Consider the following 46,857-nt stretch of genomic DNA (forward strand, 5'->3'; position numbering starts at 1 on the left):
GCGCGCAAAACACCCGAATCATGCACACAAAAAAACAGCCGTCGCTTTGACGGCTGTTTTGCATTCGACATTCGAAAGACTGCAGTTCACTGCGCAGTTTTGGCCTTCTGCGTTGCTGCAAGCGCATCGGGCGTCGAAATTGCAGCGGCATCTGCGAGTTGTTCCTGCGTAAGCTCTTCGAGCAACGCCATATCGCGAGCAATCACCTGCGGGAGATGCGCGCGCAAAAACTCCACCCAGGTTTTCGTTTTCGCATCGACGAATTTGCGCGACGGATACAGCGCATACACGTGGTTCTTCTGCAGGATGTGCTGGGGCAGCACGCGCACGAGCGTGCCGTTGCGCAGACCTTCTATTGCCGCATACACCGGCAGCATGCCAATGCCCATTCCTTCACGAATCGCTACCGCCAGCGACTCCGCAATGTTCACCTGAACCGGACCGTCCACGTGCATCTCGACGCTTCCATCGGGCCCTTCGAGCACCCACTCATGCGCGGGCGCTGTCGGCGTCTTGAGGATCAGGCAGTCGTGGTGCGTGAGGTCTGCTGGCGTGCGCGGCGCACCGTGCGTATGCACATACGCCGGTGATGCGCACAGGATGCTGCACGACGAACCCAACTGGTGCGAAACGAGATCGGAGTTCGGCAGCGAAGCCGCAGTGACCACCGACACATCGCTGCTCCCCTCGAACAGATCGGGCATGCGTTGCGAGAGCGTAAGCTCGACCGTCACTTCGGGGTGCAAAGCACGATAGCGCGAAATCGCGGGCAGCACGTACTGTTGCCCGATGCTCGCGAAGCTGTGCATACGCAACGCACCCGCGGGACGCTCGTGGGCGCAACTGGCTTCTTCTTCGGCGTTGTCGACGTCCGCGAGAATTTGCGAGCAGCGTTTCAGATAACGTTCGCCGGCGGGCGTGAGCGCGAGCCGGCGCGTCGAACGGTTCAGGAGGCGCGTACGCAGATGCGCTTCCAGTTCCGAGACCGCGCGCGACATCGCGCCCGTGGTCGAATCGAGCGACTGGGCCGCGGCGGTGAAACTGCCGGCTTCGACAACGCGGACAAACACCCGCATATTTTGTAGCGTATCCATCAGACCTTCTTTAAGAACTTCTTGTTCGGCACGAAAACCGTATTGTCAGCCTTGCGGGCTCCGCCATTGTTGAGCGATCTGGAACGGACGTTCCCCGCCCGTCCCGTTAATTCACTCAACTGACGCTCCTACAATCGGCGCTGGTCGACCCAGGTTGGCGCTTTGACGCTCGCCTGGTCCCATGCAACTTCGTTGCTCAGCCACTGCGCCTGCAGCGGCTTTCTTCGTAACAATCCGAGCGTAGTGCGTTTTAAATGAACCGCCAGCCAGCGATACATCGAGCGATCGACCCGCGTCGTCGTGCCGAAGTCATATGGCGAGCCGCGCGGCGCGGCCTGCGAGACTGGCAGGGCAGCAGTGGCGCGATCTGGCTGCATCTGCTGAAAACAGTGGCTGCGGGATTGCTCGCGATGGGTATTTCGATGTTGCTCGATCTGCCTCAGCCGCGCATTGCGATGACGACCGTGTTCGTGCTGATGCAGCCGCTCTCCGGCATGGTGTTCGCGAAGAGCGTCTATCGCATCGTAGGCACCGCGGTGGGCATGGTCGCGGCGGTGGTGTTGGGGGCCGTGTTCATCCAGCAGCCCGAACTCTACATACTCGGGATGACGGGATGGGTGGCCGCCTGTACCGCGGCCGCCATGCGCAATCGCCATTTTCGTTGGTACGCTTTCGTGCTGGCAGGCTATACCGCTGCGCTGATCGGCATTCCGCTCGTGATGCAGCCCAACGGACTCTTTCTCGCCGCGCTTGGGCGCGGGGCCGAAGTGGCCGTGGGGATTCTTTGCTCGGGGGTGGTCAGCGCCGTCATCGTGCCCCGGCAGTCGGGCTCGGTGCTCGAACGCACCTTGCGTACCCGATATCTCGATTTTACTGCGTTCGCGGCGCTCGTGTTGTCCGGCGGCCTCGAAAGAGGCGCATTTGAAGGGCGATTCGCGAAACTCGTCGATGAGATCGTCGGCTTCGAGGCCACGCGCGCGTTCTCAATTTTCGAAGATCCGATCATGCGCTCACGCAGCCAGCTGCTTGCGCGCCTGAACGGCGAATTCATGGACGTATGCGCGCGCTTGCATGCACTACGTCAGTTGAAGAAGCGCTTGCGCTGGACTGACGATGCCATCGCGCCGCTTGCGCCGTATTTCAGCGAGCTCGCGACGCTGCTCGCACAACGTGCGCGCCAGGGCGAGGCCGATCGCGCGTATGCACTGCGGATCGCACAAGACCTGGATGCGTTCAAGCGCACACTGCCGCGCCACGTGCGCGAGACGCGCCGGCCACTCGAGGCGGCAGCGCCCGACGCGCTGCAGGACTTCGATACGTCTGCCGAGCTGATCTACCGCTTCACGACCGAGATAGCCCGCTACAGCAGCACATGGGCGTCGCTCACCCAGGCCGGTCTGCCGCCCGAGCCGCGCATGACGCGCTATGTGCCGCGCACGAGCTGGTATGTCGTGGCGTTCACGTTCCTGCGCACAGCCGTGGTGGTGGCCGCGCTCGGCTGGTTCTGGGTGGAGACCGACTGGCCGAGCGGCGGCCTCGCATTGATTGCCGCCGCGCTGACCTGCGCGCTGACCTCGTCGGCGCCACGCGCCACGCGCATGGCTTTTCAGATGGCCGCGGGTGCGGGCTGCGCGGCCGTCGTCGGCTATCTGCTCACCTGCTACGTGTATCCAGACATCGATGGTTTTCCGCTGCTCTGTGCCGCGCTCGCACCGGTGCTCGCGCTCGGTGCGTTCTTCGCGACGCGGCCACGCATCGCCGGTTTCGGGGTCGGATTCTCGGTGTTTTTCTGCCTGCTTGCGGGCCCCGACAACGTGATCGCCTACACCCCTGATCTACTGATCAACAATGGCATCGCGGTAGTCGCGGCGATGGTCGTGGCCGCGCTCGCGTTTGCGGTGGTTTTCCCACCGCACATGAACTGGCTTGTCGAGCGCATGCGCGTGGCGCTGCGCGCTCAGGTCGAACTCGCCTGCCGTGGCGAGTTGCAAGGCCTCGGCCAGCAGTTCCAGTCTGGCACGCACGACCTGATGCACCAGTTGCGGCTGCTGCTCAACGGCCGCAAGCAGGCCCATCGGCGTGCGCTGCGCTGGATGCTGATCACGCTCGAAGTGGGGCATGCCGTGATCGACTTGCGTCACGAAGCCCAGGCGGCCACGTGGCTCGGAACGGCAGGGCACAGATGGTCCACGAGTCTCGATCAGGTGCTGGACGATATCGCGCGCCTTTTCGAGAACCCGGATGCGGCGCAACTGGAGCGCGCCCTGTCGTCGGTGCGTTCGGCCACCTGGATCGCACAGGAAGCGCTTCCCCGCGTTCACCACGACCGGGAGCGCAGGCACGACGTGCAGCGGCTTCTGAGCCATTTGCACTTCATCCGCAGCGCGCTCATCGACCGCGATGCGCCGCTCGGCGCGCTTGCGCGTCAGGCGCGCCGCCGCCATCCGTTGCGTCCGGGAACACCTTGAAATAGCGACGTTACGGCAGGGCGCATGCGCGATCTTGCCGCAGTCTGGAAATATGCCTTCCACCCCGCCTTCTTAATCATTCCTGGCCTCGGTCATATAGTGACATCACTGCTTCGCAGTACCCGTTAGCACTGGAGAGTAAAATGAAGTCCCTGAAGATCGCTGTTGTTGCCTGTTCGCTGTTTGCCGCCGCCGCTGCTTATGCACAGAACGAAGCACCGGCAGCGAGCGTCCCTCAGCAGGTCGCGCAAAACGCAGCCCAGCCGGCTGTGCAGGCGCCCGCCAATCAGATCGCAAAGCCGGCGAAGAAAGACGAATGCGTCGGTCCGGTCAGCTTCTGCAACCTTTATTTCGGTAGCTGAGATCGAGTGACCGCCCGCCAACCATGAGCGAGGCGCAAGCTTGAGTTCCATGCCGCGGCGCCTTCGTAAGAGGCCTCGCGGCTTTGCGCATTGTGGCTGCAAAACTGTATTGCACATGCCGTAATGCAAGGCCGCCGAAGCGAGACCTGAAAAGGGCACTTGGCGATCAGTGTGTTTGTGGAGACTTTGATGTACGAAGACCGTATTCGTTGTTCCGCATTGCGCGGGAAAATCACTTCGGCTGCCGAGGCCGCGAAACTCGTGCGCAACGGCATGCGTGTCGGCGCGAGCGGCTTCACGCGCGCGGGCGACACGAAGGCCGTGCCGCTCGAACTGGCGCGCCGTGCGCGCGAAGAAAAGGAGCCGCTGCGCATCACGCTGATGACGGGCGCCTCGCTCGGCCACGACGTGGACCGCATGCTGACCGAAGCCGGCGTGCTCGAGCGCCGCTTGCCGTTCCAGGTCGATACCACGTTGCGCAAGGCCATCAATCGCGGCGAAGTCATGTTCGTCGATCAGCACCTCTCCGAGACCGTCGAGATGCTGCGCGCGAATCTGCTCGGCAAGCTCGACCTCGCGATCATCGAGGCCGCCGCGATCACCGAGACGGGCGGCATCGTCCCCACGACCTCGGTCGGCAATTCGGCGAGCTTCGCGATCCTCGCGGAGAAGGTGATCGTCGAGCTCAACCTCGCGCAGCCGCTCGCGCTCGAAGGCCTGCACGACGTGTGGATTCCGGGCCGCCGCCCGCATCGTGATCCGCTGCCCATTGTGAGCCCGCAAGACCGCGTGGGCACGAGCGTCATCGACATTCCGGCCGAGAAGATCGCCGCCATCGTCATCACCAACGAGCACGATAGCCCCTCGACCGTGCTGCCCGCCGACGAAGAGACCGCGCGCATCGCGGGCCACCTCATCGAGTTCCTGCAGCACGAAGTGAAGCATGGACGCATGAGCGCGCAACTGCCCCCGCTGCAGGCCGGCATTGGCACGATCGCGAATGCGGTGCTCTCGGGCTTCGTGAACTCGCCGTTCGAAGCGCTTACGATGTACTCCGAAGTACTTCAGGATTCCACCTTCGACCTGATCGATGCGGGCAAGATGGTGTTCGCCTCGGGCGCCTCCATGACGCTCTCCGCGCCGCGTCAGGCGCAGGTGCTCGCCGAGCTCGACCGCTATCGCGACAAGCTCGTGCTGCGCCCGCAGGAAGTGAGCAACCATCCGGAAGTGATTCGCCGCCTCGGCCTCATCGCGCTGAACACGGCGCTCGAATGCGACATCTACGGCAACGTGAATTCCACGCATGTGGGCGGCACGCACATGATGAACGGCATTGGCGGCTCGGGCGATTTCGCGCGCAATGCCTCGTGCGCGATCTTCGCGACCAAGGCCATCGCGAAGGACGGCCGCATTTCCAGCATCGTGCCGATGGTGCCGCACGTCGATCACAACGAGCATGACGTGGATGTGATCGTCACCGAGCAAGGTCTTGCCGACCTGCGCGGCCTCGCGCCGCGCGAGCGCGCCACGCTGATCATCGAGCGCTGCGCGCATCCGCTCTATCGCGACCTGCTGCGCGACTACTATCGCGACGCGCTGAAGATCGGCGGCCAGACGCCGCACAATCTTGCCAAGGCGTACGAAATGCATCTGCGCTTCAATGAGACCGGCTCGATGCGGCCGGTTGAGGCAGAGGTGGAAGCGGGCGAACTCGTCGTGAACGGCTGATCGACGAGACACGCGAGCGGTGAAAGCAACTAGAGCGACGCAAGCCGCAAGCCGATAAAAAAGCGGGAGCACCGGTAACGCTGCTCCCGCTTTTCATTTGACGGCCTTGAATCGCTACGCTCTTCGGAACAGCCTGATGATGAAGAGCAGGATGACCGCACCGACGATCGCAGTGATGATCGAGCTGATCATGCCGCTACCGATGTGGATCCCGAGCAGGCCCGCGAGCCAGCCGCCAATGAAGGCACCGACAATCCCGACGATGATATCGACGATCAATCCGAAGCCGCCACCCTTGACGAGCACTCCGGCGAGCCAACCCGCGATTGCGCCGACGACCAGCCATCCGAAGAAGTTGTGGTGCATATAGCAGCCCCCCTTTGTTGATGTGAACAATTCAAGCTGAACTGGAGCTTAGTCCAAGGGCGGGATCGAGTCCATGAAACGCGGCCAGAATTGACAGTTCTTGTAGTCTGCCGCGCAGCATTGCAAAAATTGCAACAGCAATGAAATGAACTCGTAAGGAATGCGTGCCGATTAGGGCCGTCGCCCGCTCATTCGGGCGCAACCTCGGTTTCCGCGGCGGTCCAGCTCACGCTCGAGACACCTTTTTCCATGCTCAGGCGGCTCGCCATCAGTTCGAGCTTGGCCTGGTATTTCGGATGCAGGCGCAGGGTTGCCGTGACGCGCAGGCGCTGCGGGTCGCCGGGAACGTCTTCGCTCGTCAGGCTCTGAAAAGAAAGCGGCGTGGAATACATCGAGTTCGAGAGCACGGTGCGAATGTGGATCTCGTCTTCTTCACGGCACACCACTGTGAGCACGTAGAGGCTCACGAGGTCGGCGTTGGAGACCGGCGCCTGATTGATGATGCGGCTCACCTCGCGCAGCAAGGTGTTGGTGAGCAGCACGACGCCCGTGCCCGCGAACGCCGGCAGGAAATGGCCCGAGCCGCACAGCACGCCTACGGCGGCCGAGCACCAGAGCGTCGCCGCCGTGTTGATGCCCTGGATGGAGCCCTTGTCGCGCATGATCACGCCGCCGCCCAGAAAGCCCACGCCCGAGACCACATAGGCCGCGATCTGCGTGACGCCCGCGACGCCGTTGCCCGTGAGCACGCCAAGCGTGACGAACAGGCACGCGCCGCTGGCGACGAGCGTGATGGTGCGCAGGCCAGCGGTGCGCTGGCGCATCTGGCGTTCCACTCCGATGGCGACGCCGCAGGCGAACGCCGCGAGAAGGCGCAGGGCGAAATCGTAAGTCATCGTTCTGTCATGAAGGCGGCACGCGGGATGCCTCACGTCGCTCGCGATGCGATCTGCAATGCAACGGGGCGCCGTGGATCATACGCGGGACAAGGCGGCTCGCCAAGCTGGCGCGGCTGCCATGTACGGGTCAGCATGAGGCCACGGCCTGTAAGCGAGACTGCTACCACTTGATGATGGGGTGGGTCAGCGAATGTACAGGAGCTGTTGATGGATACGCTGCGAAACATGCGGATCTTCGTGAGGGTGGTGGAATCGGGCAGCTTCACGCGCGCCGCCGCGAGCGAGACGATGACCACGGCGCAAGTTTCGCGCGCCGTCACCGATCTGGAGTCGCGCCTGCGGGCGCGGCTTTTGAACCGGACCACGCGGCGCATGTCGCTGACCGAGGCCGGCGAGCGCTATCTGCAAAGCTGCAGGCGCATTCTCGCCGATATCGAGCAGGCGGAGGCCGAAGCGGCCGCCGCGCAGGCGAACCCGGCGGGCAGGTTGCGTGTCTATGGCGGCACGAGCTTCGGCCAGCACTATGTAATGCCGCTGATCGCACGCTACCAGCAGCATCTGCCCGATGTGGCCGTCGACCTGACCATCGCGCAAGAGATGCCCGATATCATCGAGGAAGGCTTCGACGTGGCCGTCGTGGTGGCCGCCGAGCTCGAGGATTCCGCGCTGATCTCCCAGCAACTGGGCAGCACCGCCGCCATTCTGTGCGCGTCGCCGTCCTATTTGCGCTTGCGCGGCGAGCCGCGCTCGTTCGACGACCTCGAGATGCACACCTGCCTGCACCTCACCGATGCAAGCCTGCCCGCAGGCCAGTGGGTCTCGGAAGGGCCGTACGGCGAAACGTTTCGCCATACGGCCGTGACGCCGTTCCAGGTGAACAATCCCGAGGCGCTCGCGCTTGCCATCCGCGAGGGCATGGGCATCGGCCCGCTGCCGGTGCCGGTGGCGCTGCCGGGACTCGCCGACGGCTCGCTCGTGCGCGTGCTGCCAACGCATCGCCTGCAAAAGCTCAACATCTACGCCCTCTATGCCTCGCGCCGCTATCTGGACGCGAAGATCCGCACCTTCGTGGAATTCCTGCGCGACAAGGTCCCGGCCGTGCTGGCCGAGCAAGAAACCGCGCTCGCGGCCTGCGCTGCGCCGCCACGCCAGCGCGCGGCGGCACGCGCGCGCCTGCACGAAGCGCGCCAGTCTCACGAGGTGCATGAAGTCGAGCGGCTGCGGCTCGTGAACTGAGCCGCAGCGTCTTGTTCGGTGGCTTGCACGACGCACAGCGCCCACGAGCGCGGTGCCACGCATGAAGCCAGCACGAACCGAAATGCGCGTGCCTGACAATTTCGCCATTTTCGTGCCAGTGCGCGGCCACCTCGATTGCCTATGATGCGAGACCTTCCGAGCGATGCGTCTCGCGTATTTACCCCTCGCCTGAATTGTCCGAAACCGCCTCATGTGGATCGTCAACCTTGCGCTGAAGCGGCCCTATACGTTTATCGTGATGGCCATCCTGATCGTGCTGGCCACGCCGTTCGTGCTCATGTCGATGGCCACCGACGTGCTGCCGAACATCAACATCCCCGTCATCAGCATCATCTGGTCGTACACGGGCTTCTCGGCGCAGGACATGGCCGAGCGCATCACCTCGGTCAATGAGCGCGGCCTGACCACCACCGTCAGCAACATCGAGCACATCGAATCGCAGTCGCTGCCGGGTATCGCCGTCATCAAGCTGTTCCTGCAGCCGGGCGCGAATCAGCAGTCGGCCATTGCGCAGGCAGTCGCGTTCGAGCAGGCAACGCTCAAGCAGATGCCGCCGGGCGCCACGCCGCCGCTCGTGATCAGCTATTCGGCCTCGAGCATCCCGGTGATCCAGTTGGGGCTCTCCAGCAAGTCGATGAGCGAGCAGGCGCTCGCCGACATTGCCATGAACTTCCTGCGTCCGCAGCTCATTACGATTCCGGGCGCTCAGGTGCCGTATCCGTACGGCGGCAAGACGCGCGTTATCTCCGTCGATATCGACACGCACTCGCTCATTTCGAAGGGCCTCACGCCCTCCGATATCGTCAACGCGGTCAACGCGCAGAACCTCATCCTGCCGACCGGCACGGCCAAGCTCGGCCAGACCGAATATCGCGTGGACACCAACGCGTCGCCCGACACGCTCGCGGGCCTGAACCGCATTCCGGTCCAGACCGTCAACGGCGCGACCACCTATCTCGGCGACGTCGCGCACGTGCGCGACGGCTTCACGCCGCAGACCAATGTGGTGCGCCAGGACGGCCAGCGCGGCGTGCTCATGTCGGTCCTCAAGAGCGGCGATGCGTCCACGCTGCAAGTGGTGGGTGCCCTGAAAGACCTGCTGCCGAAAGTGCGCGACACACTGCCCGCGGACCTCGTCATCAAGCCGCTTTTCGATCAGTCGATCTTCGTTTCGGCGGCGGTGCAGGGCGTGGTGCGCGAAGCGCTGATTGCCGCCGCGCTCACGGCCGCGATGATCCTGCTGTTCCTCGGCAACTGGCGCAGCACGGTCATCATTGCCGTCTCGATTCCGCTGTCGATTCTCGCCTCGATCATTGCGCTCTATGCACTCGGCGAAACGATCAACATCATGACGCTCGGCGGCCTCGCACTCGCGGTGGGCATTCTCGTGGATGACGCCACCGTGACCATCGAGAACATCGAGCGCCATCTGCATCTGGGCGCGGGCCTGCACGAAGGCATACTGGAAGGCGCGGGCGAGATCGCGGTGCCGGCGCTCGTCTCCACACTGTGCATATGCATCGTGTTCGTGCCGATGTTCTTCCTCACGGGCGTGGCGCGCTTTCTGTTCGTGCCGCTCGCCGAGGCCGTGGTGTTCGCGATGATCGCCTCGTACATCCTCTCGCGCACGCTCGTGCCCACGCTCGCGATGCTGCTCTTCGCGGGCCACGACCCGGGCGCTCACGCGCAGCAAGGCGCACGCCTCTCGGGGTTCGCCCGCGTGCATTGGCGCTTCAACCACGCGTTCGAGCGCGTGCGTGCGAATTACATCGCGCTGCTGAGCGTCCTGCTCGCGCGGCGCCGTTTCTTCGGCAGCACGTTCCTGGCGTTCTGCCTGCTCTCGCTCGGGCTCGTGTTCTTCCTGGGCCGTGACTTCTTCCCCTCGGTCGATGCGGGCAACATCCGCTTGCATATGCGCGCACCCACGGGCTACCGCATCGAGGAGACGGCGCGCCTCGCCGACGAAGTCGAGCAGACGATCCGCTCGGCCGTGCCGCCCGACCAGCTGGCCACCATCGTGGACAATCTCGGCCTGCCGTATAGCGGCATCAATCTCTCGTACAGCAATTCGGGCACGATGGGCACGCTCGACGGCGAAATACAGATCGCGCTCAAGGACGGGCATGCACCGTCACACGTCTACATCGACAAGCTGCGCACGCTGCTGCCGCAGCGCTTTCCGGGCGTGGAGTTCTTCTTCCAGCCCGCCGACATCATCACGCAGATCCTCAACTTCGGGCAGCCCGCGGCCATCGACGTGCAGGTGGTGGGCGCGAACCTCGGCCAGAACATGGCGCTCGCCAGCACGCTGCTCAAAGAGGTGCGGCAGTTGCCGGGCGCCGTCGACGCGCACATCGAGCAGCGCGACAACGAGCCCGCGCTGATGCTCGCCATGGACCGCTCGCGCATGCAGCAGCTGAACCTGAGCCCGCAGAACGTTGCACAGGACGTGCTGGTCGCGCTCTCGGGCAGCTCGCAGACCGCGCCCGCCTTCTGGGTGAGCCCGCAGACCGGCGTGGAGTATCCGCTCACCGTGCAGACGCCGCAGTACCGCGAGGCGTCGCTCAACGAGGTGATGGAGACGCCCGTGTCCGCGCACGCAGCGACGGCGGGCGCGGCGGCGCCGCTGCAGCTCGTGAGCAACCTCGTGCAGCTCAAGCCGCACGACGGGCCGGCCATCGTCACGCACTACAATATCCGTCCGGTGATCGACCTGCTCGTGAGCGTGGAGGGCACCGATCTCGGCTCGGTGGGCGCGCATATCGACGCGTTGATCAAGAGCGCGCAGGCGCACGCGCCGCGCGGCACTACCATCACGATGCGCGGGCAGATCGGCACCATGCGCAGCTCGTTCGTGGGGCTGGGCGTGGGGATTGCGATGGCGATCGTGCTCGTCTATTTGCTGATCGTCGTGAACTTCCAGTCGTGGGCCGATCCGCTCATCATCGTGAGCGCCTTGCCGGCGGCGCTCGCGGGCATCGCGTGGATGCTGTTCATCACCGGCACGCATCTGAGCGTGCCCGCGCTCACGGGGGCGATCATGACCGTGGGCGTGGCGACCGCCAACAGTATTCTCGTGGTGGCGTTCGCGCGCCAGCGCCTGGCCGCCGGCGCGACGCCGCTCGCGGCCGCGCTGGAGGCGGGGGCGACGCGTATCCGCCCGGTGCTGATGACCGCATTCGCGATGATGATCGGCATGGTGCCGATGGCGCTCGGTCTCGGCGAAGGCGCGGAGCAGAACGCGCCGCTCGGGCGTGCGGTGATCGGCGGCCTGATGTTCGCGACCGTCTCCACGCTTTTGTTCGTACCGCTGATGTTTGCGACGGTCCATTCGCGGCTCGCGCGTCGCGCGCAAGCCAGACACGAACGCGAGGCGCAACGCCGCCGATCGCCCCGTCAATGAGCGCGTACGACGCTAACCGGATACGCTATTCCTGGTCGAAGACATGAACGAACCCCAGCACCACTCATCCCTCGACATCGCCGTGGGCGGCGAGCAAGGCATGGATTTGCCCGGGCGTGCGCAGGCAGGCAAACGCGCGCGCGTCGCGGTGATCATCGTCGCGCTGCTGCTTGCAGCCGGCGCGGCACGCACGATCGTCTCGAACGTGATGAACGCGCACCATCTGGCCGACGTCACGAAGCAGAACGCGAAGCAGTACGTGAGCGTCGTGCAGCCCGTCGCGGCCGGCGCGGACGGGCGCATCGCGCTGCCGGGCACGCTGCGCGGCTACGTGGAGGCGCCGATCTATTCGCGCGCGAACGGCTATGTGCTCAAGTGGTATGCCGATATTGGCGCGCACGTCCAGCAAGGTCAGCTGCTCGCGGAAATCGATACACCCGAGATCGACCAGGAGCTCGCGCAGGCACAGGCGCAGCGCGACCAGTCCGCCTCGACGCTCGCGCTCGCGAAGACCTCGTTCGACCGCGCGCAGCAGTTGCGCCAGCGCGATGCGGTTTCGCAGCAGGAGCTCGACGACCGCCAAGGCGCGTACAACCAGGACGTCGCGAATCTCGCGGCGGCGGACGCCAACGTGCGCCGCCTGCAGCAGATGAAGTCGTTCCAGCGCATCGTCGCGCCCATCACGGGTGTGATCACGCAGCGCAATGTCGATATCGGCGACCTCGTGAATGCGGGCAACGGCGGCGCGGGGAGAGCGCTCTTTGCGATCGCGCAGTCCGATCCGCTGCGCCTCTATCTCGACGTGCCGCAGACCTACGCCCAGCAAGTGGCCGTGGGCCAGCACGTGAGCGTGACCGAGCAGGAGCTGCCCGGCGTGACGTTCGACGGCACCGTCACGCGCACCTCGCAGGCCATCGACGTGGCCACGCGTACGCTGCAGGTCGAGATCACGCTGCCCAATCACGATGGCAGGTTGTTGCCCGGTGCCTATGTGCAGGCGGCGTTGCAGACCGATTCGAAGGGAGTCCTGACGGTTCCGGGCAACACGCTGCTGTTCCGCGCGGAGGGGCCGCGCCTCGCGGTCGTGGACGCGCAAGGCAAGGTCAAGCTCAAGCCCGTTGAGATCGCCCAGGATCTCGGGCAGACGCTCGCCATCAGCCGCGGGCTCGATCCAGGCGACCGCGTCGTGCTTAACCCGAGCGATTCGATCGCCGATGGCGATAGCGTGGTGGTGGTCGCGCCAGGCAAGGGCGGCGCCGCGGCTGCGGGCCATGCCGCCGCGCGAGGCGCGACGTGAGCGCCGCAAGACTCATCAAGCGCCGCATGCTGCAACGCGTGCGTCCGACGGCCACGGCGCTCGCGGTGCTAGGCGTGGCGGGACTGACGGCCTGCACGGTCGGCCCGGACTATCGCGCGCCGCAGACGGCGAGTCCCGCCGCCTGGCGCGTCGATCCTGCCGACGCGTACTGGCACGCGGCGCAGCCTTCGCACGCGCCGCTCGATCCGCAGTGGTGGAAGGTGTTCGGCAATGCGGAGCTCGACGGCCTCGAAACGCAAGCGCTCGCGGAGAACCAGACGCTGCGCATCGCGGTCGCGCACTACGAGCAGGCGCGCGCGACGCTGGCTTCGGTGTCGTCGCAACAGGCGCCGCAGGTTTCGCTGGACGCCAACCTTGCGCGCGCACGCGTCTCCGCGAATCGTCCGCAACTGAGCTATACGACGCCGAACATGTCGACCGTGCAGAGCGATATCGGCGTTGGGGCGACCATCAGCTACGAGCTCGACCTGTTCGGGCGCATCCGGCGCATGGTGGAGTCGGCGCAGGCGTCGGCGCAGCAGGCCGGCGACGATCTCGCCAATGCGCGCCTCGTGCTCACGGCGGAACTGGCGACCGATTACTTCGCGCTGCGCGAGCTCGACGACGAAATCGACGTGGTGCACCGCTCCGTGGCGCTGCAGCAAAAGGCGCTCGATTTCGTGAACGCGCAACACGACCTGGGCGCGGTCTCGGGCCTCGAGCTGCTGCAGCAGAAGGCGCAGCTCGACGCCACACAGACCCAGCTCCAGTTGCTCGAAAACCAGCGCCAGCAAGACGAGCACGCGATCGCCGTGTTGATCGGCAAGCCCGCGCCCGAGTTCGCGCTCGCGCCGCAGGTCGTGGCGCTGCCCGTGCCCGCACTGCCCACGGGCCTGCCGAGCGAGCTGCTGCAGCGGCGGCCCGACGTGGCCTCGGCGGAACGCGCCATGGCCGCGGCCAACGCGCAAATCGGCGTGGCGCGCTCGGCCTACTTCCCGGACATCACGCTCTCGCCCACGCTGGGCTGGGAGTCCACGCGCTTTGGCAATCTCTTCACGGCGCCGAGCCTGATGTGGTCGCTCGGCGCGGCGGCGGGCGAGGTGCTGTTCGACGGCGGCAAGCGCGCGGCGGGCGTGGACTATGCGCAGGCCGGCTACGAGTCGGCGCAGGCGTCGTATCGGCAGACGGTGCTCACCGCCTTCCAGGAGGTGCAAAATGCGGTGACGGGGCTTTCGGTGCTCGATCTCGCGGCGGCGAACGGCCAGGCCGCCGTGGACGACGCTCGCAAGTCCTTCGATCTCGCGAACGATCGCTACCAGGGCGGGCTCGTGGCGTTCATCGACGTGCTCAATGCCGAGCAGCAACTGCTTGCCAGCGAGCGCCAGGAGGTGCAGATTCACGGACAGCAGGCGGCCACGGTGGTCTATCTGGCGAAGGCGCTGGGCGGCGGCTGGAGCGCGGACGAACGCGCGCTCGCCTGCAGCGCGGGCACCTGCCGCGAGGTGCCGGGACCGCAGGCGAGCGCCGCGCCAGCAGGAGGATGATAATGAAAGTATTGGTGATCGAAGACGAGCGCAAGGTGGTGGATTACCTGCGCAGCGGGTTGAGCGAACAGGGCTGGGTGGTCGACGTCGCGATGGACGGCGAAGAGGGCGCCTGGATGGCCACCGAGTACGATTTCGACGTGATCGTGCTCGACGTGATGCTGCCCAAGCTCGACGGCTTCGGTGTGCTGCGCGCGGTGCGCGCGAAGAAGGAAACGCCGGTCATCATGCTGACCGCGCGCGACCGCGTGGACGACCGCGTGCATGGCCTGCGCGACGGCGCCGACGACTATCTGACCAAGCCGTTCTCGTTCCTCGAACTGGTCGAGCGTCTGCGCGCGCTCACGCGCCGCGCGCGCGCCCAGGAGTCCACGCTCATCTCAGTGGGCGATCTGCAGGTCGACCTCATCAGCCGCCGCGCGACGCGCGACGGCGTGCGGCTCGATCTCACGGCCAAGGAGTTTCAGCTGCTTTCGGTGCTCGCGCGGCGGCGCGGCGAGATCCTCTCGAAGACGCTCATTACCGAACTCGTGTGGGACGTGAACTTCGAGAGCAACGCCAATGTGGTGGAGACGGCCATCAAGCGGTTGCGCGCGAAGCTCGACGGCCCGCACGCGGCCAAGCTGCTGCATACGATACGCGGCATGGGCTACGTGCTGGAAGTGCGCGAGGACGGAGGCCAGCCATCATGAAGCGCTCGATCTCGCTGCGGCTTTCGGCGATGTTCGCAGCGGTGTCGCTGGTCGTGTTCACGCTCACCGGCGCGGGGCTCTTTCTGCTGATGCAGCATCAGCTCTTCAACGAGCTGCGTGAGACACTCGACACGCGCGCGCGCATCGCGGGCCTGATCGTCGCGCATGCGCCCGACGTGAAGAAGTGGGCGTTCGTGCAAGAGAAGCTGCGCGATCTCTCGCCCTCGGACAGCCGCACGCATTACTACGTGGAAGGCCCGGACCCGCGCTTTCGCTTCGGCGCGCCCATCGTGGGCAAGATTACCGGCGACGTGGGCCCCAATCATCAGCTCGTGCGGCCGTCGGGCTGCGACTACGACATGATCGTCACGAGCATGATGGTGCCCGCCAGCGGTGACCGGCCCGAGGTGAAGCTCGTGGTGGCGAGCGACTGCATACGCACGGAAAGCATGCTGCGGCACTTCGGCATTGCGCTGGGCGTGCTGATCGCGCTCTCGACCATCGCGGTGGCGCTCCTGAGCCGCGCGGTCACGCGCTTCGGTCTCGCCCCGCTCACACGGCTCTCGCGCGAGGCGGCGCAGCTGAGCCCCTCGAACCGCCGCCAGCGCCTGTGCGACGGCGAGCTGCCCGAAGAGCTGCACGAACTCGCCACCTCGTTCAACGGCGCGCTCGGGCGGCTCGACACGGCCTACGAGCGCCTCGAATCGTTCAATGCCGACGTCGCGCACGAGTTGCGCACGCCCGTGAGCATCCTGATCGGCCAGACCCAGGTGGCGCTCACGCGCGATCGATCGGTCGCGCAGTTGCAGCAGACGCTGCAATCGAATCTTGAGGAATTCGAACGATTGCGCGTGATCGTCAACGACATGCTGTTCCTCTCGCGCAGCGACCGTGGCGAGCGCGCGACCGAGCTCACGGAGGTCTCGCTGCGAGGCGAAGTCGAGCGCATGCTGGAGTTTCTGGAGATGCCGCTCGAAGAGGCGCAACTGGGCGTGCAGGTGCACGGCGATGCGCGCGCGTGGGTGAACACCTCGCTGATCGGCCGCGCGGTGAGCAATCTGTTCGTGAACGCGATCCAGCATTCGCCGCCCGCAACCGTGCTGCAGGCGACCATCGCGCCGCAGAACGGCTATGTCGAGATTGCCGTGTCGAATCCCGGCGAGCCGCTCGATCCTGTGGTGCGCGAGCACATTTTCGACCGCTTCTACCGCATCCAGGAAGCGCGTTCGAACAGTCACGAGAACCACGGCCTCGGGCTGTCGATCGTCAAGGCGGTGGCGGAGATGCATGGCGGCACGGTATTCGTGCGCAGTGCGAATGGTGTCAATACGTTCGGCTTTTCGGTAGCCGTGCGGGGCGGCGACACGGCGGGCAGGGCGCCGGTGACGCCCGACGTCACGCGTCAGGGCCGCGCGGGGCTGCCGCTGCATGTCTCGTCCTGAGGCCGCGCCGCCTGCGCGCCGCTTGCGCGCTAGACGAGGTCGTCGTCCGTTTGCTGGCTCGCGTCTTCTTCGTTCTGGTGGTGCTGGTCGCGGCGCAGCAGATCCCAGCAGCTGATGAAGAGCGCCGCAATCAGCGGCCCGATCACGAAGCCGTTGATGCCCATCAGCGAGATGCCGCCTAGCGTCGAAATCAGTACGACCCAGTCGGGCAGGCGTGTGTCCTTGCCCACCAGCACGGGGCGCAGCACGTTGTCCACCGTGCCGATCACGAGCGTGCCGAACAGCGCGAGGCCGATGCCCTTGGCGAGCGCACCCGTCGAAATGAAATAGATGGCGATGGGCACCCACACGAGCGCCGCGCCCACCGCGGGCAGCAGCGAGAGCAGCATCATCACGAAGCCCCATAGCAGCGCGCCCTGAATCCCCAGCACCCAGAGGGCAATGCCGCCCAGCGCGCCCTGCACGAACGCCACCGCCACGTTGCCCTTCACAGTCGCGCGGATCACGGTCGTGAACTTGCGGATCAGATGTTGCTTGTGCGATTCGTCGAGCGGGATCGCATCGCGTATGAGCCGGGAAATTTCGCGGCCGTCGCGAACGAGAAAGAAGAACATGTAGAGCATCACGCAGAAGCTCACCATGACCTGCACCGTGATCTGCCCGACGCTCAGCGCACGCGTGGCGACGAACTGGCTGATTTGCGCGGCGCCCGCGGAAAGGCGCTGCTGGAGGCCCGGCAGATCCATCAGGTCGTAGCGTGCGAGCAAGTTTTGCAGCGACTGCGGCAGGGCATGCACGATCTGGCTGAAGTAGGCCCCGAAGTCGAGACTGCCCGCGCGCACCTGCGAGTATGCGTAGCCCACCTGCTGGATCAGCGTGCCCGCCACGAGCGTGAGCGGGAAGATCACGATGACGAGACAGATCGTGAGCGTGATGAACGCGGCGAGCGTGCGCCGCCGCCCGAGGTGCGCGACGATGCGGCGCTGCACGGGCTGGAAGATCAGCGCGAGTATCGCGCCCCATAGCACGGTGCTGAAGAACGGCGCGAGCACGAAGCACAGCGCGATGGAGACGACGAAGAGCAGCAGATAGAACGCGGTCTGGTGGAGTTGCTTGTTGCCGTCCATGAGCGGTGGATTCCTGTGGGGTGCGGACAAGCGCAAACCCGGGCGAGCGGGTGGCGTTGTCGAGCATGATACGGCCTCGCGCGGGGCGCTGGCGGCAGCCTGCGCGCCTTGGGCGGCGCGCTGCTGTGGGCGACCTTGCGGGGTCTCGGACGAAGCTCGCGGCAGCGGCGTTCGGGTGCGCACCCATTACATATTGGATGCGCACGCAACGGTCTATGGAAATGGACTCAACGGGCGCCGACGAGCCGTACCCGCGTGATTTCCGAAGGCGCGCCGAGTCGTTTCGGTGGCCCCCAGTAGCCCGTGCCTCGGCTCGTGTAGACCCACAGGCTGCCGAGTTTTTCGAGGCCCGCCGTGAACGGCTGCTGCAGCCGCACGAGGAAATTCCACGGGAAGATCTGGCCACCGTGCGTGTGGCCCGATAGCTGCAGTGTGTAGCCTGCGTCGGCGGCCGCATGCGCAGTGCGCGGCTGATGGGCGAGCAGGACGCGCGTGTTCACGTCGGCGGGTGCGCCGCGCAGGGCGCCCTGCGGATCGCTGCGATGCGCGGGATCGAAGTGGCCGCCGGTGTAGTCGGTCACGCCCGCGAGCACGAGCCGCGCGCCGCCGTGCTCGATCACCACGTGCTGGTTCATCAGCACGGTGAGGCCGATGCGCCGGAACTCGGCGACCCACGCGTCGGCGCCCGAGTAGTACTCGTGATTGCCGGTGACGAGGTAGACGCCGTGATGCGACGCGAGCCTTCCGAGCGGCGCCGTGTGATTCGACAGGTGCTGCACGCTGCCGTCCACGACGTCGCCCGTGATCGCCACCACGTCGGCGTCGAGCTGGTTCACGGCGCGCACGATCGCATCCACGTAGTCGTGCTTGATGGTGGGGCCGACGTGAATGTCGCTCAACTGAACAATCGTGAAGCCGTCGAGCGCGGCGGGCAGCCCGCGGATCGGCACGTCGACGCTGCGCACGCGCGCGCGCCGCCGTGCGTTGAAAAAGCCGAAGGCGCTCGAGCAGAAGGCGAGCAAGGCGACGGCAGCGGCGCTGCCCGTGCGCCAGTTCGCGAGATCGACGTAGCCCGGCCAGATCGCGGCGACGGTCATGAGCGAGGCGAGCACGAGATCGCGCACGATCGTCAGCATGAGCAGCGACGAGAAAAACCCCATCGCGAGCATGCCGGTCCATGCGAGACGGTCGCCGAGCGGCTGGCGCTTGAAGCGGCGCGAGAGCATGCCGGGCGGAATCACCAGCACGGAAAACACGAGCCACAGCGCGGCGAGCCACTTGCCCGCTGCGGGCACCGGCAGGTCGGGAATCAGCCGGAAGCCGACATAGATGTGCAATAGCACACCAATCGAAATGAAGCGGAGCAGAAACGAGAGTCGGGGCATGTCGGGCCGATTGGTAACTCAGTTAGCTCAGGCAACTGAAGCAACGGGGTGGAAGGCGCAGGCACGTACATTGGGTGGACCGCAACGCGCGGCGGATTGCGCGAGGCCGGCGGCGCGCGTTGCATGGCGCACGACGCGATGCGGGCCGATGCATGGCTCACGCATCCGAGGCATTTTACCGGCAGCGCAGCGTTCGTGCCGGAGCGGGGCGGGTGCGACTTCGGCGCACTGCAGCACCGCATGCAAGGGCTCGGTGGAGGCGCCACTCGCAGCTTGCAGCGGGCTTGCGGCGGCCGTGCCGGAACCATGGGCGCACCGGCGCATGGCAGCACGACGGAGCGAGTGCGGCACTGCGGCATAACCCTGGATTGCCAACCTCGGGCCGCCGTCGCACTATTTTCTTGCGGGCCCATGTACGCTATTAAACGTTCATTGAATCGGCCTGGCCGATGGACTATGCTCGAATCGAGGCCCGTGCGGTTTCGGGCGCTCTGGGGGGAGACGGGTCATGAAAATTACCAAGCCGGATGTGCAAGGGCTTCATGGTCGTCATGTGGGTCATGAGGGTAGTCACGTCATGCTGCCGATGGTCGTGCTGTCGATCATGGCCGTGGTGCTGTATTTCTCGGTCAGGCACGTCGACATTCTCGAAATCGGCCGCAGCGCGCTATTTGACGTCGTGATGGTGTTTGTCGCGCTCGGCATAGCGGGATTCTTTGGCGTAGTGGGGGCATGGCTGCGCTCGCGCACGACCGACGAACCACCCGAAGGCTTCTGCTTCGTGGGCGCGCTCATTGGCGCGGTCGTGTTCTATATCGCGCTGCTGACCTGAGGCGGCGCCTTTTCCGGTCCGATGTTCGATCTCTTCGACGATACCCCGCAACCCGACATCGACTGGCATCCCGCGTGGCTTGCGCCTGCGGCGGCCGCCGCTTGGCTCGCGCGCATCGTCGCCGAAACCGACTGGCGGCAGGAGCGCATCCGCACGCCCGGCGGCTGGGTCGACCAGCCGCGCCTCACCGCGTGGCAGGGCGACCCCGGTGCCGTCTACATCTATTCGGGAATCCGCAACGTGCCGCAGCCGTGGACGCCGGCCGTGGCCGAGCTGCGCGACGCCATTGCCGCGCTCTGCGGCGTGCGCTTCAACAGCGTGCTGCTCAACCGCTACCGCAGCGGGACGGACAGCATGGGCTGGCACGCCGACCACGAGCCCGAGCTCGGCCCAGAGCCCGTGATCGCCTCGCTGAGCCTTGGCGCGACGCGGCGCTTCGACTTGCGCCACAACGCGACCGGCGTGACGCGCTCATTCCCGCTATCGAGCGGCAGCCTGCTCGTGATGCGCGGCAAGACCCAGGCGCAGTGGCGCCACCGGGTGCCGAAGGAGCCCGCGGTGAGCGGCGAGCGGGTGAATCTCACGTTTCGCGTGGTGATGCCTGAATTGCGCAAGAAGTAGGGGAGTTGGCGGATTTTGTCTGATGATTTGGCGAAATTCCGCCTGGGTTATGTGCCGCCGGGCGAAATCGCGCTAAAAATCCAATTCGACTTTATGCGCATAAATATTTAATTCGCGGATTCACATCGACCGCAGGTGTCGCGTCAGTCGACGCCCAGACGCCGCCGCACGGTGGCCGCGAGCCGGTCGAGCGGCAACGTGGCAGCACTCAATGCCGCGACTTCGGGGTAATGCCCGCGCGTGATGTCGGTGAGCACCTGGCCGGGTGGCGCCTCAACCAGCACCGTCGCGCCCGACTCGATCATGACCGTGAGCGCGTCGAACCAGCGCACGGTGTAGCGCATGTTGGTGGCAAGGTCGGCGCGGATTGCATCGGCGTCATGGAGCGGACGTCCGCCGCGATTGTCGACGTACACCCCTTCAGGCGAGCGAAACGGAATGTCGAGCGACCACGCCACGAGCTGTTCCGTTGCGTCGGCCAATAATTCGCAATGCGAAGGAACGGAAACTGCGAGACGCTGCGCTTTGCGCGCCCCCGCCGCGAGCGCGCGCGCAGCGAAGGCTTCGAGCGCCGCGTCGGCGCCCGCCACGACGATCTGGCGCGGCGCGTTGACGTTGGCTACATACACGCGCTCGCTGCTGTCGTGCGCATTCGCGAGCATCTCGACCTGAGTCTCGCTGAGTCCCGAGACCGCCGTAAGGCCGTAGCCCGACGGCCACGCGGACTCCATCAGCTCGGCGCGCTTTTTCACCATGCGCAGAGCGTCGGAGAAATCGAGCGCTCCGCAGCACACGGCGGCTGGATACGCGCCCACGGAAAGGCCGGCGCCGAATTGCGGCGTCAGCCCTGCGTGGGCGAGCGCGCGTGCGTGCGCCACGCCGGCTACCACGAGGCCGATCTGCACCGCGACGGTCGATTGCAGCGCCTCTGCGCTATCGAGCGCAAGCACGTCGATGCCCAGCGTTGCCGAGGCTTCGTCGAGCGTTTTGCGCACGATCTCGTGTTCGGGCAGCCGGTGCAGGAAGCCGGGGCTTTGCGCACCCTGGCCGGGAAACAGACAGGCGAGGCTCATGACGGTTGCCACGGATCGGCAACGAGGTGCGCGCCGTCACTCGCGCGTGCGAGCACCCGCGACTTCTTGCCTGGCGCGAGCTGCGCGAGTTCGGCAAGCGCAACGCCGCCCGCAGGCGTTTCCACCTGTGCGTCCACGCGTGTGCCGGCGCGCTGCGCGGCGTGCGCGAGTGCGGCGGCAAGCGCGTGGATCGTGGCCGCGTCGCTGCGGTGGGGCATGCGGATCAGCACGTCGAGATCGCTGGATTCGGTGAGCGTGGGCGCCTGTGTGGCCAGCTCGAAGCCCGCGCTGCCCGTTGGCCCCCAGACGAAGTCGTGCAGGGGGCTTGGAGTCTCGCGCAGTGCCGCGAGGGCCACGAATGCCGCGAATGCGGCGCGAGCGGGTGAGGGCGCTGCCGCGAGCAGCGCTTCGGGCGATACAGACGATTCGATATCCTCAATATCGATCCATGTGCCGAATCGCTCGGCACGCGTGGCGCCGCGTACACCCGCCGCCACGAAGCCCGATGCGGCCTGGGCGCGGCGCACGACCGCGAACGGCGCGCGGGCGAATGCCGTGCGCACCCAGTCCGGCTCGCCCTCCACGGGCGTGAGTCGCGTGAGCCGGAGCAGATCGTGCGCGCGCCAGCGCGCGTCGTCCGCACGCGGTGCGTCGGGCGCGAACGGCGGCGCGGCGCACACTCGCATCAGCTCGCGTCCCACTGTTGCGCGAGGCGCTTGCGGACCTCGATCGACGCCGCGCGCGTGCGTTGTGCCGCTTCGCCCTGCAGACGATGCGCGAGGCCGCTCTTGTCCTCGCGCGCCTCGCGCACCCTGCGCGCAAGCACTTCGCGCACGCGGGCGACTTGCGCGTCGTCCGGCGCATCGGCATTGACGTCTGCAATCAGTTCGTCGAGCAGCCCGAGCTTCGCGAACGAGGCCATCGAATACGACATCGGCACGATCTTCTCGCCGAGTTCGTCGAGGTCTTCGACGCTGCGGCGCGTGACGCGCGCCGCCGCTTCCTTGCCCATCGCGTGGACCATCGTGCCGGGCGCATCGAGCGCGACGATGCGGTTCGCCTGATAGCCGTGCGCGAGGAACGCGCCCGACATGGCGGGGCCGACGATCAGCGCCACGACGGGATGCCCCGCGAGGCGCGCGCTCGCATAGGCGTCCACGGCGGCGGCGCAGGCGAGGTGGATGCCGAGCATCTCTTCGCGAGAGCCGTACGCCTGGCTCTTCACGTCGACGATGGCGACGATCGGGCGGCGCGTGCCGCTGGCAGCGTCTTCGGCGATCGCTTCGCGCACGGCCTGGGCGAGACGCCAGCCCTGTTCGAGGCCCACGACGTTCTCGCGCGCGCGGGGGAAGCGATTGTCGGGATCGGGCGCGACCGTGATGAAGCGCGCGGTCTCGCCGCCGAGCGGCGCATCGGCATAAGGCACGCAGGGCGCGCATGCGTCGTCGGGCGCGCCTGCGAGTGCGCGCAGCCACAGCGTGCCCCGGCTCAGATTCGTATCGCTCATGCCGGCTCTCCGTGCGTGCTGGAAGAAGTCAAAGAGGTGTCGAACATCGCGCCCATCGTGTCGGGCGCGACGCTGGCGGGATCGATCTGCGCGAGCTTCGCGAGCGTGGACTCGACCTGCTCGGTGCGATGCGCATGCGGCACGCCGCGTGCGAACGCGGCGCGTACGGCGGCGCGCACGTCGTCGACGGCGTCGTCCACGAGTGCGTCGGCGTAACCGGTGCGCTCGCGCTGCTCGCCGCCGATCAGCTGCCACACGTGGCGTCGGTCGCTCGAGTCGAGTTCTTCGATGCCCGCTTCCTGCTCGATCACTTCGGGGCCGTTCATGCCGAGGCGCCCTTGCTTCGTCATCACGAGATACGAGCACAGGCCGGCCGCGAGCGACATGCCGCCGAAGCAGCCCACCATGCCCGCGATCACGCCGACCACGGGCACATGGCGGCGCAGCGCGACGATGGCCGACTGGATCTCGGCGATCACGGCGAGGCCGAGGTTGGCTTCCTGCAGGCGCACGCCGCCGGTCTCGAACAGCACGACGGGGCGCACGAGCTTGCCGCGCTCGCAGTCGGCGAGCGCGAGCTCGAGCGCGGCCGCGATCTTGCTGCCCGATACTTCGCCGATGCTGCCGCCCTGGAACGCGGACTCGATCGCGCACACGACGGCAGGCTCGCCGTCGAGCGTGCCGCGCGCGATCACGGCGCCGTCGTCGGCCTGGCAGACGATGCCCTGCAGCGGCAGCCACGGCGACTCGAGGCGGTCGAACGGCCCGAGCAGCTCGCGGAAGCTGCCCTTGTCGAGCACGGCGGCGGCGCGCTCGCGCGCGCTCAACTCGATAAAGCTCTCGCGCAGCAGCGCGGACGGGTTCGGACTCGCGCTCATGCCTGGCCTCCTTGCGCAGCGTCCTGCGCGGCTTCCACGGCTTCGGCAAGGCGCAGCGCCACGACGCCGGGCGTCGCACCGAAGTCGTTGATCTCGATGAGCGCCGCGCCGTCGTAGCGCGTGAAGAAGCGGTCGAGCACGCTCTTCCAGATATGGCCGTAGCCGTCCACGCTCGTGTGCACGACCACGCGCGCCTGCATGGCGCCGGCCGGCTGCAGCAGCACTTCGAGATCGCCCGAGCCCACCACGCCCACGTGGGCGCGCGTCGTCACGGCGCGCTGCGCCGGATAGTCGAATGTCAGTTGTTCCATGAAACCGTCCTCCCGCCGATGCGGTGGTGAAGCAGTCTGTCGATGAAGAGCGTAGCGGCGAGCAAGTCGGCCGCGCCACCCGGCGATGCGTTCAGTGCCAGTAGCGCGCGTTCGAGTGCGTCGAACGCGGCGCGGCCCGCGCGCGTGGCGATGCCGCCCGCGTCGCGCACGCGCTGCGCTCCCGCTTGCGCGGCCTCGCGGCCCGCGAGGCCCGCGCGGTGCAGCACGCAGGTGTCGTCGAGCGAGGCCATGATGGCGAGCAGCGCGTCCACGCGCGCCGCCGCTTCGTCGTGCCCTTGCGCGCGCGCCGCATGAAGCGCGGGCAGGCCCACGTGGATCACGTGCGGAAAGCCATCTTGCGCTTCGCGGCGCGCGCCGCCCACGTTGTAACGTTGACGAACGCGTTCGCCGTTGCTTGGTGTGGGTTGGGCAATGGGTGCCACGCGGTCGTCGAAGCGCGCGATTTGCGCTGCTGTTTCCGCAATCTCTATGGCATGCGGATGGCCGTCCCACGGATGGCCGCCCCACGCAAATGCGTTGTTGCCCCCCGATGGCGCGTGCACAATCGTTGCGCCCGCAACCAGAAGTCCAACGATCCAGATCGCACCGCGATGCGCATTGCTGCCACCGGTCGCGCGCATCATCGCGGCTTCGCCGGCGCGGCCGATGCGCGCGAGGTCGGTGCGCAGCGCGCTGCCCGGCGTGGCGCCACGCGAAGCGCGAGAGAGAGCCGCGAACGTGGGTTCGAGCGCGTGCGCGGAACGCAGCATCGTCGCGAGATCGAGATCGACGTGTGCGCCGCTACCGCGCGCGTCCACGAGCGCGGGCTTGGGCGTGAGACGCGCCTCCTCGATGAGCGCGTCGCGGGCGAAGCGCGCGAGTTGTGCTTCGGGATCCAGCGCGGTATCGCGGGCCGCGTGTGCATGACGCGACCCCGGCGACCCCGGCGACGCCGGTGCCGTCGTGCAGGCGGCCGCTGCGCCTTCGGCCAGCGTGTCCAATGAGAGCGTGCGCATCGCGCTTACCAGCTGCGGAAGCGCGCCGGCGGCGTATAGAGCCCGCCCGACCACGTCACGAGATCGTCGATGCTGCGCGCCGCGAGCAGCGAGCGTTTCGCGTCGCCGCGGCGGATGCCGAGATCTTCGGGAAACTGAACGATGCCGCGGCGGCGCAGTTCTTCGGTTTTCTCGCGCTTGGCGCGCAGGCCGATGGGCGTCACGCCCGCAACGGCCGCGAGCGTGGCCCGCCGCTCGTCGATACCTTCCGCGCGGTGCAGGTGCGCGATGCCTTCCTCGGTCACGACGTGGCTCACGTCGTCGCCGTAGATCATCACGGGCGCGATGGGCATGCCGCTCTTTTCGCCCACGGCAATGGCGTCGAGTTCGTCGACGAAGGTCGGCTCGCCGCCTTTCTTCCACGTTTCCACGAGTTGCACGACGAGCTTGTGGCCACGCGCAATCTGCGATTGCGGGTCGCTCGCCTTGAGCAGCTTGAGCCACGCGTCGCTCGCGTGGCGGCGCCCGCGCGGATCGTGACCCATGTTCGGCGCACCGCCGAAGCCGGCAAGACGCCCGCGCGTGACGGTGGACGAGTTCGCGTCGGCGTCGATCTGCAGCGTCGAGCCAATGAACAGATCGACGCCGTACTGCCCCGCGAGCTGGCACAGCACGCGGTTCGAGCGCAGGCTGCCGTCGCTGCCGGTGAAGAACACGTCGGGGCGCGCGGCGACATACGCCTCCATGCCCACTTCGCTGCCGAAGCAGTGCACGCTCTCGACCCAGCCCGACTCGATGGCGGGAATCAGCGTGGGATGCGGATTGAGCGTCCAGTTGCGGCAGATCTTGCCCTTGAGGCCGAGCGATGCGCCGTAAGTGGGCAGCAGCAGCTCGATCGCCGCGGTGTCGAAGCCAATGCCGTGATTGAGCGAAGTAATGTTGTAAGGCGCGTAGATGCCCTTGATGGTCATCATCGCGGTGAGCACCTGCAGGTCGCCGATATGGCGCGGATCGCGCGTGAACAGCGGCTCGACCGCGAAGGGCCGGTCGGCCTGCACGACCACGTCCACCCACGAGCCCGGAATGTCCACGCGCGGCAGCTCGTCAACGATTTCGTTCACCTGAACGATCACGATGCCCTGGCTGAAGGCCGCGGCTTCGGCAATCGTCGGCGTGTCCTCGGTGTTCGGGCCCGTGTAGAGATTGCCGTGACGGTCGGCTTTTTCCGCGCACAGCAGCGCGACCTGCGGAATCAGGTCGACGAACATGCGCGCGTAAAGCTCCACGTAAGTGTGGATCGCGCCCACTTCGAGCCGGCCGTCTTCGAGCAGTTGCGCGACGCGCAGGCTCTGCGGGCCGGCGAACGAGAAGTCCACGCGGTGCGCGATGCCGCGCTCGAACAGCGTCAGATGCTCGGGGCGGCTGATGCTCGAAATCAGCAGATGAACGTTGTTGAGCTTCGCGGGATCGGCCTTGGCGAGCGAGCGCGAGAGGAAGTCGGCCTGCTTCTGGTTGTCGCCTTCGAGGGCGACGCGGTCGCCTGGGCGGATCAGCAGCTCCAGCGCTTCAGTCATGCGTGCGGCAGGCAGGATGCCGTCTTCGAGCCAGCCGGCAATGGCGGCGAGGCGCCGGGCCTTTTCATCGCGGCGCGTGGTCCACGAGCGCGGGGCCGGGTTGACGAGGTCGGGCGAAGTGGGCGTTTCAGCTTGAGGCTTCATCGGGAGTTCGGCTCCGTGAGCGGGGTGTTGCGGGAGAGGCGGAAGCAGCGGCGGGAGAAGCAGCGCGGGCCCGCCGTTTTTTGGCGACGGGCTGCGCCGCTGCAAGCTCGGTCAGGAAACGATAGATCAATTCGCCCGTGCCCAGCAGGTGCTCGGCCACGAGCGCCTGCGCGGCGGGGATGTCGCGCCGCTTCACGGCGTCGAGGATCTCGGCGTGCTCGGCATCCGATTCGCCCTTGTAGGCGGGAAAGCCGAATTTCAGGCGCAGATAGCGTTCGCCGCGGCGATGCAGGGTGGCGAGCATCTCCATCAATTGCGGCCGGCCGGCGGGCGCGTAGAGGCTCATATGGAAGGCCTCGTTGCGCGCTACATAGAGCGACGGGTCGCGTTCGCGCGTCGCGGCGGCGGCCAGCGCGCTCACTTCGCGCAGCGAGGCGTCCGTGTGATTCGGAATCGCGAGGCCGAGCGCGAGGCTCTCCAGCGCGGAGCGGATCTCGTAGATCTCGCGCGCTTCGTCGCGCGAGAGCGAGGCGACGCTCGCGCCCTTGTTGACCTCGATGCGCGCCCAGCCTTCGCTCGCGAGCTGGCGCAGCGCCTCGCGCACGGGAATCGCGCTCACCGAGAAGTGGCGCGCGATCGCGTCCTGGCGCAGCGGGGCGTTGGGCGCGAGCGTGCCCTCGACGATGGCGGTGCGCAAGGCGTCCGCGATCATGCGCGACGTGCTGGTGCGCGGCGCCGCCGCGGCCGGCAGGCCCGGCAACGCGTGCGGTGCAGGTTGTGAGGCGTCCATGGCGCTGCCTTCCAGGGGAAAACCATTCGTTGCGTAGCTCATGAGATCACATATTATATATAAAACGATGACTTTGAAAGTCTCGGAAACCCCAAGACAGGAGAGAGGAGCCTATGAATTCGATCACCGGGGCCGCGCAGCGCGCCCAGAAGACGCCGCTCAACCGCTCGCAGATCGCAGGTTTCTGGGGCGCCTGGGCGGGCTGGACGCTCGACGGCATGGACTCGTTCATTTACGCGCTCGTGCTCACGCCGGCGCTCGCCGAGCTGCTGCCACGCTCGGGCTACGCGGCGACGCCCGCGAACATCGGCCTCGCGGGCTCGATCCTGTTCGCGCTCTTTCTGGTGGGGTGGGGCCTGTCATTCATCTGGGGGCCGATGGCGGACCGCTTCGGCCGCACCCGCGTGCTGGCGGGCACGATCTTCATGTTCGCGATCTTCACGGGGCTCTCGGCCACCGCGCAGAGTGTCTGGGCACTCGGCTTCTACCGCTTCCTGGCGGGCGTGGGCATCGGCGGCGAATGGGCGCTCGCGGGCACCTACGTGGCCGAGTCGTGGCCAGAGGATCGCCGCAAGATGGGGGCCGGCTATTTGCAGACCGGCTACTACGCGGGCTTCTTCATCGCCGCGGCGCTCAACTACACGGTGGGCGTGCACTTCGGCTGGCGCGCGATGTTCCTCACGGGCGCGATTCCGGTGGTGGTTGCCATTCTCGTGCTCACGCGCGTGGAAGAGCCCGCCAAATGGCAGCGCTCCGAGGCGAGCCACGTGCACCGCGGCCACCCGCTGCGCGAGATCTTCGGCAGTGCTTATCGCCGTCGCACCGTGGTGGCGTGCGCGCTCTTGACGATCGCGATCATCGGCCTGTGGGCGGGCGCCGTGTACGAGCCTTCCGCCGTGATCCAGCTCGCAACCCGCGCGGGCGCGAACAAGGCCGAGGCCATCCGCACCGCTTCGATCGCGACCGGCATCCTTTCCATCGGCACGATACTCGGCTGCCTCGCGCTGCCGCCAATGGCCGAGCGCATCGGGCGCAAGTGGACGCTCGCGGTCTATTTCGCCGGCATGGCCGTCACGATTGCGGCGAGCTTCGGCTGGGCCTACTACCTCGAGAACGGGCTTGTGCCGTTCATTGCGATCCTGTTCGTGCTGGGCTTTTTCGGCGGCAACTTCGCGCTCTTCAGCCTTTGGCTGCCCGAGCAGTTCGAAACGCGCGTGCGGGCCACGGCATTTGCGTTTTGCACTTCGTTCGGGCGCTTCGTGGGGGCGGGCGTGAACTTCCTGCTGGGCGCGGCCGTGCTGCATATGCACACGCTGGGTGTGCCGGTCGCGCTCACGGCGCTGGCGTTCGTGCTCGGCTTGCTGATCATTCCGTTCGCACCGGAGACGAAAGGCGAGACGCTGCCCTCGTGAGGCGCGTTTCGAATCGTCCCTTCACCCCTTCGACCGCCTTGGGCGGCGCGCCCTAGCGCCGCCTGAGCGCGAGGCCCATCGGCAAGAGGCGCCAGCCGAGATTCACGCCGAGGCTCGCCGTCACGATCAGCACCATGCCCGCGAGCTGCGGCACGCTCAGTGCGCGGCCGTAGACGATGGCATCGACGGCGATGGCCGTAAGCGGATAGATGAACAGCAGCACGGCGATTACAGGCGTGGTGAGCCTGGGCAGCGCGCCATAAATGAGCACATAGGACAGCCCCGTGTGCAGCACGCCCATGCCGACGAGCCAGCCCCATTGCGCGGGCGCGATATGCGCGAATTCGAGCGGCGCGACGAACGGGGCGATGAGCGGCAGACAGATCGTGCCCACTGCGCATTGCGTGAGCGTGAGCAGATGCGGACGGAACTCGCGCAGGCTCTTCGCGATCAGCGTGACGCTCGCATAGAGCACGGAGCCGCCCAGCGCCTCGGCCAGACCGATCAGATAACGCGGATGGTCCGCGACATGGCTTTCGGCGAGCACGCCCGAGGCGAACACGAGGCCCACGAAAGCAATCGCGATCCAGCCGAGCCGGTCGGCGCCCAGTCGTTCATGAAAGAGCGCCGCGCCCATCAGCACGACCCAGAACGGCTGCACATGAAACACTACCGTCGCGACCGCGATGCTCGTGCGATGAATCGAATCGAAGAAGCCCACCCACTGCGTGACCATCAGCACGCCCGAGATGAACGCGAGCGCGAACGTGCGGCGCGTGAACTGGCGCTTGATCTGGCTTCCGGTGAGCCAGCCCTTCCACGCGCAATAGCCGGCGAGCGCGAGCATGCCGAAGAAGCAGCGGAAGAACACGAGCGTGAGCGCGCCCAGGCGCGCCTCTTCGACGAAGATGCCGATCGTGCCCATCAGGAGCCCGCCGCCCGCGAGCATGACGACGCCCTCGCGGCGGCCGGTGTGGAGTTCGGATTGCATGGCTCGAATCCGTGGATAGAAAGCGTGTTGAAAACCGGCTCAGTATTCGTCAGTTGCGGGGTAGCGGCAAACGAATTAAATTGAAGAATTCCATCAACGGCGCTTATGAATCATGAATCCCGAGTTCGACCTCGACCTGTTGCGCACTTTCGCGGCCGTCGCGGACGCGGGCAGCTTCACGAAGGCGGCCGTGTCCGTGCATCGCTCGCAGGCAGCCGTGAGCATGCAGATCAAGCGGCTCGAGCAGATGCTCGGCACCACGCTGTTCACGCGCGACACGCGCAATCTCGCGCTCACGCGGCCCGGCAATACGCTGCTCGAATATGCGCGGCGCGCGCTCGATCTGCAGGAAGAGGCCTGGTCGGCGCTGGTGCGGCCCGAGGTGACGGGGCGCGTGGTGCTGGGCGCGCCCGACGACTACATGGCTGCGCTGCTTTCTCCGGTACTCAGGCGCTTTTCGACGCTCTATCCACACGTGGAGATCGAGATCGTGTGCGCGCAGAGCGTGGCGCTCGGGCCGATGCTGGCGGACAACAAGATCGACGTTGCCTTCGTCACGCGCGACAAGAAGTTGCGTGGCGAATACGTCCGCAGCGAGGACATGGTGTGGGTGGGCTCGCCCGACGATCCGGCGCCGCTCTCGATGTCGCCGTTGCCGGTGGGTCTCTACGAGCATGGGAGCGTGGCGCGCGCGCATACGGTGGCGGCGCTCGATGCGGCGCGCATTCGCTATCGCGCGGCCTATAGCAGCGCGAGCCTGCTGGGGCTGATGGCGACCGTGGAGGCGGGCATCGCGGTGGTGGCGCTCACGCGCTGCAGCGTGCCGGCGCGCTTCGAAATTCTTGGCGAGGCCCAGGGGCTGCCGAAGATCGAGCCGCTCGAGATCATCGTTGCGCGCAGCGTGAAATCGAACCGGCCGACCTGCGATTACTTCGTACAACAGATGGTGCAGGATCTCTCGGTGCGGCGTCAGCGGCTGTAGCCGGCGCGCTTTTTATCGAGGATAAACGCTGACTTCGCCACCCACGGCAATGCGCACGCGCTCACCGGGGCGTGGGGTGCGATAGCCAGGCACGCGGGCGCGCAGCGTCGTGGGCGTGCCGGCAAGCTCGAGCGTGAGCGCCGCATCCTGCCCCTGGAAGGTGACATCACGCACGAGTGCATCGAGGGCACCGTCGTGTGCCGTGAGTTGGGGAAGCACATCGATCTGCTCGGGGCGCAGCATCACGTCGACTTCGCCGTCCTCGGGCCGCATGCCTTCGGCCAGCGGCAGCCTGCCAAGCACGCAATGCGCCTCGCCGCCCGCGACGCGCCCAGGCAGGAGCACCGCTTCGCCGACGAACGCCGCAAGCTCGCGTGTGACCGGGCGACGGTAGAGCGTTTGCGGCGCCGCCGTCTGCACGAGGCGCCCGCGCCACAGCACGGCCACTTCATGGCCGAGCGAGAGCGCTTCGGCCTGGTCGTGCGTGACCAGCACGGCAGTTGCGCCCGCAGCCGCGAGCGCGCGCGCCACGGCTTCGCGCGTTTCCACGCGTAGCGCGGCGTCGAGCGACGAGAACGGCTCGTCGAGCATCACGAGCCGCGGCGACGGCGCCAGTGCACGCGCGAGCGCCACGCGTTGCTGTTGCCCGCCCGAGAGCTGCTGCGGTGCGCGATTCGCATAGGAATGCGGCAGACCCACGAGCTCCAGCAGCTCGGCCACGCGATGCTGCGCGCGGCGCTGCGAGCGCGGCAGTCCGAAAGCGATGTTCTCGGCCACGCTCAAGTGTGGAAACAGCGCGCCTTCCTGCGGCACGTAGCCGATCTGCCGCTGCTCCGCGGGCAGATGCAGCGACTCGCCGGTCACACGTTTGCCGCCGATCTCGATCGTGCCGCTATCGGCGCGCTCGAAGCCGCACAACAGGCGCAGCAGCGTGGTCTTGCCGCTGCCCGAGGGGCCGAGCAGCGCGACCAGCGTGCCCGAGTTCACCGTGAGGTGGACGTCGTGCAGCACCGGATGGCCGTCGAAGGACTTGGAGAGGCCGGAAATGCGAAGTGTGCTCATGGACGTAGCGGGCTGAACGGGGGCGAAACAATCAGGATGCGTCGGCGGGCGGCGCTTCATCGTCGGACGCGGGCATCGGTCCGGAAGCGTGCGCGGCGAGCGCGGACTTGCCCGCGAACGCGAACAGCAGGCCCGAGGCCGCGAGCGAGAGCGCGGTGAGCAGCGCCGCATAGGGCGCGGCGGCGGCGAACGCGAGCGTCGAGGTATCGGACCAGACCTGGGTGGCGAGCGTTTGCGTGCCGATGGGCGCGAGCAGCAGCGTCGCGTTCAGCTCGGTCACGACCGAGATGAATACCATCGAGGCGGCCGCGCCGAGACCCGGCCCCGCGAGCGGCAGCACGACACGGCGCAGCGTGGCGAACCAGCCGAGGCCGAGCGAACGCGCAGTTTCTTCGAGCCGCTGCTGCGCCTGCAGCAAGGCCGCGCGCACGCTCACGAGCGCGAGCGGCAGGAACAGGATCGCGTAGGCGACGATCAGGAGCGTGGTGCCCTGGTAAAGCGGTTCGAGCGCGCGCACGGCGAGCGAGACGATGGCGAGCGCGATGACGAGGCCCGGCACGCCTTGCGCGATGAACGTGGTGCGCTCGAGAAAGGTGGCCGCGCGGCCCGGGAAGCGTGCGAGCAGGTAGGCGAGCGGCAGCGCGAGCAGCGTCGTGAAGGCGGCGGCGATGAGCCCGAGCCGCAGCGACGCCAACGTGGTCGAGAACAGCAGTTCTGGCGAGACCTCGGCGGGCGTGATCGCGGCGGCGCCGGGCTGCGTGAGCCAATAGCCGATCATCCCGAGCGGCACGCCGAGCGTGCCCACGTTGAGCGCGGCGAAGCCCGCCGCGACGGGCCAGCGCCAGCGGCCGAGCGCGTGGCGCACGCCCGCGCGCCGCGTGCCGCGATCGACGCGCTCGTAACGCGCGCGTCCGCGCACGCGGAACTCGAGTACGAGGCATACGAGACACAGCACGATCAGCACGCAGGCGAGCAGCGAGGCGCCGCCGCTATCGAAGCTCGTGCGGTATTCCGCGTAGATTTCGGTGGTGAAGGTGCGAAAGCGCAGCAGCGTGAAGGCGCCGAATTCGGAGAGCACGCCCAGCGCGACCAGCAGCATCGAGCCGAGCAGGGCAGGGCGCAATTGCGGCAGCACCACGCGCACGAAGGTGGTCCAGCGGTTGCAGCCGAGTGCGCGCGCGCATTCTTCGAGCGCGGGATCGAGCCCGCGCAGCGCGGCGGCCACGGGCAGATACACCAGCGGGAAATAGGCGGTCGTGATGACGATGAGCGCGCCCAGAAAGTCCTGCAGATCGAGGCTTAGCGAGACCCACGCATAGCTCGTGATGAACGCCGGCATCGCCAGCGGCGCGGCGGCGAGCAAGGCCCACACGCGGCGTCCCGGCACGTCGGTGCGCTCGACGAACCAGGCGAGCGCGGTGCCGAGCACCGCCGAGGCGAGCGTCGCGCTCACGGTGATGCTCAGCGTGTTGACGAGCAGCTCGCCAACGAGCGGCCTGAACAGGAGCTCGGCCGCATCGGCAAAGCCGAACGAGAGCGCGCGCCAGAACGTCAGCGCGAGCGGCAACAGCACGAGCACGGGGCCGAGTGCCGCGGCGAGAAATAGCGCGCGCGGCGCCCGCCGGCGCGCGCGTTTGCTCGCTGCGTCGTCGGGGCCTTGCGACACGGCTTGCGCCGAGGTTACAGCTTCGCTCACAATTTACTCAGACATCCTCTGCAAATTAAAGCAGGCCCGCCTGGCGCAGCAGACGGCCGGCCTGGCTGTCGTCGCCGAGCTGCTGGATCGTCAGCGCGGGCGGCTTCAGTTGATCGAACGGCTTGTTGATGGGGTCGCCCGCCACGCCGGCACGCAGCGGATACTCGAAGCTGATATGCCCTTGCGCCATCAGCTTCTGTGCGCGCTCGCTCACGAGGTAGGCGAGAAACTTCTGCGCACCGTCCGGGTTGTGCGCGGCCTTCGTGACCGCTGCGCCGGACACGTTCACGAGCGCACCCACGTCGCCGTCGGCGAATTGCGCAACAGCGCTGCGCGTCTGCTTGTCGCCAATCTCCGCGTGCAGGCGGTCCCAGTAATAGTTATTGATGATACCCGTCGCCACGGCGCCGCGATTCACGGCGGCCACCACGCCTTCGTCGTCGTCGAAGATCTGCGCGTTGTCTTTCAGGCCCTTGAGCCAGGCGAGCGTCGCGGCTTCGCCCTTCACGGCGAGCACGGCGTCCACGAGCGGCAGAAAGTCGGCGTCGCTCGGCGCGATGCCGACCTTGCCCTTCCACTCGGGCTTGGCGAGATCGAAGATCGACGGCGGCAGTTGCGAGGGCTGCACCTTCGTCGTGTTATAGGCGAGCACGTCCTGGCGCGCAGTCACGGCAACCCACTGGCCGGCCGGCGAGTTGTAGCGCGCGGGCACTTGCGTGAGCGTCGCGTTCTGCACCGGTGCGAGCAGGCCCTTTTCTTCGAGCAGCATCAGCTCGGGCGAGTTTTCGGTGAAGTAGACGTCGGCGGGCGTCTTCTCGCCTTCGGCCACGAGCTGCGCGGCAAGCGCCGGGCCTTCGCCGCTGCGGATCTTCACGTCGATGCCGGTCTGCTTTTCGAAGTCCTTCGCGAGCTGGTTCACCACCTGCTCGTGCTGGGCGCTGTAGAGCGTGATCGAAGCGGCATGCGCGGCGAGCGGCAGGGCGCCTGCGAGCGCCATCGCAACGGCAACGGCGCGTGCACGGAAAAACGTCTGGTTCATGATCTGTCTGGGTCCGTTCCTGTCGCTTGAATCCGGATTCAAACTGGATTCAAGCGGGTTTGATTCTGAAAGGAGGCCTTTCTCAGGCCTCGAACAGTTCGGCGCCGATGAACGAGCCCGGCTTCGCACCCGGCGGGCACGCGAAGACCGCGCTGCCCACGTGGGTGGTGAACTGGTTCATCATGTCGAACTTCGCGAGCTTCTCGTTGATCGGAATGAAGCCCGTGCGCGGGTCGCTCTGGTGTGCGACGAAGATGAGACCCGCATCATATTCGGTTTCCTGACGCCACGGCGGCCAGCGCTCGATGTAGAAGTTCGTGCTGTCGTTGTACGAGTACGAGCGGCGCAGGATCTGCGCGCCATTGTTCGAGGCGCGGTTCGAGAGGCGCACGTGCGAGTTATCGGGGATCAGCGGGTTGCCGTCCTTGTCCTGCGCGTTCAGGTCGACCGCATCGAACTCCTTGTCCTTGCCGATGGGCGCGCCGCTGTACTTGCGGCGGCCGAACACCTGCTCCTGGAAGCCCAACTGCATCTGGTCCCAGTGCTCGAGCGTGATGCGGATGCGGCGCACCACGGTATAGGTGCCGCCCTGCATCCAGGGCGCGTCGGCTGCGGTGGCCCAGACGAACTGGTTCATCGCCGCGGCGTCCTTGGTGGGCGGATTGTTGGTGCCGTCCTTGAAGCCCATCAGGTTGCGCGGCGTCTGCCCACGCGGGCCCGACAGGAAGCCGGCCTGGCCCCAGCGCATGCGCAGCATGCCGTAGCCCTGGCGCGCGAGCTGGCGCACCGCGTGGAAGGCCACTTGCGCGTCGTTCGCGCAGGCCTGCACGTAGAGGTCGCCGCCGGTCTTCTCAGCGATCAGCTGGTCGCCGTTGAAGCGCGGCAGATCGACGAGCGCGGCAGGCCGCCGATGCGCGAGGCCGTAGCGGTCCTTGCCTTCCGAGGTGAACAGGCCGGGGCCGAAGCCGAACGTCACCGTGAGGCCGGCCGGCCCGAGTCCGAGCACATCACCCGAATCCGGCGCGGGATGGTCGTCGCTCACGCCTTCGAGCGCCACCGCGCTCTGGCCTTGCGTCATGCGCGCGGCGGACTCGGTCCACTGGCGCAGCAGCTTGATCACATCGTCGCGCGAGGTGGTCGTGAGGTCGAACGCCGCCACATAGGTGTGCGCCTGTTGCGGCGTGACGATGCCGCCCTGGTGCTCGCCGTAGAACGGCTCGACGGCGTTCATCGGTTCGGCGGGCAGCGCGTGGCCCTTGGCTTCGGCAGCCTGCGCGAGGCCCGGTGCCGCAAGGCCCGCGCCCAGCGAGGCGCCGGCCGCCACCGCGGCGCCGCCTGCCTTCAGGAAGCCGCGCCGCGCGGGGCGCGCCGGGCAGTTTTGGGAATCATCGGAGGACATGATTATTTCGCCAGCACGAGAGTGTTCACGTCGTCTTCGACATAGTAGAAGCCGTCGCCCGCCGGAGTGAGCGCGATGCCGAAGAGGTCACCATTGCCCGGAGGCGTCTGCGCCTTGTCGGCGTCGATCCAGCGCGCGTAGAGCTGCTTGCCCGTCGCGGGATCGATCTCGACGACCTGGCCGTTGAGCGCATTGGTCACGAGCAGATGGTTCTGGGGCGTCATGATCATCGCGAGCGGGCGGTGCAGCATGCCGTCGGCGGTGAGCTGGCGGCCCACGCCTGCGCTCGTGTCGCGCGTGAGCGGGTCTTCGATCACGTTGACGCGGTTGCCGATCGCGTCGGACACGTAGAGCAGCTTGTTGTCGGGCGAGAGCGCGAGGCCGGTCGGCCCGACGAGGAACACGCCTTTGTCGGCCTGCGCACCGAAGCCGCTCGCCACCACCGTCTCGTTCTTCACGACCGGGGCCTGGCCATTCGGAATGTCGAGGTCGAGGCGCAGCACCGTGGCTTGCTTGAACACGGGCGGATCGCCGTCCGCGCCGCCCACGCCGAAGCCCGCGTTGCTCACGAACAGCGTGACGTGGTCGCCGTTGTCGACCACGGCCATGTTGCCCCACGGGTCATTGATGTTCGGCGAGCTGATGGCCTTGGCGATCTTGCCATTGCTGTCGAGCACGATCAGGCAGCCCGCGCCCTTGGTGTTGGTCGTGCCGTCGTTGCTCGGCGTGCTGCCGACGATCACCCAGCCCGACTTCAGCATCGTCATCGCGGTGGAGAGGCCCACGCCACCGGGGCACTCCTTGAGATCGCGCGGAATGGTCGCGAACAGCGACATCTGCTTGGTGTCGGGGTGATAGTCGACGATGGTGCTGCCGGTGCCCTGCAGGTTCGCGGCGTTGTTGAAGTTGTCGACCAGTACGTCGCCTTGCTTCACGGTCCCGGCGCTCACCGGCGCGACGTAGATCGCGTACGGGTTCTGGTCGCCGTTGTCGGGCACCGTGTTGATGAGCGTGGTGTGATGGTGGATGGTTTCGAGCAGGCCCGGCTGGTCCGCGTGCGCCGCGAGCGGCGCGCCGCCCAGGAGGGCGGCGGCGCCGAGCGCGATTGCCGCGCGGGCGGCATGGGCCGAGCACAGCAGGAGCTTGCGCGTGGCGTGGTTCATCGTATTTCTCCGTGCCTCACCCGCGCCGCGCGTGAGCGCTGCGGCTTCGTTCGCCAGTGCGCGTGAGGACTTGGGGTTGGACATGATGCTCAGGATCAGAACGTAATGTTGGTACGCACGCCCACCACGAAGGTGTTGCGCAGCGGCTGGGTCGGGTCGCTCGGGTTCTGGCCGGCGCCCGCGTTGAAGGTGTACTGCGCGTCGGCCTGCAACTGCCACCACGGGTTGACCTGGTACTGGTAGGTCGCTTCCAGCGTGGTTTCCTGCGTGCGCACGCCGTACGGCCCCGTATTGAAGGTGCGGTAGTCCATGTCGAGGTCGTGCACGTAGTTGCCGACCTTGATATAGGTGAGCGCGAGACCGACGCTGTCGTTGTCGCGGCCCTTGAACGGCGCCTTCATTACGATGCCCGCGTTGGCGGAGAGGTCGACGAGATTGCGGTCGCCCGGCGCGCCCATCACGCGCGCGAACACGCCGATGCTGCGCGGCTCGTCGGGGTCGGGGCGCCACACCATCTGGTCGGCAACGGCGTAGATGCTGTAATCGCCGTGATGCTGCGCCGGGATGCCGGTCGTGGCCGGATTGTTGAGCGAGAGGCCGGTGTTGTCGTAGCGCTGGTCGGCGAACGACTCGTTGTTGTACCAGAAGCCGAGCTTGTAGGTGCCGGGCAGTGCGTGGCTCGTGTCCGCGCTCACGAGATCGCCTTCGGCTGGCTGGTTGATCGAGTACTGCAACTCGCCGATCACCATCGTGCCGTTGTGCAAGTTGAAGTTCGTGCCGCTCAGGTTTTTCGGATCGTTGCCGAGCGGGTCGCCGTCGAACACGCCCAGCAGGCCCGTGAGCGAAGGCGTGATCTGGCCGCGCAGGCGCACGCCGAGACCCGCGAGCGGGTAGGCGGGGCCGCCCGAGGGCATGTCGTACGAGGGCAGCCCGGGCCAGCCGAACATCGTGTTCACGAAGAGCGCGGCGTACTGGCTCGTGATGAATTCCTGGTCGAGACTCTGCTGACCGATCTTCACGTCGACTTTCTTGTCGAGGAACGACTGCTGGTACCACATCTCCCACAGGCGCGTGGTGTCCTGCGCTTCGATGCCGCTCGCCGTGTTCAGCGTGCCCAGGTTCAGTGCGCTCAGATTGGAGCCGTGAATCTGCAGTGCGCTGATGTTGAAGAGGCCGCCAGGAATGCCGAGCGCCTTGCTCGTGTCCAGCTGGACCGTTGCCGTGGTCAGGCCGTCATAGGTGCCGCCGCGGTTGAGGCCGCCGCGCAGGTTCGCGAGATACTCGCTCGTTTCTGTCAGCTGAAAGGTCACGCCATATTTGCCGAGCCAGGGACGGATGCCGCCCATGTCGCCGAGCAGGTTCTGGCGGCTCCAGATGCCTGTCCAGAAATCACCCGGTTGCGCCTTGATCGCGAGGTCCGCTTCGGGCGCCTCGGGGGCCGCGTCGGGGTTGGTGCTCGTTTGTGCGTGCGCGCTGCTGCACACGAAAGCAGCGCAAGCGGCCCACATCGCGAGCCCACGCACGGCGGGGGCGCGTCGTCCAGACGAATGGGCTGACCGGTTGAATTTCATCGCATTCCTTACTTATTGCTTTCTTTTTGGCCGGATCGAATCGGTGTGCGCCGGCTTGCACCGCCGCAGGCAATACGCGCGCGGCTTTAAGTTATTTGCCTCCAGGACGGCGCAATCGTACTCATCGTGAATACGATCGTCAACACAAATGAGAATGATTATCAAAACAATTACTGAGCGTAAGCGCGAATATTACTAATACCTGTCTATCTTGATGCGGATGATTACAATCAGTCAGCTTCGGCGGTATTCGGTATGGAGAAAGAACTCGAATATCATCGGTGCATCAGGCCGCCTTCCGGGTCTCTTCGAATCCTTCGAACAGCGAGTCGCCTCCATGTCCGACCTCGATTTCCGTTTTGATCTCGATCGTTATTTCGCGCGCATCGGTTACGACGGCGAGCGCAAAGCGTCGCTCGACGTGCTGCGTGCGCTGCATCGCCTGCATCCGCGCACGATTGCTTTCGAGAACCTCGATCCGTTTGCCGGGCGGCGCGTGTCGGTGGCGCCGCCCGACGTTTTCAACAAGCTCGTGGCGTCGCGGCGCGGCGGCTACTGCTTCGAGCACAACACGGTGCTCGCGCACGCGCTCATGCAACTGGGCTTTCGCATCGAGCCACTGGCCGCACGCGTGCTGTTCGGCCGTCCGGCCGGCACGATCACGCCGCGCACGCACATGCTGCTGCGCGTGCACGTGGACGGCACGGCCTGGCTCGCCGATGTCGGTTTCGGCAGCGCGTCGCTGTGCGCGCCGCTGGCGTTTGCCGAGCGCGGCGCGCAAGCGACGCTGCTCGAGCCCGCGCGACTCACGCCGCTCGGTGAGCGCGAGTGGAAGCTCGAGCAGTACGACGGCAATCAATGGATCGACGTCTATCGCTTCGACGACGCGCCCGCGCAGTGGGTCGATTACGAAGTGGCGAACTGGTACACGTCGGCGGCGCCGCAATCGTTCTTCACGGAGAACCTGATCGCCTGCATCGCGCGCGAAGACAGCCGCGCGATCCTTTTCAATGACCGCTATTCGGAGCGTGACGCCAGGGGCCAGCACGCGACGGAGCATATCATCGGGAGTGCAGAGGAACTCGCGCGCTGCCTGAATGAGCGCTTCGGTCTCGATACGGCGGGCTTCGACATGGACGCGCTATTTGCGCGGGTGCAAGGGCGGGGCGCCAGTCGCTGAGGCATGGGTTGAGGCATGGCGCAAGATGAGCCTTGCATGGGACCGGAGGACACGATGGACAAGCTGCTCGTCAAGCGTCTGTTCACGCAGACGTTCATCTGGCTGGTGTTTCAAGGCGCGCTGCTGTTCATCTCCGCGGGCACCCTGGCATGGACCGCCGCGTGGCTCTGGCTGCTCGAATTTGCCGCGACCAGTGGCTGGATCGGCTTGTGGCTCGCGCGCACCGATCCGGGCCTGCTCGCCGAGCGTCTCGCGCCGTTCCAGCGCGAGCAGGCGGCCTGGGACCGCGTCTTCATGGCGGCGGTCTCGGTGGGCTGGTGCGCGTGGCTGTGCCTGATCGGCATCGACGCGATGCGCTATCGCTGGTCGCTCGTGCCGCTCTGGCTGAACGTATGCGGGGCAGCGGCCATCTTCCTCTGCATCTACGCGATGCGCGTTGTGTTCGCCGCCAATCGCTACGCTGCGCCCGTCGTGAAGATCCAGAGCGAACGCGGCCACGCGGTGAGCGACAGCGGTCCGTATGCCTACGTGCGCCATCCCATGTATGCGTTTGCGATCCTGCTGCTCGCGGGCACCCCGCTCATGCTCGGGTCATGGTGGGGCCTCGCGTGCGTGCCGTTGATGGTGGCGGCAATCGGCTGGCGCGCCGTGCGGGAAGAGCGCGTGCTTGCCGCTGAGCTGCAAGGCTACCGCGCGTATATGGAGCGGGTGAAGTACCGGTTCGTGCCCGGCATCTGGTGAGCGCCGGGCACGTGAGCGTCGACGATGCTCAGAGGGCGCGCGCGGTCTCAGTGTCGCCGCTTGCCAGCTCGTTCGCATAGCGCCGATAAAGCCAGGCGAGCGCCGTGCTCGTGAGCATCGCGAAGGCGATGTTGACGACGCTTTGCCCGATCGCGAGCGCGGTGAACCACGCGGGCGTTTGCACGGTATCGGGCGTGACGCCGGCGATGCCGAGGCCGAGCAGCGCGAGCACGCCGCAGACGAGCAGCGGCAGCGCCGCAACGCACGAGACGCCCAGCAGGCTCCAGAAGTGTCCGCGGCTGTCCCGCCACGCGGCGCCGAGCGCGAAGCGCCCGCCGATGGCGAGCGACGGATAGAGCAGGCTGAGCCGCACGCCGATGAACACCCAGATCACGCCGACGATCAGCGAAAGAAAGGCCACGCCACCCTCGTGGCGCGGGCGCAGCACCAGCCAGAGGGCGGCCGCGATGCCCACCAGCGCGAGCATCATGACGAGGCCCAGCGCCACGATGCGTGCGAGCGGCTTCGCGCCGGCCGCCATGAGTGGCGTCGTGCGTTCGTCGAGCAGCACGAAGCGGTAGATCTTCAGCGTGAACCAGACATAGACGAACGCGTTCAGTATCGATGCCAGGTTGGCGGCGAGGACGAGGCCGGCGGAAGGCAGTTCGCCCTCGCCCGGCACGGGCCGCCCGACCAGCCCGAGCCAGCCGAGCACGGCGTAGGCCACGAAGGTGCCGAACACGAGCGCCGGCATGCGCGTGAGCGCTTCCCCGGCGCTTTTCCACGCGCGTTTCACGCATTCCATAAAGGTCATCTGCTGCATGGTTTTTATCGCAGGAGTTACAGACGGCCTACAGTCTAACGCGGAGCGGGCAACGCATCGCGTGGAAGCGCGCGTTATTTGACGGCGAAGAGCGTGAGGTTCATGAAGACCTTGAACGCGAAGCCGAGCGAGACTGCCGCACCCACGCCGGCGCACCAGAGCAGCACGAACCAGAGCCAGCCGGGCAGCGTGCGCTTGGCGCGCGAGGCGGACGCCCCGGCGGCGCCGGGCTCAGTGGTAGTGATGGGTGTCGCCATGACGGAGCTTGCCTCGGAAGACCCAGTAGCTCATCGCCGTGTACGCGACGATGATGGGCAGGATGAACGACGCGCCAACCAGCGTGAAGGTCTGGCTCTCGCGCGGCGCGGCCGCTTGCCAGAGCGTGAGCTGCTGCGGGATCGCATAGGGCCACAGGCTCACGAGCAGCCCCACGTAACCGAGCAGCACGAGCGCGAGCGCGGCGGCGAACGGCGTCTTGTGATGGCGCGACTGCACGGCCCAGCGCATCCACACGGCGCACGCGAGCACGAGCAGCGGCACGGGCGCGAGCCGCCAGAACAGACCCGAGCCGAACCAGCGTTGCGCGATGAGCGGGTCTTGCAGCGGCGTCCATACGCTCACGAGCGCGATGAAGCCGAGCAGCATCACCGTGAGCGGCCACACGAGCTTGTGCAGGCGGCGCTGCAGGTCGCCTTCGGTCTTGGCGATGAGCCAGCAGCTGCCGAGCAGCGCATAGGTCGCCACGAGCCCGAAGCCCGAGAGCAGGGAAAACGGCGTGAGCCAGCCGAAGGCGTCGCCGGAAAAGCGTCCGTCGGCCATCGGAATGCCTTGCAGGAAGGCGCCCAGCGCAATGCCCTGGAAGAACGCCGCGCCCGTCGACCCGCCGATGAAGGCGAGATCCCACAGATGCTTCGTGCGGTTGGCCTTCGCGCGGATCTCGAAGGCCACGCCGCGAAAGATCAGGCACACGAGCATGAACACGAGCGGCAGATAGAGCGCCGAGAGCACCGTCGAATAGACGATGGGGAACACGGCGAAGAGCCCCGCGCCGCCCAGCACGAGCCAGGTTTCATTGCCGTCCCAGACCGGCGCGACCGTGTTCATCATGAGATCGCGCTCTTCTTCGTCGGGAAAGAGCGGGAACACGATGCCGATGCCCAGATCGAAGCCGTCCAGCACGACGTAGAGTAAAAGGCCGAGCGCGATGATCGCGGCCCAGATGACGGTGACGTCCATGTTTGCGTTGCCTCGTTTCGAATGCGGTTCGTGCGGTTTTTTGCGGTTCGTGGGGATGGCTCGATCAGGCGTCGATCAACTGATCGGCGGTGGACGTCGAACGGCGCGCGGGTTGGCTCGTGGCAAGCGCAGCCGGCGCGAGCCGTGCCCCGGCAACTGGCATGCCGTGCTGCGCATCGTGGTGCGTAGCGGGCCGCGCTGCGGGCGGCTGCGTGCCCGGCATGGCGCCTGGCAGCGCAGGGCCGGTGCGCATGAGCTTGAGGATGTAATAGATGCCCGTGCCGAACACGAGGAAGTACACGATGACAAAGGCCATGAGCGAGACGCTCACCTGCTGCGCCGTGAGCGGCGAGACGGCTTGCGAGGTGCGCATCACGCCGTAAACCACCCATGGCTGGCGGCCCGCTTCGGTCGTGATCCAGCCCGCGAGCAGCGTGATGAAGCCGGTCGGGCCCATGGCCAGCGCGAAGCGCTGAAACGCGCGCGACTCGTAGAGCGTGCCGCGCCGGCGCAGCCACCAGCCGGCCACCCCAAGAACGATCATCAGGATGCCTAAACCCACCATCACGCGGAAGGTCCAGAACAGGAGCGTCGAGTTCGGGCGCTCCGCGGGCGGGAACGACTTGAGGCCCTGGATCTCGCCGTCCCAGCTATGCGTGAGGATCAGGCTGCCGAGGTGCGGAATCTTCACGGCGTAGCGCGTGGTTTCCGCCTGCATGTCGGGAATGCCGAACAGGTTGAGCGCGGTGCCGCCCTGCTCGGTGTCCCACAGACCTTCGATCGCGGCGATCTTCGCGGGTTGATACTCGCGCGTGTTCAGGCCGTGAGCGTCGCCCACGAGCGCCTGCACGGGCGCAAGCACCAGCAGCAGGCCGAGCGCCATCGAGAACATCTTCTTCACGGCCGCATCGCGCCGGCCCTTGAGCAGGTGCCATGCACCGGTCGCGGCCACCACGAGCGCGGCCACGATGAACGCGGCGATCGCCATATGTGCGAGGCGGTACGGGAACGAGGGGTTGAAGATGATCTTGAACCAGTCGGTGGGCACGACGTGGCCGTCGACTACCTTGAAGCCTTGCGGCGTCTGCATCCAGCTATTCGAAGCGAGAATCCAGAAGGTGGAGATGAGCGTGCCGATGGCCACCATCAGCGTCGCGCCGAAGTGCGCGCGGGGGCTCACCCGGTTCCAGCCGAACAGCATGATGCCTAGAAAGCCCGCTTCGAGGAAGAACGCGGTCATCACCTCATACATGAGCAGCGGACCGGTGACGGGTCCCGCGAACGAGGAGAAGCCGGCCCAGTTGGTGCCGAACTCGTAGCTCATGACCACGCCCGAGACGACGCCCATGCCGAAGGCCACGGCGAAGATCTTCGACCAGAACAGGCACAGGTCCTTGTAGAACGGTTTGCGCGTCTTGAGCCAGCAGCCTTCGAGCACCGCGATGAAACTTGCGAGGCCGATGGAGAGCGCGGGAAAGACGATGTGAAAGGAGACGGTGAAGGCGAATTGCAGCCGGGCCAGGTCGAATGCCGATAGCGACGAGAGTGCCTGTAATGCGGGGATGGACGATTGCATGTGCGTGCCTGCTGTGTGCTTGCGTAGCGAAAAGCGCTTTCGCGCGAGGCCTGGCGCGGCGGCGGGCGGTGAGGGCGCCGCGCGCGATGCGTCGTGCGAATGGACGTAAGCGTAGGGGAACAGGGCGCGTTTTGCTGCGCTGCGACGTGCGCCAGCGTGTCGCAGCAGTCAATCGTCAAGCGACGAAACCGTGCGCTAAATCGTTGATAGTGATCAATTTAGATTAAGGATTCACTGCGAATTGATTTGGCGCATGAGGTGCGCGCTGCGTCAATTTGCGTCAAATCGGGCGCGATTCGCGGGGATGGCGCGTGCGGTGCGTCAATTCGCCCAGGTGCGAAAATCCCAGGCGTTCGAATCGAATCGGGGGCGGTTCGGCGGGGCGGGTGCGAGGCCGCGCGGCGTCTGGAGGAGCATGCGCTCGAAGCCGCGGCAAAGCCTCGCGATCAATCGTCAGGATGACGATCTAATGAGGCGGGCAGGCTCAGCGCGGATCGCTCCACAGCTTGCCGGCCGTCGCCCAGTTTTCAGTCTTCACGTCGGTGAAGATGATGTCGACGGATTGGGCATCCACGCCCAGCACCTTGCAGGTGGTCTCGGTGAGCGCGGCGGCCAGCTCGCGCTTTTTCTCGACGCTGCGGCCCTCGAACATCTCGATGTGGAAAGTCGGCATACGGATCTCCTTGTTTGCAGGGGGGAATGAAAGGGATTCAGTCGCGATACGACGTGTCGATGCGGTCGAGCTTGCGCAACAGCGCGGGCCATTCGAGCACGCCCTCGATCGCGCCACCGTCGCGCAGTTGCTCGGCGGTGTGCGCGCAGACCTGGGGCGTCGGCATCACGAGCGGCACGCCGCCCGCCTGGGCCTGCAGCTGGATCTCGCAGGCCTTGATGAGCGTCGCCATGAGCACCCACGCCTCAGCGATGGTGCGGCCGGTGGTGAGCGTGCCGTGGTTGCGCAAGAGCATGGCGGGATGCTCGCCGAGGCTCGCGGTCAGGCGCGCGCCTTCGGCGGGCGTGAACGCGAGGCCCTCGTAGTCGTGCCAGCCGAGCTGGCCGTAGAAACGCAGCGCGTGCTGCGAGGCGGGCAGCAGGCCGTCGCGCTGGATCGAGACAGCGATGCCCGCCGTATTGTGCAGATGCATCACGCACACGGCGTCGGGGCGCGCGAGATGCACGGCCGCATGCAGCGCGAAACCGGTCGCGTTGACCGGATGCTCGCTCTTGCCGACGATGCGGCCTTCCGTGTCGATCTTCACGAGATTCGAGGCGCATACCTCGTCGAAGGCCAGGCCGAACGGATTGATCAGGAAGCGGCCGGGCTCGCCGGGCACGGCGGCGGAGACGTGCGTGTAGATCAGGTCGTCCCAGCCATAGAGCGCGATGAGCCGGTAGGCGGCGGCAAGGTCCACGCGCAGCTGCTGCTCCGCGGCGGAGGGCGGCGTGGCGTCGTCAGTGACGCTGGCCGGACGATGGGCGAATGACATGGACGGCTCCTTCAGCGGGCGGTAGAGCGGGCGCGTGACCCAAGTTGCGGCTCGGTTTGCTGCCCGAGTGGCGCGCCGGTTTGCGCTTCGATGGGGGCTCCGGTTTGTCCTCCGGTTTGTGCTCCGATTGGCAATTCGGTTTGCGCCCCGATTTGCACCCCGGCTAGTGTTCCGATCGGTGATTTCATTTGGGCCTCGATTGGCGATGCAATTTGCGGCGCGCGAGCCATCGCCGCTTCGGTGGGCAGCGTGCTGCCCCCGGCGCTGGCGACCGCGTCGGGCGCTTCACCGCTCGCGGGCGCCTGGCGCGGCCGTGACCACGTCGGCATCATCAGGCGCCATGCGCCATGCACGGTCCAGCCGGCCAGCGCGAACGGCGCGGTCATGGCGGGCAGGCCGAGGCGCACGGCGGCCAGATGCAGTGCCGCGGCAAGCATCGTCGCACAGATTGCGGCACGTGCGCCGAGCGCGCTGGCGGCGAGCGCCGCCAGCGCGCCATTGAAGCCGCAGAGGCCCGCCGCGAAGCTCGCGGGCGGTGCGCCGAACGCATATTCGATGGCGCTCGCGAGCGCCGCGCCGCCGAGCGCGTAGGCCGCCGCACGGCGCGATGACCAGGCAAGGCCCGCGAGCAGCACGAGGCCCGGGAGCGCGCCCGAGGCGAACGTGGTCTGCGCGACGCCGCTCAATATGCCCGCCGCCGCGTCGAGCCA

At 66.7% G+C, this 46,857-nt stretch carries 42 protein-coding genes; 15 read left to right on the top strand and 27 right to left on the bottom strand.

The window, feature by feature from the left end; genetic code table 11:
- Positions 1–86: 86 nt before the first annotated feature.
- A complete protein-coding gene (locus BO1_RS34635; protein ID WP_028221488.1) occupies positions 87–1,094 on the bottom strand; it encodes a LysR family transcriptional regulator in 1,008 nt (335 codons plus the stop codon).
- Between the two features lie 254 nt (positions 1,095–1,348).
- Between BO1_RS34635 and BO1_RS53965 the strand changes: the two genes are divergently transcribed.
- The 3 genes from BO1_RS53965 (at position 1,349) to BO1_RS34650 (ending at position 5,652) form a co-directional block, all read left to right on the top strand.
- Complete coding sequence (locus tag BO1_RS53965; RefSeq protein ID WP_043287815.1) at positions 1,349–3,562, top strand: FUSC family protein; 2,214 nt, start codon at positions 1,349–1,351, stop codon at positions 3,560–3,562.
- A 143-nt stretch (positions 3,563–3,705) separates the two neighbouring features.
- Positions 3,706–3,924: a hypothetical protein gene (locus tag BO1_RS34645; protein ID WP_028221489.1), complete on the top strand. Its 219-nt coding sequence runs from the start codon at positions 3,706–3,708 to the stop codon at positions 3,922–3,924.
- 189 nt (positions 3,925–4,113) lie between these two features.
- Positions 4,114–5,652, top strand: coding sequence for an acetyl-CoA hydrolase/transferase family protein (locus BO1_RS34650; protein ID WP_043287816.1), 1,539 nt, complete (start codon positions 4,114–4,116; stop codon positions 5,650–5,652).
- Positions 5,653–5,766: 114 nt separating this feature from the next.
- On the opposite strand, the gene BO1_RS34655 is transcribed toward BO1_RS34650, so the two are convergent.
- Together BO1_RS34655 and BO1_RS34660 are read right to left on the bottom strand one after the other, a co-directional pair.
- Entirely contained in the window at positions 5,767–6,018 is a 252-nt protein-coding gene (locus BO1_RS34655) for a GlsB/YeaQ/YmgE family stress response membrane protein (RefSeq protein ID WP_028221491.1), read from the bottom strand.
- A gap of 188 nt (positions 6,019–6,206) precedes the next feature.
- Complete coding sequence (locus BO1_RS34660; protein WP_028221492.1) at positions 6,207–6,914, bottom strand: MgtC/SapB family protein; 708 nt, start codon at positions 6,912–6,914, stop codon at positions 6,207–6,209.
- A 210-nt stretch (positions 6,915–7,124) separates the two neighbouring features.
- On the opposite strand from BO1_RS34660, the gene BO1_RS34665 reads away from it, so the two are divergent.
- From BO1_RS34665 to BO1_RS53975, 6 genes are all read left to right on the top strand, one after another.
- A complete protein-coding gene (locus BO1_RS34665; protein WP_028221493.1) occupies positions 7,125–8,153 on the top strand; it encodes a LysR family transcriptional regulator in 1,029 nt (342 codons plus the stop codon).
- Positions 8,154–8,364: 211 nt separating this feature from the next.
- Positions 8,365–11,577 (top strand): efflux RND transporter permease subunit, encoded by a 3,213-nt coding sequence (locus BO1_RS34670; protein ID WP_028221494.1) that lies wholly within the window; start codon positions 8,365–8,367, stop codon positions 11,575–11,577.
- A 43-nt stretch (positions 11,578–11,620) separates the two neighbouring features.
- A complete protein-coding gene (locus tag BO1_RS34675) occupies positions 11,621–12,874 on the top strand; it encodes an efflux RND transporter periplasmic adaptor subunit (protein WP_043287819.1) in 1,254 nt (417 codons plus the stop codon).
- Positions 12,875–12,900: 26 nt separating this feature from the next.
- Positions 12,901–14,418: an efflux transporter outer membrane subunit gene (locus tag BO1_RS53970; protein ID WP_084688432.1), complete on the top strand. Its 1,518-nt coding sequence runs from the start codon at positions 12,901–12,903 to the stop codon at positions 14,416–14,418.
- A 2-nt stretch (positions 14,419–14,420) separates the two neighbouring features.
- Positions 14,421–15,110, top strand: coding sequence for a heavy metal response regulator transcription factor (locus BO1_RS34685; protein WP_028221496.1), 690 nt, complete (start codon positions 14,421–14,423; stop codon positions 15,108–15,110).
- Positions 15,107–16,552, top strand: coding sequence for a heavy metal sensor histidine kinase (locus tag BO1_RS53975; RefSeq protein ID WP_084688428.1), 1,446 nt, complete (start codon positions 15,107–15,109; stop codon positions 16,550–16,552). The genes BO1_RS34685 and BO1_RS53975 overlap by 4 nt, the downstream gene beginning before the upstream one ends.
- Positions 16,553–16,581: 29 nt before the next feature.
- On the opposite strand, the gene BO1_RS53980 is transcribed toward BO1_RS53975, so the two are convergent.
- Positions 16,582–17,679 carry an AI-2E family transporter gene (locus tag BO1_RS53980; protein WP_043287823.1) on the bottom strand — a complete coding sequence of 366 codons (1,098 nt, stop codon included), beginning with the start codon at positions 17,677–17,679 and terminating at the stop codon, positions 16,582–16,584.
- Positions 17,680–17,906: 227 nt separating this feature from the next.
- Positions 17,907–19,064, bottom strand: coding sequence for a metallophosphoesterase (locus BO1_RS34700; RefSeq protein WP_028221497.1), 1,158 nt, complete (start codon positions 19,062–19,064; stop codon positions 17,907–17,909).
- Between the two features lie 508 nt (positions 19,065–19,572).
- Here BO1_RS34700 and BO1_RS34705 point away from each other — a divergent pair.
- Both BO1_RS34705 and BO1_RS34710 read left to right on the top strand, forming a co-directional pair.
- Positions 19,573–19,896, top strand: a complete 324-nt coding sequence (locus tag BO1_RS34705; RefSeq protein WP_028221498.1) for a hypothetical protein — start codon at positions 19,573–19,575, stop codon at positions 19,894–19,896.
- 21 nt (positions 19,897–19,917) lie between these two features.
- Complete coding sequence (locus BO1_RS34710) at positions 19,918–20,517, top strand: alpha-ketoglutarate-dependent dioxygenase AlkB family protein (RefSeq protein WP_028221499.1); 600 nt, start codon at positions 19,918–19,920, stop codon at positions 20,515–20,517.
- A 143-nt stretch (positions 20,518–20,660) separates the two neighbouring features.
- Here BO1_RS34710 and mdcH read toward each other — a convergent pair whose 3' ends face one another.
- The 8 genes from mdcH to BO1_RS53990 are packed head-to-tail and all read right to left on the bottom strand — an operon-like array spanning position 20,661 to position 27,831.
- Positions 20,661–21,590 (bottom strand): malonate decarboxylase subunit epsilon, encoded by a 930-nt coding sequence (gene mdcH, locus BO1_RS34715; protein ID WP_043287825.1) that lies wholly within the window; start codon positions 21,588–21,590, stop codon positions 20,661–20,663.
- On the bottom strand, positions 21,587–22,276 hold the full coding sequence (locus BO1_RS34720) for a malonate decarboxylase holo-ACP synthase (protein ID WP_028221501.1): 690 nt from the start codon (positions 22,274–22,276) through the stop codon (positions 21,587–21,589). Before BO1_RS34720 ends, mdcH begins: the two co-directional genes overlap by 4 nt.
- Positions 22,276–23,097, bottom strand: a complete 822-nt coding sequence (gene mdcE, locus BO1_RS34725; protein ID WP_028221502.1) for a biotin-independent malonate decarboxylase subunit gamma — start codon at positions 23,095–23,097, stop codon at positions 22,276–22,278. Before mdcE ends, BO1_RS34720 begins: the two co-directional genes overlap by 1 nt.
- The gene (locus BO1_RS34730) at positions 23,094–23,975 is read right to left on the bottom strand and encodes a biotin-independent malonate decarboxylase subunit beta (protein WP_028221503.1); all 882 of its coding nucleotides are present in this window, start codon (positions 23,973–23,975) and stop codon (positions 23,094–23,096) included. The genes mdcE and BO1_RS34730 overlap by 4 nt, the downstream gene beginning before the upstream one ends.
- Entirely contained in the window at positions 23,972–24,286 is a 315-nt protein-coding gene (locus BO1_RS34735) for a malonate decarboxylase subunit delta (RefSeq protein ID WP_028221504.1), read from the bottom strand. The genes BO1_RS34730 and BO1_RS34735 overlap by 4 nt, the downstream gene beginning before the upstream one ends.
- Positions 24,274–25,302, bottom strand: coding sequence for a triphosphoribosyl-dephospho-CoA synthase (locus tag BO1_RS53985; RefSeq protein WP_084688434.1), 1,029 nt, complete (start codon positions 25,300–25,302; stop codon positions 24,274–24,276). Before BO1_RS53985 ends, BO1_RS34735 begins: the two co-directional genes overlap by 13 nt.
- Positions 25,303–25,307: 5 nt before the next feature.
- A complete protein-coding gene (gene mdcA / locus BO1_RS34745) occupies positions 25,308–26,999 on the bottom strand; it encodes a malonate decarboxylase subunit alpha (RefSeq protein WP_028221505.1) in 1,692 nt (563 codons plus the stop codon).
- Positions 26,983–27,831: a GntR family transcriptional regulator gene (locus BO1_RS53990; protein ID WP_084688430.1), complete on the bottom strand. Its 849-nt coding sequence runs from the start codon at positions 27,829–27,831 to the stop codon at positions 26,983–26,985. Before BO1_RS53990 ends, mdcA begins: the two co-directional genes overlap by 17 nt.
- A gap of 71 nt (positions 27,832–27,902) precedes the next feature.
- On the opposite strand from BO1_RS53990, the gene BO1_RS34755 reads away from it, so the two are divergent.
- Entirely contained in the window at positions 27,903–29,201 is a 1,299-nt protein-coding gene (locus BO1_RS34755; protein ID WP_028221506.1) for an MFS transporter, read from the top strand.
- Between the two features lie 52 nt (positions 29,202–29,253).
- Here the strand turns inward: BO1_RS34755 and BO1_RS34760 are convergent, their stop codons facing one another.
- Positions 29,254–30,192, bottom strand: coding sequence for a DMT family transporter (locus BO1_RS34760; protein ID WP_043287830.1), 939 nt, complete (start codon positions 30,190–30,192; stop codon positions 29,254–29,256).
- Positions 30,193–30,304: 112 nt separating this feature from the next.
- Here BO1_RS34760 and BO1_RS34765 point away from each other — a divergent pair, with 112 nt between their 5' ends.
- Positions 30,305–31,174, top strand: coding sequence for a LysR substrate-binding domain-containing protein (locus BO1_RS34765; protein WP_028221508.1), 870 nt, complete (start codon positions 30,305–30,307; stop codon positions 31,172–31,174).
- 12 nt (positions 31,175–31,186) lie between these two features.
- On the opposite strand, the gene BO1_RS34770 is transcribed toward BO1_RS34765, so the two are convergent.
- The 6 genes from BO1_RS34770 to BO1_RS34795 form a co-directional block, all read right to left on the bottom strand.
- Positions 31,187–32,236, bottom strand: coding sequence for an ABC transporter ATP-binding protein (locus tag BO1_RS34770; RefSeq protein ID WP_028221509.1), 1,050 nt, complete (start codon positions 32,234–32,236; stop codon positions 31,187–31,189).
- Positions 32,237–32,267: 31 nt separating this feature from the next.
- Positions 32,268–33,932 (bottom strand): ABC transporter permease, encoded by a 1,665-nt coding sequence (locus BO1_RS53995; protein ID WP_043287832.1) that lies wholly within the window; start codon positions 33,930–33,932, stop codon positions 32,268–32,270.
- 25 nt (positions 33,933–33,957) lie between these two features.
- Positions 33,958–34,929 (bottom strand): iron ABC transporter substrate-binding protein, encoded by a 972-nt coding sequence (locus tag BO1_RS34780; RefSeq protein ID WP_407670037.1) that lies wholly within the window; start codon positions 34,927–34,929, stop codon positions 33,958–33,960.
- A gap of 124 nt (positions 34,930–35,053) precedes the next feature.
- Positions 35,054–36,370 (bottom strand): iron uptake transporter deferrochelatase/peroxidase subunit, encoded by a 1,317-nt coding sequence (gene efeB, locus BO1_RS34785; RefSeq protein WP_028221511.1) that lies wholly within the window; start codon positions 36,368–36,370, stop codon positions 35,054–35,056.
- Positions 36,371–36,372: 2 nt separating this feature from the next.
- Positions 36,373–37,533, bottom strand: coding sequence for an NHL repeat-containing protein (locus BO1_RS34790; protein ID WP_043287834.1), 1,161 nt, complete (start codon positions 37,531–37,533; stop codon positions 36,373–36,375).
- 95 nt (positions 37,534–37,628) lie between these two features.
- A complete protein-coding gene (locus BO1_RS34795) occupies positions 37,629–39,104 on the bottom strand; it encodes a carbohydrate porin (protein WP_028221513.1) in 1,476 nt (491 codons plus the stop codon).
- A gap of 337 nt (positions 39,105–39,441) precedes the next feature.
- On the opposite strand from BO1_RS34795, the gene BO1_RS34800 reads away from it, so the two are divergent.
- Both BO1_RS34800 and BO1_RS34805 read left to right on the top strand, forming a co-directional pair.
- Positions 39,442–40,284 carry an arylamine N-acetyltransferase family protein gene (locus BO1_RS34800; protein WP_028221514.1) on the top strand — a complete coding sequence of 281 codons (843 nt, stop codon included), beginning with the start codon at positions 39,442–39,444 and terminating at the stop codon, positions 40,282–40,284.
- Positions 40,285–40,338: 54 nt separating this feature from the next.
- Positions 40,339–41,025: a methyltransferase family protein gene (locus BO1_RS34805; RefSeq protein ID WP_043287836.1), complete on the top strand. Its 687-nt coding sequence runs from the start codon at positions 40,339–40,341 to the stop codon at positions 41,023–41,025.
- Positions 41,026–41,053: 28 nt separating this feature from the next.
- Here BO1_RS34805 and BO1_RS34810 read toward each other — a convergent pair whose 3' ends face one another.
- From BO1_RS34810 to BO1_RS54000, 7 genes are all read right to left on the bottom strand, one after another.
- Entirely contained in the window at positions 41,054–41,848 is a 795-nt protein-coding gene (locus BO1_RS34810) for a hypothetical protein (protein ID WP_028221516.1), read from the bottom strand.
- Between the two features lie 74 nt (positions 41,849–41,922).
- Positions 41,923–42,105, bottom strand: a complete 183-nt coding sequence (locus BO1_RS34815) for a hypothetical protein (protein WP_028221517.1) — start codon at positions 42,103–42,105, stop codon at positions 41,923–41,925.
- Positions 42,080–43,084 (bottom strand): cytochrome d ubiquinol oxidase subunit II, encoded by a 1,005-nt coding sequence (cydB, locus tag BO1_RS34820; protein WP_028221518.1) that lies wholly within the window; start codon positions 43,082–43,084, stop codon positions 42,080–42,082. Before cydB ends, BO1_RS34815 begins: the two co-directional genes overlap by 26 nt.
- A 64-nt stretch (positions 43,085–43,148) precedes the next feature.
- Entirely contained in the window at positions 43,149–44,660 is a 1,512-nt protein-coding gene (locus tag BO1_RS34825; RefSeq protein ID WP_028221519.1) for a cytochrome ubiquinol oxidase subunit I, read from the bottom strand.
- Between the two features lie 484 nt (positions 44,661–45,144).
- Positions 45,145–45,333, bottom strand: coding sequence for a 4-oxalocrotonate tautomerase (locus tag BO1_RS34835; RefSeq protein ID WP_028221520.1), 189 nt, complete (start codon positions 45,331–45,333; stop codon positions 45,145–45,147).
- A 37-nt stretch (positions 45,334–45,370) separates the two neighbouring features.
- The gene (locus tag BO1_RS34840) at positions 45,371–46,147 is read right to left on the bottom strand and encodes a class II aldolase/adducin family protein (protein WP_028221521.1); all 777 of its coding nucleotides are present in this window, start codon (positions 46,145–46,147) and stop codon (positions 45,371–45,373) included.
- 11 nt (positions 46,148–46,158) lie between these two features.
- A partial coding sequence (locus BO1_RS54000) for an urea transporter (RefSeq protein ID WP_167338420.1) occupies positions 46,159–46,857 on the bottom strand: 699 nt, incomplete at its 5' end.

Origin of the sequence: Paraburkholderia oxyphila NBRC 105797 (assembly GCF_000685075.1) — a bacterium.
GTDB lineage: Bacteria > Pseudomonadota > Gammaproteobacteria > Burkholderiales > Burkholderiaceae > Paraburkholderia > Paraburkholderia oxyphila.

Coding starts and splice junctions, on each gene's coding strand:
- BO1_RS34635 (WP_028221488.1), bottom strand. CDS start 1,094: ATGGATACGCTACAAAATATGCGGGTGTTTGTCCGCGTTGTCGAAGCC.
- BO1_RS53965 (WP_043287815.1), top strand. CDS start 1,349: ATGAACCGCCAGCCAGCGATACATCGAGCGATCGACCCGCGTCGTCGT.
- BO1_RS34645 (WP_028221489.1), top strand. CDS start 3,706: ATGAAGTCCCTGAAGATCGCTGTTGTTGCCTGTTCGCTGTTTGCCGCC.
- BO1_RS34650 (WP_043287816.1), top strand. CDS start 4,114: ATGTACGAAGACCGTATTCGTTGTTCCGCATTGCGCGGGAAAATCACT.
- BO1_RS34655 (WP_028221491.1), bottom strand. CDS start 6,018: ATGCACCACAACTTCTTCGGATGGCTGGTCGTCGGCGCAATCGCGGGT.
- BO1_RS34660 (WP_028221492.1), bottom strand. CDS start 6,914: ATGACTTACGATTTCGCCCTGCGCCTTCTCGCGGCGTTCGCCTGCGGC.
- BO1_RS34665 (WP_028221493.1), top strand. CDS start 7,125: ATGGATACGCTGCGAAACATGCGGATCTTCGTGAGGGTGGTGGAATCG.
- BO1_RS34670 (WP_028221494.1), top strand. CDS start 8,365: ATGTGGATCGTCAACCTTGCGCTGAAGCGGCCCTATACGTTTATCGTG.
- BO1_RS34675 (WP_043287819.1), top strand. CDS start 11,621: ATGAACGAACCCCAGCACCACTCATCCCTCGACATCGCCGTGGGCGGC.
- BO1_RS53970 (WP_084688432.1), top strand. CDS start 12,901: ATGCTGCAACGCGTGCGTCCGACGGCCACGGCGCTCGCGGTGCTAGGC.
- BO1_RS34685 (WP_028221496.1), top strand. CDS start 14,421: ATGAAAGTATTGGTGATCGAAGACGAGCGCAAGGTGGTGGATTACCTG.
- BO1_RS53975 (WP_084688428.1), top strand. CDS start 15,107: ATGAAGCGCTCGATCTCGCTGCGGCTTTCGGCGATGTTCGCAGCGGTG.
- BO1_RS53980 (WP_043287823.1), bottom strand. CDS start 17,679: ATGGACGGCAACAAGCAACTCCACCAGACCGCGTTCTATCTGCTGCTC.
- BO1_RS34700 (WP_028221497.1), bottom strand. CDS start 19,064: ATGCCCCGACTCTCGTTTCTGCTCCGCTTCATTTCGATTGGTGTGCTA.
- BO1_RS34705 (WP_028221498.1), top strand. CDS start 19,573: ATGAAAATTACCAAGCCGGATGTGCAAGGGCTTCATGGTCGTCATGTG.
- BO1_RS34710 (WP_028221499.1), top strand. CDS start 19,918: ATGTTCGATCTCTTCGACGATACCCCGCAACCCGACATCGACTGGCAT.
- mdcH (WP_043287825.1), bottom strand. CDS start 21,590: ATGAGCCTCGCCTGTCTGTTTCCCGGCCAGGGTGCGCAAAGCCCCGGC.
- BO1_RS34720 (WP_028221501.1), bottom strand. CDS start 22,276: ATGCGAGTGTGCGCCGCGCCGCCGTTCGCGCCCGACGCACCGCGTGCG.
- mdcE (WP_028221502.1), bottom strand. CDS start 23,097: ATGAGCGATACGAATCTGAGCCGGGGCACGCTGTGGCTGCGCGCACTC.
- BO1_RS34730 (WP_028221503.1), bottom strand. CDS start 23,975: ATGAGCGCGAGTCCGAACCCGTCCGCGCTGCTGCGCGAGAGCTTTATC.
- BO1_RS34735 (WP_028221504.1), bottom strand. CDS start 24,286: ATGGAACAACTGACATTCGACTATCCGGCGCAGCGCGCCGTGACGACG.
- BO1_RS53985 (WP_084688434.1), bottom strand. CDS start 25,302: ATGCGCACGCTCTCATTGGACACGCTGGCCGAAGGCGCAGCGGCCGCC.
- mdcA (WP_028221505.1), bottom strand. CDS start 26,999: ATGAAGCCTCAAGCTGAAACGCCCACTTCGCCCGACCTCGTCAACCCG.
- BO1_RS53990 (WP_084688430.1), bottom strand. CDS start 27,831: ATGAGCTACGCAACGAATGGTTTTCCCCTGGAAGGCAGCGCCATGGAC.
- BO1_RS34755 (WP_028221506.1), top strand. CDS start 27,903: ATGAATTCGATCACCGGGGCCGCGCAGCGCGCCCAGAAGACGCCGCTC.
- BO1_RS34760 (WP_043287830.1), bottom strand. CDS start 30,192: ATGCAATCCGAACTCCACACCGGCCGCCGCGAGGGCGTCGTCATGCTC.
- BO1_RS34765 (WP_028221508.1), top strand. CDS start 30,305: ATGAATCCCGAGTTCGACCTCGACCTGTTGCGCACTTTCGCGGCCGTC.
- BO1_RS34770 (WP_028221509.1), bottom strand. CDS start 32,236: ATGAGCACACTTCGCATTTCCGGCCTCTCCAAGTCCTTCGACGGCCAT.
- BO1_RS34780 (WP_407670037.1), bottom strand. CDS start 34,929: ATGGCGCTCGCAGGCGCCCTGCCGCTCGCCGCGCATGCCGCTTCGATC.
- efeB (WP_028221511.1), bottom strand. CDS start 36,370: ATGTCCTCCGATGATTCCCAAAACTGCCCGGCGCGCCCCGCGCGGCGC.
- BO1_RS34790 (WP_043287834.1), bottom strand. CDS start 37,533: ATGAACCACGCCACGCGCAAGCTCCTGCTGTGCTCGGCCCATGCCGCC.
- BO1_RS34795 (WP_028221513.1), bottom strand. CDS start 39,104: ATGAAATTCAACCGGTCAGCCCATTCGTCTGGACGACGCGCCCCCGCC.
- BO1_RS34800 (WP_028221514.1), top strand. CDS start 39,442: ATGTCCGACCTCGATTTCCGTTTTGATCTCGATCGTTATTTCGCGCGC.
- BO1_RS34805 (WP_043287836.1), top strand. CDS start 40,339: ATGGACAAGCTGCTCGTCAAGCGTCTGTTCACGCAGACGTTCATCTGG.
- BO1_RS34810 (WP_028221516.1), bottom strand. CDS start 41,848: ATGCAGCAGATGACCTTTATGGAATGCGTGAAACGCGCGTGGAAAAGC.
- BO1_RS34815 (WP_028221517.1), bottom strand. CDS start 42,105: ATGGCGACACCCATCACTACCACTGAGCCCGGCGCCGCCGGGGCGTCC.
- cydB (WP_028221518.1), bottom strand. CDS start 43,084: ATGGACGTCACCGTCATCTGGGCCGCGATCATCGCGCTCGGCCTTTTA.
- BO1_RS34825 (WP_028221519.1), bottom strand. CDS start 44,660: ATGCAATCGTCCATCCCCGCATTACAGGCACTCTCGTCGCTATCGGCA.
- BO1_RS34835 (WP_028221520.1), bottom strand. CDS start 45,333: ATGCCGACTTTCCACATCGAGATGTTCGAGGGCCGCAGCGTCGAGAAA.
- BO1_RS34840 (WP_028221521.1), bottom strand. CDS start 46,147: ATGTCATTCGCCCATCGTCCGGCCAGCGTCACTGACGACGCCACGCCG.